Source organism: Nocardioides limicola (assembly GCF_016827675.1).
Taxonomy (GTDB): Bacteria; Actinomycetota; Actinomycetes; order Propionibacteriales; family Nocardioidaceae; genus Nocardioides; species Nocardioides limicola.
Window position 1 is genome coordinate 230,687 of record NZ_JAERJA010000003.1, and the last position, 56,235, is coordinate 286,921.

The following is a 56,235-nucleotide window of genomic DNA, read 5'->3' on the forward strand; positions in this document are numbered from 1 at the left end:
GTCCACCGCCTGCACCACCTCCAGTTGCCGGGCCAGCCGAGCTGCGCTGAGCCCCCGGGCCACCTTCAGGCGCGGCGAATGGTCGGTGAGCACCAAGTACTCATGCTCCAGCTCGACGGCGGTGAAGGCCATCTCCTCGAGGCCGGACCCGCCGTCGGACCAGTCCGAGTGTGAGTGCAGGTCGCCACGCAGGGCCGCCCGGAGCTCCTCGCCGCCGGTGGTGACAGGGCCGCCGTACTCCTCCTCGGCGCGGCGCAGCCGCTCCGGCACCTCGCCGGCCAACGCCTCGGTGATCACGGTCGCCGTGCTGGCGCCGACTCCAGGCAGCGAGGTGAGTTGGCTGCGGTCGGCCAACTCACGCAGCTCGTCCTCGGTCACCTCCAGCACCGCGGCCGCGGCGTTGCGGTAGGCGCGGACCTTGTAGGTGTCGGCGCGGGCGCGCTCGAGCAGGAAGGCGATCCGCCGTAGCGCCGCGACCGGGGTCATCGACACCTCCTCACCGTCAACTTTCCTGAGCGCACACCCCGTGGATGAGCGTTTCTGCAGGTCAGCGCCCGCGAGTCGGAAGTTGTCGGGCGTGTCGTCCACACCGTTCTCCCCTGCTCCTCCACCGTAGCCGGGCCACTCTGCACAGGTCCTCCACAGGTTTGTCCACAGGCGTGGACAACGAGTTCGGCGGGAACTGTTGACCACCGGCGACGGCGGCTCCTACGGTGATCGGCAGTTGAGGCCCCCAGCCGTCCGACACTCGCAAGGGGAAGGCAAGTGTCGCCGGCAGGGGGCCTCTTCTGCATCGTCTGGCCCGCCTCAGCGTCCGGTGAACTCGGGGGCACGCTTCTGTTGGGCCGCCGCGATCCCCTCCTGCAGGTCTGCGGTGGTCATCGTCACCGGCTGGGCCAACGCCTCCCACTGCAGGCACGCCTCGATGTCGCGATGTCCGCTGCCGGCCAGCGCGACCTTGGTCAACCGGGTCGCGATCGGCGCATTGCCGGCCACCTGCTCGGCGGCGGCCAACGTCTGGGCCTCGAAGTCCCCCTCGATGACCCGGGAGACCAGTCCCATCTCGCACGCCTCGGCCGAGTCCACCAGCCGGCCGGTCAGCAGCAGGTCCCGCGCCCGGGCGCGGCCGACCACATCCGGGAGCAGCCAAGTGGTTGCCATCCCCGGGTGGATCCCGAGCCGGGTGAACGGCACCCCCATCCGGGCTCCCGGCGCCGCATAGCGAAGGTCGCAGGCGAGCGCGATCGCCAGGCCGGCGCCGATGGCATGGCCGTTGATCGCGGCGATGGTGGGCACCTCCAGGCGCCGGATCGAGAGCCAGGAGCGATAGAACGCACTCATCCGGTCGCGCAGCGTCAGCGCCGTGTGGGCGCCGTGGCCGGCCAGCCAGGACAGGTCACCGCCGGCACAGAAGGCCGGCCCGGCACCGGTCACCAGCACCACCCGGACCGACGGGTCCCCGGCGAGTTCGTCCACAGCGGCCACCCAGCCCCGGGTCATCTCCTCCGACATGGCGTTGCGCTGGTCAGGGTTGTCCAGGACGATCCTGGCCACGCCCGCGGATGGGCGCTCGAGTCGAAGATGGGTCATGCCACCACCCTAGGCGTTCGCCGGGCCCGACCCAGAGCTCCGAGAACACCAGACACTCCGAGGGACGGCAGGCCGCCAAATCCGGCCGCTGGCCGTCCGCGTGGTCTAGCCTCAGGCGGAGAACCCCGAGAGCAAGGAGGCCGTCATGGCCGAAACCTGGAGTGGCGAGTTCTACTGCGTGAAGTGCAAGGAGAAGCGCGAAGCCACCGGCGAGATTCGCGTGAACGACAAGGGCACCAAGATGGCCAAGGGCGTCTGCCCCGTCTGCAACACCAACCTGAACCGGATCCTCGGCAAGGCCTGATCCTCCGCAGCGCCCGCCCCCGGCGGGCCTGTGGATGAGCGGCGTCATCGGACGCTGGATGCTGTCACAGTGTCGGCATGCCCGATCAGCCGACAACCCCGTCCCCACCCGTCGACCTGGCGCTGCGTCCCGGCATCCGGGCGATACGACGAGGCGGTGGCACCGTGCAGGTCGGTCTGCGCGGTCCGGTCTTCACCGGCGACCCCGACGAACCCGCCGGTTGGCCCGCTGAGATCTTGGGGCGCCTCAGCGCTCACGGGCTGACCGTGGATCCGACGACGCTGCGGCTCACCCAGCTCGTCGATCCCGAGGTCGCCCGCTCGCGGGCGGCGGTGATCGCCGCGCACGGCGACCGCGCACCCGAGGTGATTCGGGCGCGGGAGCAGTCCCGGGTGCTGGTGGTCGGACCACACCGGCTCACCAACCCGATCCGCACCTTGCTGCGGCAGAGCGGCGTACCAGCCCAACAGACCGACGTCGTCGATCCTCCGGGACCGCGTCCCGATGTGGTGCTCCTGGTCCGGCAGGCGGAGATGCCACGGGCCTGGACCGACCGGTGGCTGCGCGACTCGGTCCCCTACCTGCCGGTCCGCGCGGTGGAGGGACGGGTGATCGCCGGCCCGTTCTGCGTGCCGGACCTGACCGCCTGCCTGCGCTGTGTGGACCACCAGCGGTCCGGGGATGATCCCCGTATCCCGCTGCTGGTGGAGCAGTACGCCGCGTGTCCCGGGGGCGCGATCCCCGAGCCGGTCGAGGCGACCGCCTGGACCACCGCGACGGCACTCGCCGCCCACGACGTGGTCCGGTTCCTGGATGGGCATCGCCCGCAGCTGTGGTCGGCCACCATGACCCTGGGCGGGGCCGATGGCCCCGCCCAGGATGAGTGGCTACGTGATCCCCGCTGCGGATGCTGCTGGGCTACGGAGACCGCCGTGATCTGATCAGATCAGGCTGCGCGCGATCGCCAGTCGCGCCTGGTGGACTCTCCGCTCGGCCTCGCGGGCCACGCGGAGCTGGTGCGCCAAGTGCTGCTCGGCACGCTGCTGTTGCGCCTCTCCCAGGCGCGCGTCATGCTGCGCGCGGGACAGGGCTTCGGACTGTAGGTTCATGGCTTTCCTCTTCATCACGATTCTCACTTCAAGGTCTTTGCCGCTCACTGGACACGGTGTCACTGGAGGCGGACAGGGTCTGTCCGCTACGGCTGGGGTTCTGGTCAGGCGGCTGTCTCGGTCTTGCGAGGCCGGCCGCGGGGGCGCTTGCGTGGGATCACCGTTCCGCGGAGGAACAGTTCGCCACCCCACACGCCCCACGGCTCCTGTCGGGCGAGGGCGCCCGCCAGGCAGAGGGCACGGACCGGGCACTGCTGGCACAGCGCCTTGGCCTCCTCCACATCGCTGGGGGCCTCGGCGAACCACAGTTCCGGATCGTTGACCCGACACGGCAGGTTGTCCGGGTCGATCTGGGTTCCCGCCTCATGCAACTGGACCAGAGTCGCGTCTGCCGCCCCGAGCGGCAGTGTCGCGCTGATCGTCATCTGATTTTCCTCACTCTTGGTTGGTGTGCTTCGTGGGCGAAACAAACAAGAAGGCCGCGGTTCCGGTGGTTCCGGATTCCGCGGCCTGGAGGCTGACGATCAACAAAGGTCAAGTGATCGGCGGACTCCAGACAGTGGTCCCCGGGACGTGGCCGGCAAAGATGCCGGTGCCGCGGTCGCGCACCATGCGGTCGGCAGCACCCGTCACCACGGAGGTGAGCTTCATCGAGTGCGCGACCGCGAGGGCGCCGGTGCCGTTCGGCAGGGCGTTCCACGTTGCGGTGTTGATCTCCATCTGGTGCCACCTCCTTCTCAGGTGTCGGACGCAGGTCTTGGCGGGACCTTGTGCGCGGTCTGGTCGCGGCCCGGGTGAGACGCGATGTGGTTCACCCTACGACAGAATTTCTGTCATGAGCAATCTATTTTTTCGGTGCTTACGAAATTGTGACCTGAGCGGGCCGGTCAGCCTGCTCCCCAGGTCTCGCCGACCAGCGCCAGCACCTCGTCGCCGTACTTGTCGAGCTTGCTCTGTCCCACGCCGGAGATCTTGAGGAGTTCCCCGTGGGTGGCCGGCAACCTCTCCGCGATCATCTCCAGCGTGGCGTCGGTGAAGACCACGTAGGCCGGGTTGCCCTCGGCGGTGGCGCGCTCCTTGCGCCAACTCCGAAGCGCCTCGAAGAGGTCGAGGTTGTAGTTGATCGGGCAGTTGCCGCAGCGTTTGGTCTTGCGCTCGGCGGCGTTCTCCAGCGGGCGGCCGCAGTTGCGGCAGCGGGCGGCCTTCCCCCGGGCCTTGGCCTTCCGGCGGCCCGGCGCCGCATCGCCGGCCTGCGGACGGACCATGTCGAGGAACCTCGACGGCTTGCGGGATTGGCGACCACCGGGGTTGCGGGCCAGCGCCCAGGAGAGTTCCAGGTGTCGCCGGGCTCGGGTCACCCCCACATAGAGCAGCCGTCGTTCCTCCTCGATCTCAGCGGGGGTCTCGGCGTACACGAACGGCAGAGTGCCCTCGGTGACGCCGGTGACGAAGACCGCATCCCACTCCAGGCCCTTGGCTGCGTGCAGCGTGCCGAGGGTGACCCCGTCCGCGACCGGCGCGTGCTGCTCGGCGGACCGCCGGTCGAGCTCGGCCACGAAGCCGGCCAGCGTCGCCCCCTCCGCAGCGAAGTAGTCGCCGGCGGAGTCCACCAGCGCCTTGAGGCTCTCCCAGCGGTCCCGGACCTGGCCGCGGCCCTCGGGGGGCTCGGCGCGCCAGTTCATCTGGGAGAGCACCGCAGCCACGTCCCGCGCCGAGGGGTCGGCGTGCGCCGCTCCCCGCAACAGGCTCACTGCCTGTTTGACCTCGGCCCGCTCGAAGAACCGGGCCGCGCCGCGGACGACGTACCCGATGCCGCGGGCAGCGAGTGCCTCCTCGAATGCCTCGGAACGCGCGTTGATCCGGAAGAGTACGGCGATCTCGCCGAGCGCGACTCCGGCGCGTCGCAGTTCGTCGATCCGGGCGGCCACCCCCTCGGCCTCGGCGACCTCGTCGGGGAACTCGACCCACCGCACCGCAGCCGCGGGCTCGGCCTGCGCCTGCAACTCCACGCCCTGACTCGGGGTGTTGGCGAGCAAGGCGTTGGCGACCGCAATCACCTGCGGGGTGGAGCGGTAGTTGCGGACCAGTTCGATCGAGGTGGCGCCCGGGTGCTTCGTGGCGAAGTCGCGCAGGTACGACGCGTCGGCTCCGGCGAAGGAGTAGATGGTCTGGGCCGGGTCACCGACCACGCAGATCTCGTCTCGACCGCCCAGCCACAGGTCGAGCAGCGCCGACTGCAGCGGCGAGGCGTCCTGGAACTCGTCGACGACGAACCACTTGTACTGCCGCCGGACCTGCGCGGCCGCAGCCTCGTCGGTGGCGAGCAGACCAGCACAGAGCAACAGCACATCCTCCATGTCCATCTGCCCGGCGCTGCGCTTGGCGTCCTCGTAGCCGTGAAAGACCCGGGCCACCGTCTCGTGATCGACCTCGGCGACGTCCCGACCACGCGCCGCCGCGGTGCGGGCGTAGTCCTCGGGACGCACGTTGCTGACCTTGGCCCACTCAACCTCGCTGGCCAGGTCGCGCAACAGCGACTGATCCGCCTTGAGTCGCTGTCGGCTGGCCGCCAGTGCCAGCAGCCGGATCTTCGACTCGGTCAGCTCGGGCAGCTCCCGCCCGTGCACGCGGGGCCAGAAGTAGCGCAGTTGCCGCAACGCAGCGGAGTGGAAGGTCCGCGCCTGAACACCGGGAGCACCGAGGGTCCGCAGTCGCTCGCGCATCTCGCCGGCCGCCCGCGTGGTGAAGGTGACGGCCAGCACCTCGGAAGGCTCGTACACGCCGGTCGCGACCCCGTGTGCGATCCGGTGGGTGATCGCCCGGGTCTTGCCGGTGCCCGCTCCAGCCAACACTCGCACCGGCCCGCGCAGTGCCTCAGCCACCCTGCGCTGCTCGGGGTCCAAGGAGGCCAGGAGCCTCTCGGCATCCATCACGGGCTCCTCCTCCTCCTCCTGCTCGCCGCGGCCTTCTGCTCGTCTCGGCCTTCTGCTCGTCTCGGCCTTCTGCTCGTCTCGGCCTTCTGCTCGTCTCGGCGCCACAGTAGACGCCCGCCCCGACACCCCGCCGAGTTGGGCCTTATCCCCGCCGACTTGGGCCTTATCCCCGCCGAGTTGGGCCTTATCCGCGCCGAGTTGGGCCTTATCCGCCGAAACAAGCAACCTGGGCTGCCGATATCTGACACTTCGGCTGCCGAGAGGTGAAACTTCGTCAGGGGTGGCGCCAGGACTCGATGAGAGAGCGAGAGATCGAGACGGTGCCGGGGAGGATCACGTCGCCGGTGTTGAGGGAGTGCTCCAGTTCGGCGCGGGTGAACCAGCGAGCCTCCTCCAGTTCGTCGGGGTTGGGGGCGAGCGCAGGCAACCCCGACGCAGGCAACCCCGACGCCGGCAACCCCGACGCCGGCAGCCCCGAAGGCGGGGTGTCGTCGGCCGTGCGGGCGTGGAAGCCCAGCATCAGGCTGCCCGGCAGCGGCCAGGGCTGGTCGCCGTACGCCGTCACCTCGCCGACCCGGACACCGGTCTCCTCGGCGACCTCGCGGCGGACAGCGTCGGCCAACCGTTCACCGGGCTCCACGAATCCCGCCAACGTCGAGTACCGCCGCTCCGGCCAGCCCACCGCACGACCCAGCAGGCAGGCCTCCTCGTCGCTGCCGGACGGCCCGTGGGACACCAGCATGATCACCGCCGGGTCAGTGCGCGGGAAGTGCTGACGCGCGCAGCCGGGACAGGTGAGCACGTGACCGGCGGCCGTCGGCACCAGGCCCGTCCCGCACCGGGCGCAGAACCGGGTCGCCCGATGCCACTCCGCCATCCCCACCGCCTGCCACACCAGCGGGAGGGTCGGCTGCTCACCGACGAACTCCCAGGCCCCTCGTAGGGTCACCCAGTCGTCGCCGAGCACCCGGTCCACCAGCACCGCGAAGTGGGCGATGCCGTCCACCTCGCCGAGCAGCACCCGGACGCCGTCGGGCGCCTGCCTCACCGGCACCCACTCGACCTGACCGGCGACGATCCGCAGTCGTGCCTTGGCCAGCACCAGCACTCGGGTGTCGGGGCGCTGCCACTGCTGGTCGGCCCACTCCTGGTCGGTACGGCGCAGCCCCAGCCGGTCGTGCGCGATCCAGTCACCGGCGACATGGCCGGGACCAGCGCGATCGTTCGTCGTCATCGGGGCCAAAACTACCCCCATCCACAGCCCCACCGACGCATCGGAAACCCGGTTGCGGCCGCGGCCCGCTGCCACGCACCATGGGACCGAGCCACCGGTGCCGCCGGTGCCCGACGAGAGGAGCGTGACATGACGATCACTGTCCTCGGCCTGTCCTCAGACCGACCCCTCTCGACCCGGAGCACCCGCCATGACCCCCGAGCACAACCCCGCGCCGCAGCACTCCGGCGCCCCTGACCCCTTCACCTTCGTCCCGTACGACGATCTGGCCGACGGCCAGCGCTGGTCGACCTGGCTGGACGTGGAACCGCTGTGCCGTGGTCCCGAGCCTCGCCCCGGATGGGTGGTGACCGGCAGCGGCGCGATCGACACCGAGCTCGGCATCCTCAAGACGGGCAAGGAGGCCGACGTGTCGCTGCTGCAGCGGGCCGATCCCCGCCGACCGGAGGAGTCGGTGGTGATGGCGGCGAAGCGCTACCGCTCCCCCGAGCACCGCTCCTTCCACCGATCCGCGGCCTACACGGAGGGCCGCAGCATGCGGCGCTCCCGGGATCAGCGGGCGATCAAACGCAAGAGCACCTTCGGACGGCAGGTGGCGGCCGGCGAGTGGGCGGTCTCGGAGTGGAACGCTCTGGTCCGCTGCTGGCAGCTCGGCGTGCCGGTCCCCTACCCGGTCCAGATCGACGGCACCGAGATCCTGATGGAGTGGATCACCGCCGAGGAGGAGACTGCACCCCGACTCATTCAGGTGCGGCCCGCACCGGCACTGCTGGCGTCGTACCTCGAGCAGGTACGCGACGCGCTCATCACCCTGGTCCGCGATGGCGTGGCGCACGGCGACCTCTCGCCGTACAACGTGCTGGCCGCCGGCGAGAGGCTGGTGCTGATCGACATGCCTCAGGTCGTCGACCTGGCCGGTAACCCGCAGGGATTCGACTACCTGAGGCGCGACTGCCTGGTGATGAGCGACTGGTTCACCCGCCGCGGTCTCCCGGTCGACGGTGAGGCGCTCTTCGCGGACCTGGTCGCGCAGGCGTGGTGACCGCCCCACCCCGCAGCGCCCCACGTAGGAGCGATCAGGGCAGGAGCGCTCATGGCAGCAGTGCTTCGAGGTCCTCGCGCACCGGCAGCCCGACCGGCTCCTCGAAGCGGCCCGACCTGACGTGGAAGAACGCCGCCCGTACCCGTTCCACCGGTACGCCGGTCAGCTCGGCCCAGGCGACCCGGTAGACCGCCAACTGCAGTGGGTCGGCCTGCTCACCGCGGCCGGTCTTCCAGTCCACCAGCAGCCACCCGTCCCCGTCGGCGTAGACCGCGTCGATGCGGCCGCGCACCACCTGCGGACCCAGCACCAGCGCGAACGGGGCCTCCACCGCATGCGGGACCCGGTCGGCGAACTCGCTGCGTTCGAAGGAGGCGGCGAGCTCGGCGAGCTCGGAGTCGTCCACATCAGCATCGCCGCGACCCCACAGCTCGTCGGCGTCGATCAGCGACTGCTGCCCGACGCGCCCCTCCACCCAGGCGTGGAAGCGGCTGCCCGATCGAGCGGCCGGGGACGGAGGGCGCGGCATCGGCCGGGCCAGGTCGGCGGCGAACCCGTCGGGGTCGTCCTGGAGCCGGGCCAGCGCGGTCGCCGACAGCGACGGCGGCAGCGGCACCTCGACCACGTCCGGGCGGGAGCGGCGCGCCTCACCCAGCAGCCGCTCCAGATCGGTGTCCCAGTCGGCCACCTGGGCCGCCTCGAGCATGTCCAAGCCGGTGTCCTCACCGGCCTGGACCTGCGCCACGAGTGCGGCGGCACGGCGACGCAGCTCGGCCTCGCGCCCCACCCCCGAGCGCGGCCAGAGTGCCGGCGCGCCGGCGTTGCGGAAGGGGTTGGTGGCCCCCTTCGGGGGTTGGTCAAGCCACTGCTGGGGTGGCTGCTTCCACTGAGCCATCGCCTCGGCGACCTGCTTCTGGAACACCGACGGCCCCAACGGCCGGCTGCCCTCGCCCCACAGGTAGGAGGTGACCGCCAGCCGCTCGGCGGCGCGGGTGAAGGCCACATAGGCCAGCCGCAACTCCTCCTCGCGGTCGTGCGCGCGGACCCGGTCCCGGTAGGCCACCAGCGCGGGCTTGTCGCAGCCGTCCAGCTGCGGCTGGTCGCCGGCGTCGCCACGCAACGCCGACGGCAGCGGCGGCGCGGTGCTGGTCCAGTTGGCGCGGCCGCGAGTGCTGGGGAACTTCGTCTCACACACCCCGACACAGAAGACATGCGCCCACTCCAGCCCCTTGGACCGATGCACGGTGAGCAGCTTCACCGAGTCCGCCTGGCTGGGGGTGGCCAGGTCGAGGCCGCCGGCGAAGTCGTCCTCGGCGGTCAGGTAGGCCAGCAGCGCCGCCAGGCTGACGTCCCCGTCGATGGCCTGGAAGTCGGCGACCGCCTTCACGAACAGATCCAGGTTGTCGCGTCGCGACGCGGCCGCCGGGCCGACCGCGGAGGCGAGCTCGACGTCCACGCCGGTCACATCGACAATCCGCCGCACCAGGTCGAGGAGCGGTTCGCCGACGTGCCGGCGGAGCATCCGCAGCTCGTCGGCGAGCAGGGCGAAACGCTCCCGGGCCACCGGTGAGTACGACGCCTCCGCACCCGGGTCCTCCAGAGCGTCCAGCAGCGCCGGCACCTCGACCGCGTCGACGCCGTCGGCGATCTGCTCCAGTTGATCGGTCAGCGTGTCGGCGTCGGGGCCGTCTCCGCCGGCCAGCCGCTTCGCGCGCTGCGCCAGCAGCCGGAGGTCGCGGGGGCCGATCGCCCAGCGTGGTCCGGTCAGCAGGGTCAGCAACGCGGCGTTCGCGGTGACGTCCTGCATCAGGTGCAGCACCGATACCACGTGGGCCACCTCCGGCAGCCGCAGCAGCCCGGCCAGCCCGACGATCTCGACCGGGACACCGGCGCCGGTGAGCACGTCGTACACCGCCTCGGCGCGCTTGTTGTCGCGCGTCAGCACGCCGATCTGGGACCAGTCGGCACCGCGCCCGTCATGGGCGTCACGGACCGCCTCGACCAGCCACGCCAACTCCTCCTCGCTCGACTCGAAGACCCGGACCTCGACCTCGCCCGGCGCCGCATCCGGGGCCGCCTCGAGGGGGGCCACCGGGTACTTCTCCAGCAGCGGCCCGGCCAGATGGTTGGCCACGTCGAGGATCCGGGTCCGCGATCGGCGGTTGACGGTCAGGTGGTGGATCGTCGCCGGGCTGCCGTCAGCGCGTCGGAACACCTCGGGGAAGTGCACGATGTTGGACACCGAGGCGCCCCGCCACCCGTAGATGGCCTGGTTCGGGTCGCCCACCGCAGTCACCGGGTGGCCGCCGCCGAAGAGCCGCGCCAGCATCAGCGCCTGCGCGACCGAGGTGTCCTGGTACTCGTCCAGCAGCACCACCCGGAACCGGTCCCGCTCGGCGGCACCGACAGCCGGCTGCTCGTCGGCGAGCCGGGCGCCGAGGGCGATCTGGTCGGAGAAGTCCATCAGCCCCAGCGTCTGCTTGAGGTGGCGGTACTCGCCGACCAGTCCCAGCAGTTCCTGACGCCGCTCCCCCGCGGTGATCGCCTTCCCGGGGGTGTCCGCTCCGTCGATGTAGCTCTTGCGGGCCTTGCCTGCCCGTTCCTCAGCGATCGCCGCGGAGAATCCGCGCCGCCACGTCGCGTCCTCGGCCAGCACCTGCGCCGGCGTCACCAGATGCTCACTCATCGCCGCATCGAGTTGCAGCAGCCACTGGATCACCGTCGGCGGGTGGTCGCTGAGGGCGGCGATCTCGCCGGTGTGGCGTTGCACGACCCGGGCGCCGAGTTGATAGCGGGCCGCGTCGGTGATCACCCGGGTATCGGGCTCGTGGCCGATCCGGAGGCCGTGATCGGTCAGCAGGGCGGCCGCATAGGCGTTGTACGTCGCCACCGTCGGCTCGAGGATGTCGGCCTCCTCGCCCGCAGGCGGCGCCGTCGGGTCCGGCGTGGCCAGCACCCCGGCGGCGGTCAGCGCGTCCAGGATCCGGGTACGCAGTTCGGCCGCTGCCTTGGTGGTGAAGGTGAGCCCGAGGACCTGGTCGGGGCGCACCTGGCCGGTGACCACCAGGTAGACCACCCGGGCCGCCATCAGCGTGGTCTTGCCCGACCCGGCGCCGGCGATCACCACCCCGGGCTCCAGGGGCGCGGAGATCGCCGTCCACTGCTGAGCACTGGGCGCGAACGGGGTGCCCATCACCCGCTGCAGGTCCGCCGGCGTCCGCACCGCGATCATGCCTCGACCACCGAGTCCGTGGTCGTGGTCGGGCAGAGGGTGTGGAAGCCGCAGTTGGTGCAGTGGCCCCCGGGGGTGGCCGGGAAGCGTTCGTCGCGGATCACGTCGGTGGCCGCGGCCATCAACGACCGCAGCTCGGCGCGGACCGGGTGGGCGTCGGCGTGCGGTTCCTGCCGCTGCACCAGCGCGGCACCGGGGCTCTCCATCAGACCCAACTGGACCAGTTCGGCTCCTCCGCTCGGTGCGCGGGCGTCGGCGAAGGCGCCCGCATCGACCGCGTACTGATAGAACGCCAGCTGGACGTGTCGGTCCACCTTGCTCGCCTTGGTCCGCCCGGTCTTGAGGTCGACGACCACCACCCGCCCGTCGCTGTCCACCTCCAGCCGGTCCGCCTTGCCGGTGAGCCGTACCGACCGTCCGTCCTCGAGTTCGACGACGGCAGAGAAACTCTTCTCCACCTCGGCCAAGGCCCGGGGGTTGGCCGTGTGCCAGTCGAAGAACCGCTGCATCGCCGCCTGCACCCGTTCCCGTTCCCGTTCCCGGGCCCAGGGGATCCGGAAGCTCATCCGTGACCAGACCCGGTCCACCTCGGCCAGCAACTCCTCGGTGAGCCGTGGCTCCAGTTCGCCGCGGCCGACTCGCTCGGCGACCGCATGGACGATGTTGCCGAGGTTGGCGGCCTGGTGGGTGGCTGAGGCGCCGCCGGCCTCACGCTCGAAGAACCAGCGGGCCGCGCAGGTGGTGATCGCGTCCACCATGGTGGCCGAGACGGGCACCGGCGCCTCCGGGTCTCGCAGGGGCTGGACCGCTCGGGACGCGGCTCGGGTGCCCCACCAGGTGGACGGGTCCGCAGCCGGCACCAGCGGCCGGCCGCCGACCTGCTCCCGGGCCAGCGCGGCGAGCCGGCGGGCTGCGGCCAGCCGCAGGCCCTCGGCCACGTCGGGGTCGGCGACGGTACGACGCAGCTCGGCGACCAGTCCCGCCATCGACATCGGGCGTCGGGGCCGCCCCACCAGGTGCTCGGGCTGCACCCCCAGCTCGCCCAGGAACCGGGACGGCTGCTCGCCGTCGTCGTCGGCCGAGGCGACAGCGGTGACGACCAGCCGTTCGGTGGCCCGGGTGCAGGCGACGTAGAAGAGGCGGCGCTCCTCCAGCAGCAGCTCCCGCGCTGTCACCGGAGGCTGCAAGCCGTCGGTGCCGATCAGGTCGCCGGGCAGCAGCGTGGAGCGTCGGCGCAGATCCGGCCAGCCTTCGGCCTGGACGTGCGCCACCACCACCAGCCGCCACTGCAGGCCCTTGGCCCGATGCGCGGTGAGCAGCCGGACGCTGGAGCCGCGCACACCGCGCTCGGCCAGGCTGTCCCCCGGGATCTGTTGGGCCACCAGGGTGGCCAGGAAGTTGACCACGCCTGTGTGGTCCCGGCGGGTCTCGGCCCGGGCGGCCGCGTCGAAGAGGGCACAGATCGCGTCCAGGTCCCGGTGCGCGCGTCGGGCCGCGCCGCCGCCGGCCTCCACCGAGCGGCGCAACCGGGCCGGCCAGTCGGTGCCGTCCCAGAGCAGCCACAGCAACTGCTCGGCGGTCGCCCCCGCCTCGAACGCGGTTCGGGCGCGGTCCAGCAGCGTCACGAAGGCGTGGGCGCGCGCTGCTTCGGGCCCGTCCAGTCCGTCCAGCCGGGCGGGATCGACCAGGACCTGGCGGACCAGGTCGTCCGAGGTGGGCACCGGCTCGCCGGTCTCGGATGCTCGAGCCTTCGCGCGGCTCCGCAGCTGGCGGGCGAGTCGGCGCACCTCACCGGCGTCCATGCCGCCCAGCGGCCCCATCAGCAGCGAGTGCGGGTCGGGGCCGTCCTCGCCCTGCTCGGCCCCCAGGTGCACGACTGCCCGAAGTGCCTCCAACAGCGGCTGAGTGGCCGGGTCGCGCACCAGCGGCAGGTCGTCGGCGGCGACCTCGACCGGCACCCCGGCGGCGGTCAGGGAGCGGCGCAGCCCGGGGATGGTGGTCCGCCCGGACCGCACCAGCACCGCCATCTGGTCCCAGGCGATCCCGTCGCTCAGGTGGGCCCGGCGGAGCAGATCGGCCAGGTGTTCGGCCTCGGCCCGGTCGGTGTCGAAGGTGAACACCTCGAGTCGACCCGGCTCGGCCGCCTCGGCCTCGGGTTCGGAGAAGGCCTTGCGGGCCTCGATCGGGATGCTGCCGGGCAGCGACAGCCGGGTCGCCACCCGTTGTGAGGCGCGCAGCAGCCGGGGCCCGAACCGACGGGTGGTCCGCAACGCGACCACCGGCGCCGGCCGGCCGTCCGCGGTCGGGAACTCGGTCGGGAAGTCCAGGATTCCGCGCACCTCGGCGCCTCGGAACCCGTAGATCGACTGGTGCGGGTCGCCGACCACGGTCAGGTTCCGGCCATCGCCGGCGATCGCCCGCAGCAGGGCGACCTGACCTGGGTCGGTGTCCTGGTACTCGTCCACGAAGACGTGGCTGAACCGGGCGCGCAGCTCGTCGACATGGTGCTCCGCCTCCAGCGCCGCCCGCCGGATCAGGTCGGCGTAGTCGGTGGCCCCCTGGCTGTCCAAGACGGTCAGGTACTGGTCGAGGAAGGCGCCTGCGGCGACGAACTCGGGCAGGTCGTGCTGGGCGCCGAGCCGGGTCAGCGCCGCGCCGTCCAGGCCCTTCTCCCGGGCCCGGGCGAGCACCGACCCCACTTCGTGGGCGAACCCGCGGGTGCCCAGGGCACGGCCCAACGACGCCGGCCAATGCACCGACTCGGGGTGGTCTGCCAGCAGTTCGCGGAGTACGACGTCCTGCTCCGGCGCCGACAGCAGCCGCAGCGGGGCGTCGTAGAGGTCGGTAGGGGCGTAGTGGCGGATCAGCCCGTAGGCGAACGAGTGGAAGGTGGCACTCATCGCCGCAGACACGGTGCGCCCGACCCGGGCGGTGACCCGATCCCGCAGCTGCTCGGCGGCCTTCCGGGAGAAGGTCAGCGCCAGGATCGCGTCCGGCGCCACTCCGTCATCGATGCGGGCCGCGATGGCTTCGACGAGCGTGGTGGTCTTGCCGGTGCCCGGCCCGGCCAGCACCAGCAGCGGACCCGCCCGGTGGGCCACCACCTGGCGTTGGGCCTCATCGAGGTGGACGGCTCCGGGGGGTGCCGCCGGCGCGGCGAGGAGTCGATGGCTGACCGGCATGGCGCCACCCTGCCATGTGGCACCGACACCTACCATCGAGGGCGTGCGACCTGCTGCCGCGTGGCTCGTGTCGATGCTCCTGGTGCTGCCGGTGACGCTCCCGGCTTCAGCCCACCCGACCTCGACACCGACCTCGGCTGCCGTGGATCCGGCGTACCCACGACACAGTTCCGACGGGCTTCCCGGCACCACCGTGCTGCCCGGGAACGGGCGCGTTGTCCCGGTGATCAGCAACGAGTTCAGCCAGGAGATCGCGCCGGGGCTCAGCTATCGCCGCTGGGACACCACCGACGCCCGTGGCCGGTTCCGCGCGCATCTGCTGGTGGGCGACCTGGCCGAGGCGACCCTGGGAGTGCGGTACGTCGGAGCCGGCAAGGTCCGCCACCGCGCTCCGGTGCGACGGCTGCTGACCCGCAACAACGCGATCGCCGGCGTCAACGGCGACTTCTTCGACATCGGCGAGTTGGGCGCGCCGCTCGGCCTGGGAGTGCACCGCGGCACCCTGCGACACGGGCACCTGCGACCGCACGCCGCCTTCGTGGTCGGCCGTGGCGGCAAACCACGCATCGGCAGCATCTCGGTGGTGACCCGGATCCGGGAGTTCCCGGAGTTGACCATCACGAGCGTCAACTCCCCGGTGGTGGACAGGCACGGGATCGGCCTGTACACCCCGCTCTGGGGCCGCACCGCCGGGGCGAAGGTGATCCGCGGGTCGGCCAACCGACGCGAGGTGGTGATCCGCGGAGGCCGAGTGGTGGCCAACCGCAAGCGCCTGAGCAACCGGATGCGGATCCACGGCCGGGTGCTGATCGGCAAGGGACGCGGCGCCCGGCAGCTGGCCGCCCTGAAGGTGGGCACCCGGGTCACCGTCCGGGCCCGCCCCGCGGGGAAGCCGCAGGTGGTGCTCAGCAGCAACCGGATCCTGGTCAGCGACGGGGCCCTGACCGGGCTCAATGACACCGAACTGCACCCCCGGACCGCCGTCGGGGTCAACGGCGACACGGTGATGCTGCTGGTCGTGGACGGCCGTTCCGAGTACAGCCGCGGTCTCACCATGCGTGAACTCGGGCAACTGCTGCGTGACCTCGGCGCGACCGACGCGCTGAACCTCGACGGCGGCGGTTCCTCCACCTTGGTGGCCCGCACCCCGGCGGGACGCCTGCGGGTTCGCAACGACCCCTCCGACGGGCAGCAGCGCCGGGTGCCGAACGGGCTCGGGTTCGTCTCCCGAGGCTGAGTGAGCATGACGGTGGGCGGGCGGTCGACCCGCCCGCCCACTATCGATGATCAGCCGGAGAAGGCTTCGGTGCCGGGCACCAGCTGCAGTCCGCCGATGCCGGAGTGCTGCTGGGCGTAGCCGAGCTCGCGGGCCAGGTCGCCGACACCGTTGGAGCCGGCCAGCGGAGCGAGCGCCAGCGTGGAGAGGGTGCCCAACGCCCGGCCCGAGGAGTCCAGGAAGGCCGAGCCGGAGTCTCCGGGGACGCCCGGGGAGAAGGTGTAGACCGAGTGGTTCCAGCCGTCGCCGCTGGTGCCGAGGCTGATGCCCTGCTTCGGCGACAGCGGGGTCAGCCCCAGCCGCAGGCTGGAGTTGCCGTAGGAGTAGACGGACTCACCGGCGGCGGTGCCGGTGGTGTTCAACCCCACGGGTCCACCCCAGAACGGGATCGTCGGGTTGACCTTGCCCAGGTCGGCGTTGTCCACCTTGACCAGGGCGAAGTCGTTGTAGGCACATGCGTTCGGGTCGGTCTCCCCGGTCTGGTTCATGGCCATCCAGCTGGAGTAGGCCAGGGTGCCGCCGCCGACCCGGGCACCCGAACTCAGCAGCGAACCGCCGGTGCGGAACTCGACCGGGGTGCCGAGCGGCAGGCTGCTGGCCAGGCAGCCGTTGGTGTCGGTCGCGGCGCCGGTGCCGGCACAGTGCGCGGCGAAGCCGACGTAGGTGCTGCCCACGGCGTCGGTGAAGACGAAGTTGGCCGTGCACTGGCCTCCGGAGGTGTACATCTGGACGCCGGGTGTGATGGTCGCCGAGGAGCTCGGCGCCCAATCGGTGCGCGGCGCCGCCTGGGCTGGGGCAGCCGCCACCAGACCGAGGGAGGCGGTCAGCACCAGGCTGCCAAGGGTGGACGCGAGAACACGCAAGGACATAGGACCCTCCAGAGCGGGACGTTGGACTGGGTCCCTTCAACCTAGTACGTGTTCCACCCAGGGGCAATGGCGGTCTGTCAGTACGACGGCTGGCTGGGGTCGATCTGGTTCACCCAGGCCACCACGCCACCGCCGACGTGCACCGCGTCGGCGTACCCGGCGCCCTTGACGATGGCCAGGCACTCGGCCGACCGGACGCCGGACTTGCAGTGCAGCACCAACTGCTTGTCCGAGGGCAACTGCTCCAGCGCCGCTCCGCTGAGGAACTCGCCCTTGGGGATCAGCACCGAGCCGGGGATCTGGTTGATCTCGTACTCGTTCGGTTCCCGGACGTCGACCAGCACGAAGTCCCGGCTGCCCTCCTCGCGCTCCTTGAGCATCGAGGCCAACTGGGTGACCGAGATGGTCGCGTCGGCGGCGGCGTCGGCCGCCTCCTCGGAGACCGCACCGCAGAAGTACTCGTAGTCGATCAGGCCGGTGACGGTCGCCTGCTCCCCGCAGAGGTCGCACTTGGGGTCCTTGCGGACCTTGAGCTTGCGGTACTCCATCTCGAGTGCGTCGTAGATCATCAGCTTGCCGACCAGCGGGTCGCCGATGCCGGTGAGGAGCTTGATCGCCTCGTTGACCTGGATCGAGCCGATGGACGCGCACAGCACTCCGAGCACGCCGCCCTCGGCGCAGGACGGCACCATGCCGGGCGGCGGGGGCTCCGGGTAGAGGCACCGGTAGCAGGGCGCGTCATCGGTCAGCGTCGGCGCGAAGACGGATGCCTGGCCGTCGAAGCGGTAGATGGAGCCCCACACGTACGGAATGCCCAGGAAGTACGCCGCGTCGTTGACCATGTAGCGGGTGGCGAAGTTGTCGGTGCCGTCGACGATCAGGTCGTAGCCCTTGAAGACCTCGAAGACGTTGTCGTTGTCCAGGCGCTCGCCGTGCACGATGACGTTGACCAGCGGGTTCACCTCGGCGACCGACTCCTTGGCCGAGATCGCCTTCGGTCGACCCACGTCGGACTGACCGTGGATGATCTGGCGCTGCAGGTTGGACTCGTCGACCTCGTCGAACTCGACGATGCCGAGGGTGCCCACTCCGGCCGCGGCGAGGTAGAGCAGCGCCGGACTGCCCAGGCCTCCGGCCCCGATGACCAGCACCTTGGCGTTCTTCAGCCGCTTCTGCCCGCTCATCCCCACGTCGGGGATGATCAGATGACGGCTGTAACGGCGTACCTCGTCGACGGTCAGCTCGGCTGCCGGCTCCACGAGCGGCGGAAGGGACACTGCTACTCCTCGTACTGGTCAAATGGGCGTCGTGCAGGCAACACACGGACGCGGCCCATTGTTCCTCGCCGGACAACCGGGGTGCCCCGCCAGCCCGACATCCGGACCCCAGTAGGCTGCGCATCGGACACAATGAACTTGGAGGTGACGTCGGTGAGCGTTGGCGGCTTCGGTGCGAATCTGCGACCGCGCGGTGGACGACTGCCGCGCCGCGAACGCCGCGTCCAACTCCTCAAGTCCGCACTCGAGGTGTTCGTGGCCCAGGGCTACCACGCGGCGGCCATGGACGACATCGCCGAGCGAGCCGGGGTCTCCAAGCCGGTGCTCTACCAGCACTTCCCCGGCAAGCTGGAGCTCTACCTGGCGCTGCTGGACGCCTCCTGCGACACCATCATCGACAACTGCCGAGCCGCCCTCGACGCCACCGACGACAACAAGCTCCGGGTCGAGGCCGCCGTCGCTGCGTTCTACTCCTACGTCGCCGAGGAGACCGGCGCCTTCCGGCTGGTCTTCGAGTCCGACCTGACCAGCGAGCCCGCGGTCCGCGAGCACGTGGAACGGGTCACCACCGAGTGCGCGGACCTGATCGGGCACGTCATCGCCGACGACACCGGTCTGCCCACCGACATGGCCCGGCTGCTCGCCGTCTCGCTGGTCGGGATGGCCCAGGTCTCGGCCCGCTACTGGCTGACCGAGACCGCCGGCATCCCCCGCGAGAGCGCGGCCGCGCTGGTCGCCGGACTCGCCTGGCGAGGGATCGCCGGCTACCCGCTCAGCGACGAGATCGGCTGAGAGGTGCGCCCTGCGGGGTGCTGACACCGCGCCCACGGGCGAGCCCGCGGCGTCGTGATTCCAGACCGCGTGCCAGAATCGTCACGCCGCTGCCAAGAACTGGCCGGCACTGAGTGAAGGAGCACCTGTGGAGGTCAAGATCGGCGTCCAGAACGCCGCCCGCGAACTCACCGTCGACGTGGCGGCCGAGGCGGACGAGGTGGCCGCCCTGGTGTCCGCCGCCGTCGAGTCCGGGGGCGTCCTCGCCCTCACCGACGTGAAGGGGCGACGGACGATGGTGCCCGCCGCGAAGCTGGCCTATGTCGAGATCGGCAGCAGCACCGTCGGCACTGTCGGCTTCCGCAGCTGAATCCCCGGGCTCCTCAGGAGTCCAGGCCGAGCTGGGCCATCCGGTCCGCGTGCCGCTCGGTGATCCGGGCCAGCAGTTGCCCGATCGCGACCAGATCCATCCCCGGGGTGTCGGCGCCGGCGAGCAGCCCGGTCAGGGCATCGCGGTCGGCGATCACGCGCTGTGCCTGGGCGAGCGCCTCGCCCATCAGCCGGCGACCCCACAGGGCCAGCCGGCCACCCAGTTGCGGATCCGCCTCGATGGCGGAGCGGACCCGGTCCACCACGAACTGTGAGTGCCCGGTGTCGGCGAGCACCTCGGTGACCAACTCCCGGGTCTCGGGGTCGAGGAACTCGGCGATCTCGCGGTAGAAGTCGCAGGCCAGTGAATCCCCCACGTAGGCCTTGACCAGGCCCTCGTACCAGTCCGCCGGCTGGGTGTGGTCGTGGAACGCGGTGATCGGGGCGGCGAACTCGGCCATCGTCGCGAACGGGTCGGCGCCGAGCTCGACGATCCGTGCCCGGACGCTGGCCACATGGGTCATCTCCACCGCAGCCATGGTGGCCAGCGCCACCTTGTCCTCGAGCGTCGGAGCGAGCTTGGCGTCGGCCGCGAGCCGGTCGAACGCGGAGATCTCGCCGTACGCGATCACCCCCAGCAGATCGACGACTGCGGCGCGGTAGCGCGGGTCCTTCGTGGCCGAGGATTCAGTCATGCTCGAACCCTACCGATAGTCTGGGGTCTACGAGGGCACCGGAACACTCTTCGGCGCCCCTTCCCCCAGACCGGGGGCGAACCGCGCTCCTGGTCGCGTATGTCCGCGGCCTTCGCAATCTTGAAGTGGGCCGCAGCCCCTGAGCAGAGAGCGAAGAACACTGACTACCGAAGCCACCACCCATACCTTCCGCGACCTGGGCGTCCTGCCCGAGATCTGCGACGCCCTGGAACGCAAGGGGATCAGCACTCCCTTCCCGATCCAGGAGATGACCCTCTCGGTCGCCCTGATGGGCACCGACCTGATCGGCCAGGCGCGCACCGGCACCGGCAAGACCCTCGCGTTCGGCATCCCGATCGTGCAGCGGGCCGTCGCCCAGCACGACCCCGACTACTCCCAGATGGCCACCGGCAAGCCCCAAGCCCTGGTGGTCGCCCCCACCCGGGAGCTGGCGCTGCAGGTCTCCGGCGACCTGACCCTGGCCGGCAGCGACCGCGGCATCCGAGTGCTGACCGTCTACGGCGGCGTCGGCTACGAGCCGCAACTGGAGGCCCTCGAGGCCGGAGTCGACGTCGTCGTCGGCACCCCGGGCCGGTTGATCGACCTGGCCAACCGCCGGGTCCTGGACCTGTCGCACGTGAAGTCGCTGGTGCTCGACGAGGCCGACGAGATGCTCGACCTCGGCTTCCTGCCCGACGTGGAGAAGCTGATCGGGCTCACCCCAGAGACCCGGCAGACGATGCTGTTCTCGGCGACCATGCCGGCCGCCATCGTCTCGCTGGCCCGGACCCACATGCGGCACCCGATGAACATCCGGGCCGAGTCGACCAGTGACAGCCAGATGGTGCCGGCCACCGCCCAGTTCATCTACGTGGCCCACGACCTCGACAAGCCGGAGATCATCGGGCGCATCCTGCAGGCAGACGATGCCGAGAAGGTGATCGTCTTCACCCGCACCAAGCGTCAGTCGCAGCGGATCGCCGACGACCTCTCCGAGCGCGGTTTCGCAGCCAGCCCCCTGCACGGAGACATGCAGCAGGCGGCCCGGGAGCGGGCGATGAGCCGGTTCCGTGAGGACAAGGTGAAGGTGCTCGTCTGCACCGACGTCGCAGCCCGGGGCATCGACGTGGCCGGCGTCAGCCACGTCATCAACTACACCTGCCCCGAGGACGACAAGACCTACGTGCACCGGATCGGGCGGACCGGCCGGGCCGGCGCCACCGGCGTCGCGGTGACCTTCGTCGACTGGGCCGACGTGACCCGGTGGAAGGTCATCAACAAGGCCCTGGGGCTGCCGTTCGAAGACCCCCAAGAGACCTACTCCACCTCCGACCACCTGTACCACGACCTCGGTATCGCGCCGGGCACGAAGGGGCGGATCGTCCCCGAGAAGCCGGCCGAGCCCAAGGGTGACCGCTCCCGCGGTGGCCGTTCGGGCGATCAGGGCAAGGGCCAGTCGCGTGGTGGCCAGTCCCGTGATGGCCAGTCCCGTGATGGCCAGTCCCGTGGTGGACGCGGCGGCCAGCAAGGTGCCCGCGGCAGCGACACCGCCGACGCGGATCAGCCGCAGCGCAGCCGCAACAACCGGAACCGGAACCGGAACCGGACCCGCCGTCGGGGCGGCCAGGTGGTCGGCAACGGCGACAGCGGCGCCACCAGTTCACCGGCATCGGCCTGAGGACTGGCTCAGGCGACGACGACCACGGTGGTGCCCAGGGGCGCGAACTCCCACAGCGCCTCCGCGTCCTCGGGAGCCTGCCGGATGCAGCCGATCGACAGCGGCGTGCCCAACTGGTCCCGGGTCTGCACCGGCTTCCCGTTCTTCAGCGGGATGTCGTGGAACCCGATCGCGGCTCGCTCACCGCGGGTGAAGCGCACGAAGTGGCGCATGGTGCCGGAGTTGTCCACACCGATCGCGTTCTCCGAGCGCGAGTAGACCGAGTAGGTGCCCGGCTTGAGGTTGTCGTAGATCGAGCCGGAGACCGGGTAGGTGCGCCTGACCTGCTCGTCGGCGTCCACCAGCCACACCCGCTGGGCCGCCTGGGCGAAGACCACCCGGTAGCCGGACCCGGAGTCCTTGGGCAACACGGTCGGATCGGGCACCAGCGCAGTGCCTGCCCGGGCGGGCGTGGGTCGACCGGTGGCCCGAGCCGGCACCTCGTCGGCCTCGGGCTCGGCGGCCACCTGCCCGTCGGGCTCGGCGGCGACCTGCCCCTCCGGATCGACCGCGACCTGACCGGAGTTGGCCGACACCTGACCGGACTTGGTCAGCGAACCGACACCGAGCCCACCGAGCACCGCCACGAAGGTCACCGTCAGCGCACACAGCGCCACCGCGAGCCGCCCGTAGCGCGGCCGGACCCCCTCCATCCGGTGCCTCGACATCAGCGACTCCCGGCGCGCTTCACCAGGTTCGCAGCGACGTCACGATAGGCCTGGGCCCCCTTGTGGGACCGGCTGGTCGACAGGATCGAGCGTCCGACCGCCGGCGCCTCGGCGAACTTGATCGACTTGGGGATCGGCGGCTCGATCACATCCAGGTCGTAGGCGTCCGAGATCGTCTCCAGCACCGTGCGCGCATGGTTGGTGCGCCCGTCGTACAACGTGGGGAGCACCCCCCACACCTCGAGCTTGCGGTTGGTGAAGCGACGTACGTCGTGCACCGTGTCCAGCAGTTGCCCGACGCCGCGGTGCGAGAGCGTCTCGCACTGCAGGGGCACCACCACGGCGCGCGCCGCGGTCAACGCGGCCACCGTGAGCACACCCAGCGACGGGGGGCAGTCGAGCAGCACCCAGTCGTAGCCGGCACCGTCGTCCTCGAGTTGCTCCAATGCGGACTTCACCACGTGCTCACGACCGGTCCGGGTGAGCAGGTCGGCCTCCGCACGGGCCAGTTCGATGGTGGCCGGCAGCAGGTGCACCCCATCGTCGGTGGGGATGATCGCCTCGCGTGCGTCCAGCCCCTTGGTAAGGACGTGATGGACCGACGTCTCCAGATCCTCCGGGTCGATGCCCAAGGAGAAGGTCAGGCAGGCCTGCGGGTCGAGGTCGACCAGCAGCACCGAGTGCCCGGACTCGGCCAGTGCCGCTCCGAGCGAGGCGACCGTGGTCGTCTTGGCCACGCCACCCTTCTGGTTGGCGATCGCGAGTGTGGTGCTCATCAGGCCCCATCATGCCGCACCGGCCCAGACGGTGGGTGGGCGACACTCACCTCGGGTGCACCTGCGAGAGTGAGCCCATGAGCAAGACCGCCCTCATCACCGGAGGCACCGCCGGGATCGGCCGCGCGTTCGCCGACGCTCTGGCCGCCGACGGCCACGACCTGATCCTCGTCGCCCGGGACGCCCAGCGGCTGGCCGACACCGCTGCGGAACTGAGCGCAGTCCACCAGATAGCCGTTGAGACGATCGCCGCCGACCTCTCGGTCCGCGAGGACGTGGACCGGGTCGCGGGTCGCCTCTCGGATCCCGGCCGGCCCGTGGACCTGCTGGTCAACAACGCCGGCTTCGGGCTGAAGGGCCGCTTCGCCGACAACCCCATCGACGCCGAGCAGGCACTGCTGGACGTCCTGGTGACCGCGGTGCTGCGACTCAGTCACGCTGCGCTGCTGCCGATGGCCGAGCGTGGTAGCGGAGCCATCATCAACGTGTCCAGCGTGGCCGCGTTCCTGCCGCGAGGCAGCTACAGCGCGGCGAAGGCCTGGGTGAACAGCTTCAGTGAGTGGGCGCACCAGGAGTACGCCGATCGCGGGGTGAGCGTGATGGCCCTGTGCCCGGGCTTCGTGCGCACCGAGTTCCATCCCCGGATGGAGGTCGGCCACGACTCCGCCCCGACGTTCATGTGGCTGGATGCGGCCGCCGTGGCCGCCGACGCGTTGGCGGACCTGCGCCGCGGTCGGGCGATCTCCATCCCGAGCAAGCGGTACAAGCTGCTGGTGGCCGGCAGCCGGGCGATCCCCCGCGGCCTGCTGCAACGAGCCCAGTCACTGGGTCGGAAGTAGTCCGGGCAGAGCCTCGTTCAGCCCAGCCGTTCGCCGGTGTCACCGGTGGCCGCTGCCCGCGCCCGGCCGGCGCGCTCGAGGAGGGCGTCGAGCATCTCCGGCTCGGTGGTGTGGCAGCCGAGTTCGTGGTCGACCTTGCCGGTCCCGTGATGATCGCTGGAGCCGGTCCGGATCAGGCCCAATCGGTCCGCCACCTCGGCCAGTTCCCGACGTACCTGGGGGCGGTGGTCCTGGTGCGCCACCTCGACGCCGGCCAGGCCCACGCCCGCCAGTTCGGCCAACCGAGACTCGGGCAGGTGACGCCGAGTCCCCCGACCCCACGGATGCGCCAGCACGCTCACTCCTCCGGCGGCCTCGACCGTCCGGATCGCCTCCTCCAACGGTGCCGCCCACCTGTCCACGTACGCCGGCCGGCCGCGGCCGAGCAGCCGGTCGAAGGCCTCGTTGCGATGCTGCACCTCCCCGAGCCCGACCAGCGCATCGGCCACATGCGGTCGGCCGACCGCAGCCGCCGGGCCGGCCACCCGGTCGACCTCGGCGACAGTGATCCGACTGCCCAACTCACGGAGCCGGGCCACCATCTGCGGCACCCGGGCGTCGCGACCCTGACGGATGCGATCCAGCATCGCGGCCAGCCCGGGATGGTCAGCCGCCGGCAGGTAGGCCAGCAGGTGCACCGAGGCGCCGGCCTCCTCGGCGCTGATCTCCAGGCCACGCACCAACCCGATGCCCACCCGGTCGGCGGCCTCGGCGGCCTCGTCCCAGCCGGCGCAGGTGTCGTGGTCGGTCAACGCGATCACGTCGAGACCTGCTGCTGCGGCGGCCCGGATCAGCTCGGTGGGCGTCTGGGTGCCGTCACTGACCCGGGAGTGGGTGTGCAGGTCGATCCGCATGCCGCACAGCCTGCCACCTGCACCGCTCACCACGGGGGCGCAGTGCCACCGAAGGGCATCTCGACCAGGTGAGGCCCGTCGCCGGAGACGTCCCGAAGGATCCAGTCGTCGCGCAGCAACAGCATCGCCGAGGCGGGTCTCATCACCATCCACAGCCACCGTCCGGCGGCCTCGCCGGCGACCACCGAGCGGTCGAACCTGGTGTCGGCGTCGGCGGTGTAGACGTCCCACAGGGGCACGCTCTGGCGGCCGGTGCGGATCCGCACCGACGGCCGCCCCAGACCGATGGTCGGGTCGGGCACCGGCGTGCCCGCACACCGGGCGCCGAGTCCGGTGCCTGGCTCCTCGGCCACCACCAGCACATCGACCGGGCCGTCCAGGTCGCTGGTGCCCGAACAGCAGGTGAGGGTGGCCAGCACCTTGTCGCCGTCACCGACGACGGCGAAGTCGGTCACCGACCAGCCTGGCCCCATCGGCCACGGCAGGTAGGTCGGGAAGTCGCCCGCGGTGCGGAGCTGCTCGGCGAAATCGGCGTACGACGAGTGCGTGGGTCGCCACAACGGCGTCACCACGCCGTGGGTGGGGCAGCGCCACGGCCCCTCGGCGCGGCTGAGCTGCTCCGGGCAGGTGGGACAGGCTGCGGCCAGCGACATGGCTCCACGGTGATCGTTGTGGCCCTTCTCGTCAAGCAGATCGCCTACGGTGGCACCCGTGACGTGGCTCGATGCACTCGGCTGGACCGGTACCGCGATCCTGGTGATCTCTTTGATGCAGGCCCGGGTGCTGCGGTTCCGGGTCCTCAACCTGGCCGGCAGCGTGCTGCTGCTGGCCTTCAACGGCCTGTTGCAGATCTGGCCGATGGTGGCGCTCAACGCCCTGCTGGCGGTGATCAACGTGTGGTTCACGGTGAAGCTGCTGCGGACGCGGCACGACACCGCCACCTACCAGGTCGTCCAGGTGCGCACCGACGACGGGCTGCTGGAGCATCTGCTGCGGCTGCGTGCCGAGGACATCGCGGAGCATCAGCCCGACTTCGATGTGGGTGCCCTGGCCGAGCGCGACTACGCCTTCGTAGTGGTCGCCGAGACACAGTTGGTCGGCGTGGTGCTGCTGGACGGCGACGGGGACACCGCGGTGGTCAGGCTTGACTACGTCCTGCCCGCCTACCGCGACTTCACGCCGGGCGAGTTCGTGTGGCGGCGCAGCTCGATGCTCGCCGAGCACGGGTTCCGGCGAGTCCTCACCTCACCGCAGATGGTGGACGACTACTACCCGCACGTCGGCTTCCGCCGCGAGGGCGACCGGTTCGTGCTCGACCTGTGACCGGCTCAGCCGAAGTCACCGAATTCGCCGTTGACCTGTTCGAGAAGGTCGGCCAGTGCCTCGATCCGGGTCGCCAACTGTCCTGACGAGTTCGGCGCTCCGGACCAGGCTGGGTATCGTGCCGCCACGGCCGCGTGCATGCCGACGAGGGCCGCCTCGGCCGCTGCCAGCACGTGTGTCTGATCGACCGTCGCGGGGTCGATGCCGGGCACATCGACCGGGGTCAGGTCCGCCCACGCACCCACCAGGCGCGGCTGCAACTGCTTCAGTTCAGAGGTCATCGTCGCAGCCTGCTCCCCTACCCAGTCGGCGACCGGCAGACCGATCTGCGGCTCGTCCGCGCGGCGCGCTGCCAGCACCGACTTGGCGAGCACCTTCTTGCGAAGTCGAGCAGACCAGGGGAAGGAACGGCCCCTGCGGTCGAGTTCCGCATTCAAAGCGCGAAGAACCTCCGCCGATCCGGCACCGACTGCGGTGTTGACCCGCTCGCCGGGGACCATGCCGACCGGGTCGAAGCCGACCAGTTCGGCGAACCGATTCCACAACACGGTGGGGGCAGCACCGGGGGGCGGGACAGTGAGCAGCGTGACTCCGCCGGCCACGTCTGCCCATCGTCGTGCCAGTCGCACTGAGTTCTGCTGCATCCAGAAGGTCCTGCTTGCGCGGGTCACGTCGCCCGGAGCTCGCTCGACCCGGGGACGTCCTCGCTTCAGGGCAGCGTGGTAGTCGGGCCAGGTCCAGGACCGGCCGTTCTGAATCGTTTCCTGCCACATGCCGCGAATGCTCCGATTGAGGTCCCGCAGGCTCAGCACGACCTCCACCTGGCAGTGCGGGAAGCTGCCCATCACCCGGCGTATGCCAGCCGGCGAGGCGGACCCCATCAGCTCCATCGAGAAGACCGCCGTGCCCGGCCAGGCGTCGATCTCGTCCAGAACCTGCTGCCAGGCGCCTGCGTGGCTTCGGCGGCCGGGCAGGTCGGTGCGCCCCAGGACGTCTCGGGTTGCCCTCGAATGTTGCCCCCAGGTGCGCCCGGGGACCAAGACGCCCTGACTGGCCAGGGTTGCCTTGTTCGCGAAGAGGGTGGACTGGAGGTACGTCGTCCCCGACTTCATCGCCCCCACATGGAGCACCACGCGGTTAGCCATCGCGTCGCCGATCAGGACCCAGTCGCGTAATCCTCGAGGAGTCGCCGGCCGATGATCATCTTCTGGATGTCGGAAGTCCCCTCACCGATCAGCATGAACGCCGACTCACGGTAGAGACGCTCGATCTCGTACTCCTTGGAGTATCCGTAGCCCCCGTGGATCCGGAAGGAGTCCTCGACGACCTCGTTGCAGTACTCGCTGGCCACCATCTTGGCCATCCCGGCCTCGACGTCCATCCGCTGGCCGGTGTCCTTGAGCCGGGCGGCCCGCACCATCATGGTGTGCGCGGTCTCGACCTTGGTGGCCATCTCGGCGAGCCGGAACAGCACCGCCTGGTGCTGGGCGATCGGCTTGCCGAAGGTCTCCCGCTGCTGGGCGTAGTCGATGCCCAGCTCGAAGGCGCGCCAGGCGATTCCGCAGGCGCGGGCGGCCACGTTCACCCGACCGACCTCGACCCCGTCCATCATCTGGAAGAAGCCCTTGCCCGGTTCGCCGCCGAGGATCTGGTCGGCCGAGATCTGGTGACCCTCGAAGATCATCTCCGTGGTGTCGATCCCCTTGTAGCCCATCTTGTCGATCTTGCCGGGCACCGTGATGCCCTGGGCGACCTCACCGAACCCGGGGGTCTTCTCGACCAGGAACGCCGTCATGTTCTTGTAGACCGATTGAGCGCCCTCGTCGGTCTTGGTGAGCACCGCGACCAGGGTGGAGGAGCCGCCGTTGGTCAGCCACATCTTCTGGCCGGTGATCGCGTAGGACTCGGGGGTCCCGTCGGCCGAGCTTGTCGCGACCACGGCCTTGGTGGAGACGGCCGCGACGTCGGAGCCCAGCCCCGGCTCGGACATCGAGAAGGCACCGCGAACCTCGCCGGTGGCCATCTTGGGCAGGTACTTCTGCTTCTGCTCCTCGGTGCCGTGCTGCATCAGCATGTAGGCAACGATGAAGTGGGTGTTGATCACACCGGAGACACTCATCCAGCCGCGAGCGATCTCCTCCACACAGAGTGCGTAGGTGAGCAGCGACTCGCCGAGCCCGCCGTACTCCTCGGGGATCATGATCCCGAAGATGCCCAACTCCTTGAGGCCCTCGACGATCTCGGTCGGGTACTCGTCCGCGTGCTCGAGCTCTTGGGCAACCGGGATGATCTTGGCGTTCACAAACTGCCGGACCGTCTTCAGGATCTCCTCCTGGATGTCGGTCAGGCCTTCGGTGCTGCAGAGGCGACCCATGATGCTCGTACCCTTCGTCTACGCACGCCCGCAGGGAGTTGCGGAGGCAGTTGGCGGTTCGGGAGATCCTAACCTCGCAACGCGAGTCATTCCTCGTCAGGTTCGCTGGCTGGCCACTCGCCGAGCACCACCGACAGGTCCTGGTCGAGTTCATCGAGGAGACGTTCAAGGCCGGCGAGCAGGACGGCCTCCTCGGCCACACCGACCTCGAGCACGCTGAACCTTTCGCTCAACCCGTGGATGCGGTCGAGTCCCGCTAGCACCCGGAGCCGACGGCGTACTCGGCCGGTGGTCACACCGATTCCTGACGGTAGCGACGCAGCGCGGCCCCGGTGACCTTGGAGTCAGCCTTGGCAGCCGGCAACAGGAGCTCTCGGACGAGGTCGGACAGGTCGGCCACCCGGAGCTGCAGCGCACGGAGTTCAGCGAGCTGGCCCTCCAGGTCCCGAGCCTTCTCCTCAAGTGCCGTGGCACGCCGATCGACGAGCCCTGCGGTGGCGCGGCTGACCAGCCCCCTGGCGGCCTGGCGGGGCGACCGACGTGGCACCGGCGCCTCGTCGGCCTCGGCGGCCTGTCTCAGCAACAGCTCCGCCAGAGCCCGGACCGCGAGCTCGGCGATCTCGGAGTCGGATACCTGGCCCGGAGTGCGTCCGCCCGGCCGGGACGCCTCGAGGTCCCCGAGCTCGCCACGGACGTCGTACCCGGCCTCCGTGATAGCCCGGATCGCCCGCCTGCTGCGGCGGGCGGCATCAGCCACCTGCTCGTCTGTGGCCCCGATCGACTCGGAATCCAACCCGGCCAGTACGCCGTGGGCGAGAGTGTCCCGCAGCCAGCGCGCCTGCTCGCGGTTGCCGACCAATCGATCACCCACAGCCACATTCACCCGCCGCAGCACCTCGGCGGCGACCACCCCGAGACTCTCATTCGTGCGCTCCACGTTCATCTCCAGTCCTGGTACGTCGATTCCGCACGCGGCGGCGAATCGGTGCCACAGTTCATCGCGATGGGCCTTCGATTTCGGCATGGTGATCACATGCACCCGGTCCGGGGGCAGCGTGGCCCCCCACCGGGCGGCGACCTTCGCCGGGTCCATGGTGCGCCAGCCCCACTCGGCACGGGGACCTGCCTTCTCGCCCTTGGGGCGCCACTCCTCCAACGGCGTGGTGAGGGCGAACTTGAGGCGTTCCTGCCAGGCCGAGGGGACGGCTCGCGCGAAGTCGCGGGCGGTGATCACCACGTGCACCTCAAGACCGGAGAGATCGCTCAGGGCTCGCGCCGCCTGGTCAGCCGAAGCCCCGGCGAACAGCTCGTAACTCAGCACCGCTGTCGGTCCCTGCCAGCGACGGATCTGGGCAACCAGACGGCCCCAGGCCTCGGCAGCGGCGGGAGGCAGATCCGCGAGCCGTCGGTCCTCCCGGACCACCATGCCCGCGTGCACCCGGTCCAGATGTCGCTCACCCACCACCGCGATCCCCGCAGCGGCCAGCTTCTCCCGGTTCAAGGCCAACACGTTCTGCAGGTACGTGGTGCCCGACTTGGGGGCTCCCACGTGCAGGAACACGCGCTCAGTCATCACGACTCCCCGTGGACTCGGTCGTCGAGCCCCAGGCGAACGCCAGACGCCACCTTGCCGGGACGGCACGGTCGCTCCGGGTGCGGAGGACGAGGCCAGCTTCGGTGGTGCCGGCACTGTCGATCAACCGGCCCCCCAGTCGCTCGGCAGCGGCGATCAGGTCGCTCGGGTCGACCGGGCGAAGTCGGGGGCCGGACTCGTCGGCCCGATCCACGGCAGGCCTCGCTCGTCCCACGGCCTCGCCCTCGAGGAAGAGGGAGCCACCGCCCCGGACGACCATGCTGACGAAGTTCCAGAAGTTCTCGCGCCCGTCACGGTCGAGTGCCTCGACCAAGCCGCGGGCGGTCACCACATGTGCTGGGGCAGCATCCCGGGAGACCATCGCCGCGCGTGTCCAGGTGCTGCGTAGATCGAGGAGGTTCAGTTGGCCGAAGCCGGCACGCAGGCCCTCGTCCTTGGCCACACGCGCCGCGGGGCGGAACGACCCACGGGCGTAGTCGAGGCCGAGCACCCACCTGCCCGCGCGGGCCCAGTGCAGGACGTCGCCGCCCCGACCGCAACCCACGTCGACGATCCGAGCGTCGGTGGCGGTGCTGGCGAGCACCCAGTCGGCGAACTCGGAACCGTTGAGGTCGTCCGATTCGGCGAGTCGGCTCTCCCATTCCCGGCGCTGACGCATCAGGCTGCCGAACCACGCGTCGAAGCGGTGCTTGATCTCGTTCGAGGGTTGGTGCCGGAACGACGGGTCGGGCACTCGCCAGCCCGGTCCATAGCTCACCGCGAGCATCGCGTCGACGTCGGCTGGTGCGGGCAGCATGCGTCCCTCGAACTCGAGCTCCGTCAGGGGCAGCACCGCACTTCGGGGCACAGGTGCCCGCACCGTCGCTGTCTCGTGCAGGTACTCCCCCACATAGAACGTGGTGTAGACATCGATGCTGCCAATCACCCCGTCGGAGGCAGTGAAGACCACGGTGATGAACGAAGCGGACTTGGTCACCACACGCAGGCCGCGGCGCCGCAGCGCCCGCGTCATCCCGTAGAGTTCGAGGGCCATCTCGGCCGGTGTCGAAGCCTCGCTGAGGTAGGCCAGGTCGACGTCGGAGTCGTGGCCGATGACACCGCCCTCCCGAGCGGCGCCAAGCAGGGTGCCGAAGGCCATCCACGCATCGATGCCACAGTCCTCGCGCAGGATCTGCAGCACCACCTCGGTGAGCTCGACCAGTTCGGTCACCACGGCTTTGTCCCGTCCCGAGAACGGGTGCTGGAGCAGTCCCCACTTGTCGACCATGAACGGGACGCCGTGCTTGTCCCGCAGGCTGACCCGGCCCTCGCCGTCACCGAAAGCGACCTCGTCGTCGAAGATCACCCGGCGTGCCGAGGTGACTCGGACCCGCGAGGCACCTTCGAGGAAGCGCCGTAGCCGCTTCGGCCACTCGACCTTGGTCCCGCCGCTACCCCGAGACGGCGCATCGACACTGAACGACCACGTGTGGTGGTCATCGAAGTGGACGTCGCAGGCGCCGGTGAACCCGGGCGGCAACGTCACTCCGGATTCGTCGACTCGGACCCCAGATGACACTCGGACACCCTAGGACATCGGCGGTCAGGGCACGTGCACCCGGGCACTGATCACCGCATGATCGGTGATCCGGGGCACCATCGCGCTCCGGTCCTCCCGATAGCCGGAGAACGTGACGCCCCCCGACCCGAAGATCCAGTCCACCCGAAGCCGTCCCGAGGGCGGCCGACACGGCGTTCCCCGGGAGCCACCCCGCGCGGCGTACAGGTCGGTGCGGGTGGTCACCGTGCAGAAGACGCCGGCCCGTTCGTTGAGGTCGCCGATGAAGAAGACCGGTATCCCGTCCTTGCGCAGTTCGTTCAGCGCGGGGATCTGGATCCGCATCGCCGCGTCCCGTTCGGACTGTCGGCCGCCGGGTGAGTTGTGCACGTTGACGAGGTAGATCTCGCGCAGCGACGTCCGGTGGCGGAGCCGGACCATCGGCCGCACCCGCGGCCCGGCCACGAACGCTGTCGCGAGTGCCGATGTCCACGTCGGCTCCCACATCTCGGTCCGCCACATCACGGTGGTCTGGACCGCGCCGGGTCCCTGTGGCGTGTAGAAGGTCCAGGTGTCGCCGAGGCGCTCCCGCAGGATCGCGTACTGGTCCCGCTGCAACTCCTGGAAGCCGACGATGTCCGGCTGGTCCCGGAGCAGCAGGTCCGCCGCCCAGCCGGCGCGTTGCCGCCCGGGGGCGTAGCCGGGAGCGGTCCCTCCCGGCACCGTGTGGTTGCTGCCCAAGACGTTGAACGTCATCAGGGTGAACTCGTAAGGCAGCGCCCGCGCCGCCTCCTCCGCAGCGTCCCGCAGCGCTTCGATGCCTTCGGGCAACTGCACCGGCGGCCGTTCGTCGAGCGCCTGCTGCGTGGCACGTTCGGCTGCCTCGGTGTCCGCCTCGCTGACCTCGGCCGTCTCCGGGTCGTCGGGAGCCACCGCGTCGTGAGGCCGGCCCCCCGGAGCAGCCCACAGCAGCGCTGCGATCAGTGCGATCACCGCGACTGCGGCCACCAACGACAACGCCTGGGTCAACCGCCCGGGTCCCGAAGTGGCTGACTGCTCGGCCAGGTCAGTCGACCTCGATCTTGGCGTACGGGTCGATCCCCTGCGCCGCGGTGCGCGCCATCAATTGCGGGTTGGGGCGAGCACTGACCGGCGGGTTGTCGTACCAGTGGTCCACGAACCGGGCGTAGGCACGCGCCTTGGCCGGTGCCTGCATCCGCATGCCGGCCTCGTCGCTGGCGATCACCAGCGGCGACCAGTTGGCAGAGCCGTTCCACACCATCGATGCTCGGGTTCGGCCGTCCCAGACGCCACGCACGGTCATCACCTTGGTGTGCAGATAGCGGTCGTAGACCCCGTCGCCGTCGAAGTCCTGGACGATCTGTCGGAACGGGACCGGCCTGTTGCCCTCGCTACGGAGGATCCGCATCACCTGGTTGCCGGCGACGGCGTAGATGATCTTGATGTCGCAGCCCTGGTCCTGTTTGCGGGTGATCAGCCGGGCGATGTTCTTGCCGCGCTCACCGTGCCACGAGGTCATCGCGATCCTGATCTGGGTGCGGCCGTTCGGGGTCGCCGGATGGGTCGAGCCGCGACATTTGACCTTGCGCAGGTCGTCCAGCACCGGATCGCCGCTGATCTTCGGGCCCTGGTAGGGGTAGAACTGGGTCTCCCAGCGACCGAAGGTGTTGGTCCGCCAGGCCGGTCGGACCGGCTCGTCGCGGTAACTCTCGTTGAAGGTCCGCATGAAGTCCCGGAAGATCGGGCGCTTCTCGGTGATGATGTCCACGTCGTTCCACTGGTGAGTGGCAGCGATCCGGGTGGCGTTGTGACCGCCGTAGATGATCACGTGGCGGACCCCGTTGACCCGGGTGAAGAGGAAGTACTTGCTGTGCGCGATGCCGCCACGGCCACGACACGAGCCCACGCACCGGGTGACGCCGCTCTTACGGGCCTGGGGGCGCTTCCGGTTGCCGTTGCGCTTGAGTTCCCGCTCGAGTTCATCGAGGAGTTCGTTGGGGTTCTCGGCGTGGGCGTTGCCGACCCAGATGATCACCCGCACCGAGACCCCCCGCTTGTGCGCGTTGATCAGGGCCCGGGTGATGGCACCACTACGGATGTTCCAACTGTGGATGCGGATCTTCTGCTTGCGTCCGGTGCCGCGGATCGAGCGCACGATCTCGTTGTGCACGGCCCACTTCTGGTCCACGGTGCCCAAGGGGTTGTTGAACACGACACCGGGGCGGGGCTTGTACCGTTCCGCACTGGCGGTCGGCGCGACGGCCAGTCCGGCCACGGTCACCGCGAGTGCGGTGGCCAGTACTGCGAACGTCCTGTTGATGCGCACGCGCACGTCACGCTCCCTGCTCACGTCGTCTTCCCCCGAATGTCTTCTGCACCTGTCAACGACGGCGCGCCGGTGCGCCGGTCGGAACGGTCAGGCTAACAGGTCAGCCGGCGCACGAGTCGAAGGCGTTCAGGTACTGCTCCGAGTTGGCCAGCGGCCCGTCGGTCTCATTGATCCGTCCCCCCGCCACCGCGTAGTAGCGGTCCGCATAGGTGAACAGCGGGATCCCGAACTCGCACGGGAAGCCATCCGCCTCGACCAGCACGCCGTCCGCCACGCAGCCGTCGTACTCCTCGGGCAGCGTGCCGCCGTCGACCCACAGCGCCGCGCAGTCAGGGGCTGCCTCCCCCGGTCGCTCCGGCTCCGGATCGGCCGCCCCGGGCTCTGACCCGGAGCCACAGCCGGAGACGGCCAGTGCGGCCACTGCCGCGACGGTCAGGTGTCGCCACTTCGTCGCCATTCCACCGATGCTACGCCGATGCCGGGGGGCTCGGGGGTACGACGTACGCTTGGGCACCATGAGCAGCCCCACCCCCGATCAGGTCCGCAGCGCCCTGGCCGGCGTCCAGGACCCGGAGATCAAGCGACCGATCACCGAGCTCGGCATGGTCGAGTCGGTCGAGGTGGACGCGGACGGAACCGTCCGACTCACCGTGCTGTTGACGGTGGCGGGCTGCCCGATGAAGGACACGATCACCACCGACGTCCGGGCCGCTGTGCAGGCGGTCGACGGGGTCACCGGGGTGGAGTTGGAGCTCGGCGTGATGACCGCCGAGCAGCGGGCCGGGCTCCAGGAGGTGCTCCGCGACGGTCGGGCGCAGCGCGAGATCCCGTTCTCGCAGCCGGGCAACCTGACCAAGGTGTTCGCGATCGCCAGCGGCAAGGGCGGTGTCGGCAAGTCGTCGGTGACGGTGAACCTGGCTGTCGCGATGGCCGATCGGGGCCTGAAGGTCGGCATCGTGGACGCCGACATCTATGGCCACTCGATCCCGGCGATGCTGCAGGTCGCTGACGCCCGACCGACCCAGGTCGAGGATCTGATCATGCCCGTCCCGGCGCCGTCCGGTGTCTCGGTGATCTCGATCGGCATGCTCAAGCCGCGCCGCGACCAGGTGGTCGCCTGGCGGGGCCCGATGCTGGACCGGGCTCTGGTGCAGATGCTGGCCGACGTCTACTGGGGCGACCTGGACGTGCTGCTGCTCGACCTGCCACCGGGCACCGGCGATGTCGCGATCTCCCTCGGACAGCACCTCCCCAGCGCCGAGGTGCTGGTGGTCACCACCCCGCAGGAGGCTGCGGCCGAGGTGGCCGAACGTGCCGGCACGATGGCCTCGATGATGCATCAGCGAGTGGTCGGCGTGCTGGAGAACATGAGCCACCTGGTGTTGCCGGACGGTGAACTGCTGGAGGTCTTCGGCGCCGGCGGCGGCGCCCGGGTCGCCAGCACCCTGTCGGAGCGCTTCGGGTACGACGTACCGCTGCTCGGCCAGATCCCCCTGGAGACCGCCCTGCGCCTGGGCGGCGACAGCGGTGACCCGGTGGTGCGCAGCGCCCCGGACACTCCCGCTGCCAAGGCGCTGATCCAGGTGGCCGACACCTTGTCGGGCCGCAGCCGCGGACTGGCCGGTCTCCAACTGGGCCTGACTCCCTCGTCGAAGTTCTGATCCGGGGGCCTGGCGGTGTTCGGCGTCGGGTTGACCGAGTTGGCGGTGCTCGCCTTCGTCGCGGTGCTGGTGGTCGGGCCGGAGAAGCTGCCCGACCTGGCCAAGCAAGCGGGCCGGATGCTGCGTCAGCTGCGACGGATGGCCGACCAGGCCCGGGACGAGATCCGCGACGAACTGGGGCCCGAGTTCGCCGACCTGGAGTTGCGCGACCTCGACCCGCGCCGCATCGTCAAGAAGACGATCGCCGACGCGATGGCCATGGAGGACGATGCCGAGGAGGCTCGGCAACGTCGGGCGGCTGCTCCTGGGCTGGATCCGGGGGAACGCCCACCGTTCGACCTCGACGCCACCTGAGCATCACAGCGGCACCTTCTTGGAACTGACCGCGGCGATCGCCGCCAGCGGCACCAGCCCCGGAGCCGGCACCTCACCGGGGTCGGCCGCGGGCACGATCTCGGCGAAGTCGGCGCCGATCCGGCCGACGGTTCCCTCCCGTCGGCTGCCGTCGACGAGATGGAGTACGCAGACCTCGTCGGCGTCACCGAGGCGGCGCAGCGCGGCACCGAGTCCCAACTTCGCCGAGACTCGCCACGCCGCCTCCGGGGTCGACCGGTCGGAGAGCCCGTGCACGCCCAGCATCGAGGCCAGGGGCAGCACCCAGTCCTGAGCGGGGCTGACCAGCAGGCACCACTGGGCACCGGCATGACGCAGCCGACCGTGCAGCCGACCGACACCGGCCAGGTCCACCGACACGTCCCGCCCCACCGAAGCGATCAGGCGACTGGCCAGGGTGACGCCCAGGTACTCGGCCCGCCTCCGGTCGGCCATCTCGGCCTCCCGCTCGGCGGCGAACATCACCCCCGCCTGCTGCTCCAGTTCGTCGAACAGCGTGCACAGGTGCTCTTCCCAGCGCATCCGATCCGTCCCTCCCGAGTCCCGATGCGGGCAAGCCTGTCACAGAAGGTGCCCCAAGTCGGGTTTCAAACCCGGGCGAGTGGGTATGAACTGCATCAAACGAATGCAAACACAATGATTGAGAGGTGAGGGCATGTTCACGGATTCACCGGTGCCCGCCGCCGCCTTCCAAGGCACGCTCGCGCTGGACCTCCAGCCGGCCCTGGACCCGCCCGAGGTCGGGTCGGACCATCTCGAGTCGCTGGCAACCTCCGATGCCGGCACCGCCCCGGGGCAGGATCTCGTCGATGTGCCGGATCGGCTCCGGCGAGAGCTCCTGCGGTGGGCGCTGCGGTTCGGTCAGGCCGCCGCCGAGATCGTCAACGGCGACCGGCCCCCCGGACAGTTGGCCAGGCACACCAGTCGGGAGGTCCAGGCCGACCTCACTCGGCGGGCGCTGTTGGTCGCCCGGGCCGCCGGCTCCGATCAGGGCCTGGGGCGACGCTGGTCACCGGAGGGCCGGCCCCGGGTGGTCAGCGTGCACGGAAGCTTCCTGAGCAACAGCGTCGCCGAGGTGTGCCTGCGGGTCCAGACGGGCCAGCGCCACCGAGCCATCGCGGCGCGCTTCGAGGTCGACCGGGGGCGGTGGCTCTGCCGTTCGCTGGAGTTCGCCTGACGGCCCTGTCTTCGCCTGACGCCCCTGTCGCGGACCGGCTCAGCCGCTGACAGCGGTGGTCAGCGGCGGTCCCCCCGGCGCGCCGTGGCACTTCTTGAACTTCTTGCCCGACCCGCACGGACACACCTCGTTGCGACCCACCGTGGCATAGGGGTCGTCGTGGTGGGTGACCGTGCCGCCGGCCACCTGCATCTCGTCGCCGGTCTCGTCCGGAGCGGTGTAGGTCAGCCGCTGGGGCTGCTTGGGCCGCTCGAGGCCCTTGGCCTTGAACGCCGGGGCTGCCGGAGCGGACTGGGTCGCCGCGGTGGCCTGGGCTGCTGTAGCGGACTGGGCTGCCGGAGCGGATCGGGCCGGGGCCTCGTCCTCCTCGATGAAGACGACCTCGCTGTCGCCGTCGGCGTCTTCACCCACCTCGATCTCGAGGTTGAAGAGGTAGCCGACGGCCTCCTCCTTGATGCCGTCCATCATCGCCGCGAACATGTCGAAGCCCTCACGCTGGTACTCCACCAGCGGGTCCCGCTGACTGTAGGCACGCAGGTGGATGCCCTCACGCAGGTAGTCCATCTCGTAGAGGTGGTCGCGCCACTTCCGGTCCAGCACCGAGAGCAGCACCCGACGCTCGAGCTCCCGGGCCACCTCCTCGCCGACCTGTGCCACCCGGACGTCGTACGCGGCGTGGATGTCGGCGGTGATCCGCTCGATGAGCTTCTCCCGGGTCATCGCGGCCCGGCCGCCCACCTCGGCATCGAGGTCGGCGTGGCTCAGCGTGATCGGATACAGCCGCTTCAACGCCGTCCACAGCGTGTCCAGGTCCCAGTCCTCGGCCAGTTCCATGGTGGCGCCGCGCACGTAGCCGGCCACCACGTCGTCCATGAAGCCACGGATCTGGTCGGCGATGTCGGCCCCTTCGAGGACCTCGCGCCGCTCCCCGTAGATGACCTTGCGCTGCCGGTCCATCACGTCGTCGTACTTGAGCACGTTCTTGCGGGACTCGAAGTTCTGCGCCTCGACGGCGCCCTGGGCGCCGGCGATGGCGTTGGTGACCCGCTTGTTCTCGATCGGCACGTCGTCGGGGACCTTGAGCACCTGCAGCACCCGGTCCACCCAGTCGGACTTGAACAGCCGCATCAACTCGTCCTGGAGCGACAGGTAGAACCGGGACTCCCCCGGGTCACCCTGACGTCCGGACCGGCCTCGCAGCTGGTTGTCGATCCGCCGGGACTCGTGGCGTTCGGTGCCGATCACGTAGAGACCACCCAGCGCGGCGACCTCGTCATGCTCGGCCGCGACCTGAGCGCTGACCCGGTCCAGCGCCGGCTGCCAGCCAGCCTCGTACTCGTCCGGCGTCTCGACCGGATCCAGGCCCTTGCTGCGCAACTCCTGGTCGGCCAGGAACTCCACCGATCCGCCCAGCATGATGTCGGTGCCTCGACCAGCCATGTTGGTGGCCACCGTGACCGCGCCCTTGTGGCCGGCCATCGCCACCACCTTGGCCTCGTCGGCGTGCACCTTCGCGTTCAGCACCGTGTGCGCGATCCGCTTGGCCTTGAGCAGACCGGAGAGGTACTCGGACTTCTGCACCGAGACGGTGCCGACCAGGATCGGCTGGCCCTTCGCGTGACGCTCGGCGATGTCCTCCACCACGGCGTCGTACTTGGCCTCCTCGGTCCGGTAGACCAGGTCGGGCTGGTCGATACGTTCCATCGGCTTGTTCGTCGGGATCGGCACCACGCCGAGGTTGTAGATCTTGTCGAACTCCGAGGCCTCGGTCATCGCCGTACCGGTCATCCCGGACAGGGTCTTGTAGAGGCGGAAGTAGTTCTGCAGGGTGACGTTGGCGAGTGTCTGGTACTCCTCGCGGATCCGGACACCCTCCTTGGCCTCGATCGCCTGGTGCAGTCCCTCGTTGTAGCGGCGCCCGGACAGCATCCGGCCGGTGTGCTCGTCGACGATGAGCACCTCGCCGTCGATGACGACGTACTCCTTGTCGTTGCGGAAGAGCTCCTTGGCCTTGATCGCGTTGTTCAGGAACGAGATCAGCGGAGTGTTCACCGAGTCGTAGAGGTTCTCGATGCCGAGGTGGTCCTCGACCTTGGTGATGCCCGGATCGAGCACCGAGACGGTGCGCTTCTTCTCGTCCACCTCGTAGTCGGTGTCCCGGGTCATCTTGCCGGCGATCTTGGCGAACTCGCCGTACCAGGCCACCTCGTCCTGGGTGGGCCCGGAGATGATCAGCGGAGTGCGGGCCTCGTCGATCAGGATCGAGTCGACCTCGTCCACGATCGCAAAGTTGTGGCCGCGCTGCACACAGTCCTCGATCGAGGAGGCCATGTTGTCGCGCAGGTAGTCGAAGCCGAGCTCGTTGTTGGTGGCATAGGTGATGTCGCAGGCATAGGCCTCACGACGCTCAGCCGGCTTCATCGACGGGAGGATCACACCGGTGGTCAGGCCCAGGAAGTGGTGGATCCGGCCCATCCACTCGGCGTGGTACTTGGCCAGGTAGTCGTTGACGGTGACCACGTGTACGCCGTCGCCCGAGATCGCGTTCAGGTACGCCGGCAGAGTGGCGACCAGGGTCTTGCCCTCACCGGTCTTCATCTCGGCGATGTTGCCCTGGTGCAGCGCAGCACCACCCATGATCTGGACGTCGTAGTGCCGTTGGCCGATCACCCGGCGGGCGGCCTCACGGACGGTGGCGAAGGCCTCGGGGAGCAGGTCGTCGAGGGTCTCGCCCTCGCTGTAGCGCTGCTTGAACTCCTCGGTCATCGCCTGGAGTTCGGCGTCGCTCATCGCGACGAAGTCGTCCTCGATGGCGTTGACCGCCTTGGCGATCGCCTCGAGCTGGCGCAGGACCTTGCCCTCGCCGATGCGGAGCAGCTTGTCGATGATGACGGGCACGGGCTTGCGGACTCCAGTTCACGGATCTGACGGGCGGCGCGGCCGCGCCACTCGGGGGACAACCCCGGCCATGCTACCCACGGGGGCCAGCCGGATCCGCATCACCGGCCGATCTCCACCTCCAGCGCCGCCGCGAGGTCCCCGCGGGGTTCGACCAGTACGTCGTCGAGGCCGAGCCAGCCGGCCATCCGCACCAGTTCCGCGGCCAGTTCGGCGGCGGTCCGATCGGGCGCGGCCGGCTCGGCCCAGGCGGCCCGGACCAGCAGCCGCCCAGCAGCGCGATCCGCCTTGAGATCGACCCGGGCCACCAGCCGATCGCCGAGCAGGAAGGGCAGCACGTAGTAGCCGTGCACCCGCTTGTGGGCGGGGGTGTAGATCTCGATCCGGTAGCGGAAACCGAAGAGTTGCTCGGTCCGGTCCCGCTCCCAGACCACGGGGTCGAACGGACTGAGCAGCGTCCGGGCATCCACCCGGCGTGGCATCCTCGCCTCGGCGTGCAGCCAGCCGGGCCGGTGCCAGCCCTCCACCTGGACCGGCTCCAACTCCCCCGCCGCCTGCAGTTCGGCGACCGCGACACGGGTCGCCTCCACCGGCATCCGGTAGTAGTCCCGTAGACACGCGAGCGTGGCGACGCCGTGCGAGCGGGCCGCACGGCGTACCAACTCCACATGCGCCTCGGTCTCGGTGAGGTGTGGTCCACTCAGGTGAGCGGCGGGGATGACCCGTTCGGGCAGGTCGTAGCGGATCTCGAACTGGGCGTTGCGACCAGCCACCGCCACGTCGCCGGTCGCGGCGAGCAGGTCGAGCGCCTTCCGTGCCTCGGACCAGTTCCAGCCCCAGTGCTCCTTGGTGCGTGGGGCACCGTCATCGAGGTCGCGGGCGGTCACCGGGCCGCGTTCGGTGACCTCGGCCAGGATCCGCCGCTTGAGCGCGCCGTCGATGCCGGCCCACCAGCGGGCCTCGCGTTGTCGGTACCGCTCCATCCGATGCCGCATCACCGGCCACAGCTCGACCGGCATCAGCGCCTGGACGTGCGCCAGGTACTCGACCAACCGGCGCGGTCCCCGCTCCGAGGCGCGGTGCAGCAGGTCGACGTCGTAGGGACCCATCCGGGAGTAGAGCGGCATGTAGTGGGCTCGCTGCAGCACGTTGACCGAGTCCACCTGCAGCACTCCGGTGCGTTGCACGGTCCGCTCCAGGGTCCGCATCGTGGGCCGGGCATGCGGTCGGTCGGCGAACCCCTGGGCGCCGAGCGCGATCCTGCGAGCCTGGTCGAGGGAGAGACTGACCATCAGAGCTCGAGGATCTTCTCCCGCACGGCGTACATCACCGCTTCCATCCGGGAGTGCAACTGCAGCTTCTCCAAGATGTTGCGGACGTGGTTCTTGACCGTGTTCTCGCTGATGAAGAGGCGCTTGGCGATGTCGCGGTTGTTCAGCCCCTCGGCCACCAGCCCGAGCACCTCGAGCTCACGTTCGGTCAGTTTGAGGCGCGGCGACTCGGCACGCTCGGGCCGCGACATCTGCTTGAACTCGTCGATCAGCTTGGTCGCCATCGACGGACTGATCAGCGACTGCCCGTCGGCGACCACCCGGACCGCCTGGGCGACCTCATCGATCGAGGAGTCCTTCAGCAGATAGCCCGCGGCACCCGCCTTGACGGCCTCGTAGAGGTCGGCCTCCTCGTCGCTCATCGTGAGCATCACGATCTTCGCCGACGGAGCGGCCTCCTTGATGGCCTGACAGGCCTCCAGGCCGGAGCGGCGTGGCATCCGTACGTCGAGCAGGACGACGTCGGGTGCCACGCGCGCCGCGACCTCGATGCCTTCGTCGCCGTCCCCGGCCTCACCGACGACCTCGATGCCGGCCTCGACACCGAGGAGCATGGTCAACCCGCGCCGGAAGAGTTCGTGGTCATCAACGACCACGACCCTGATCGGCTCCGCCGGCTGCCCCTTGTCCACCCCTGCATCATGGCAGAGACCGGCGACACAGGCAGGACAGTGTTCACTGAGCGGCGTCGCCGAGGTCCAGCGAGATCACTCCGTAGTCGTAGCCCTTGCGGCGGTAGACCACCGACGGACGTTCACTCTCCTTGTCCACGAACAGGTAGAAGTCGTGGCCGACCAGCTCCATCTCGTACAGGGCCTGGTCCAACGTCATCGGGGAGGCAGGGTGTGCCTTCTCCCGGACCACCAGCGGTCCGTCCCCGGTCACCGTGATCGGCCCGACGGTGCGCTCCTCGACCGTCTCTTCGGCCTGCTCGGCACCGGCCAGCAGCCCTTCGGGGATCGCGTCGGCCAGTGCCTGCCCGACACTCACCGGGGTGTGTCGGCCGCGGTGGATCCGGCGACGGTCCGCGGCCCTGCGCATCTGCGAGGCCATCTTGTCCATCGCGAGGTCGAGCGCGGCCATCTTGTCCTCGGCGGCCGCCTCGGCGCGGATCACCGGGCCCTTGGAGAAGGCGGTCAACTGAACCCGGACGGCCCGGTCGTGCTGGCGCGGGTTGCGCTCCTGCTCCACCTCCACCTGGACCCTCATGATCCGGTGGTCGTGCTTCTCCAGGCGAGCGAGCTTCTCGGTGACATGGGTGCGGTACCGGTCGGACACCTCGCAGTGACGACCTGTGACGACAACGTCCATTCCTACCTCCTGGAGTCGGGTGCGATGGGGAGCCGAACCTCACTTCATGCGAACCCGGGAGACAGAGAGCCCCCCGGCCGCGAGAGGTGGGTGGACTCCATGAAGAGACGCTAGTCGAAACCGGCCGACGATAAAAGGGCCGTCCGCCTCTGAGTCGCGGCAATCACCGCGATCCCCCGCAACCGCACCCCCAACTCCTCCAGGGCTCGCTGCGCCTCCCGGGCGGTGGCGCCGGTGGTGATCACGTCGTCGACGATCACCACGTGCACCGGCCGGCCACTGGCCGCGGCCTTCAGGGCCCGGCGACGACCGGCCAACGCCCCGGCCAGGTTCTGCGCCCTGGCAGCGCTGTCCAGGCCGCTCTGGTCATGCACCCGCCGACCCACCACGAGCAGGCGGGTCACCCGCGCGGGAGTGCCGGCGCGCCGCAGTGCCCGGGCTGCGCCGCGCGCCACGGCGTACAAGGGATCGTGGCCGCGCCGCCGCGCGCTCGACGGTGCGGAGGGCACCGGAACCACCAGCACCGGCACCCCGGGGTCGTCGGCGACGAGCAACTGCACCGAGGTGGCCAGCAGTCGGGCCAACGGCCGCCGCAGGGCCAGTTGTCGATGCTCCTTGTGTCCCACCACCATCGCCTGCACCGGCCCGCCGTAGGCAGCCGACGCCGCGACGGCGCCCAGTCCCTCGGGGCAGGGCGTCGGTCGGGTCCAGAAGGCGGTCGTCGGCAGCGCGGCGCTGCAGTCGCCGCACAGCATCCGACCCGGGAGCGCGCAGCCCAGGCACTGACTGCCGAACACCAGGTCGGCCAGTGGATCAACGACGAAGTCCGACCACGGCGAGCCCATCGACCCAGCCCAGCGCATCGGCGGTGTCCGGCGCAACCAGGGCCTGTGGAGAAGTACGGTTGGCGCCGTAGGAGGCCCAACTCGACGCGGATGGGGCCCAAGTCGACGCGGATGGGGCCCAACTCGGCGCGGATGGGGCCCAACTCGACGGGGGGTCAGCCGACGAAGGCGAGGGCGTCGAGTTCGTCGTCGAAGGGCAACGGCTCCCGGTCGTCGAGGTCGATGACGCCGTCGTCGGTGAGCAGGTAGCGTCGATCGGACTCCACCGGCGAGCCGGCGTACCCGAGCACCCGGTCCCGGCGGAGCACCAGTGCCTCCCGACTGCGGCCGTGTGATCCGTCGACCGGGATCGTCCGGATCTCGGTGAGTTGGTCGCTGCGGGCGTTGACGACCACCACGCTGGACGCGGTGCGCCAGGCCAGGTGCTGCACGTCCAGCGGGGTGTCCACGTCCCAGGCGATCACGGTGGCCGGTCCGGCCCCCACCACGGCGCCGCGTTCGTCGCGCCGGATCCGGCTCACGACCAACGAGTCGCCCGCGGGGCGGCGGACCACGGCCACCAGCCGGGATCCGTCCCGGGACACCAGGAAGGCGGTCACGTTCTCACCGCTGACACCACGGACCTGCAGCGGTTGCGGCCCGGCGGCGGTGATCACGGAGACCGCCGCGCCGCCGGGAGCCCGGTCGATCGTCCACAGCCTGCCGTCGGAGTCCCATGCCGGCCGCAGCAGATCGGTGCCGGTGAGCGCCGACTCCGGGGCCGCGACGGGATCGGTGATCGAGGCCACCCTGAGCACCCGGCCGTTCCGGGAGACGCCGGCCACCCGCCGTGCATCGAGGTCGACCGCCAGCTCGCGCTGACGCGGAGCGTCGGCGCGCCCCAGCGGTCCTCCGGTGCCGATCACGCCGGTCCGCAGCACCTCGACGACCCGACCGTCACGCAGGCCGAACATCCGCGAGCTGGCGCCGGCGATGGTCGGCGCGTACTCCTCACCGTGGGTCATCCGGAACTCCGGCGCCCCGTCGGGAGCGGGCACCGACTCGGAGTTGACGGTGATCCGGATGCCGCGAATGGCCGGGTCCTGCCGCAGCGTCCAGGCCAGTTGCGCACTCATCAGCGCGGCCACCTCCGCGTTCGGCCGCTCGAACTCCCCGGTCAGCGCCACCTCGGCGGTCCCACCGGCCGAGACCGGGACGGAGAGCCCCAACTCCGCGCCCTCGGGGAAGAACGACCGGGCCACGTCGACCAGTCCCTCGCCGGGCCCGTGCAGCAGGCTTCGGGTCAGCGCGGTCGCCAACTGATCACCCCGAGGCACGAACACCGGCTCCGGGATCAGCACCTGACCGGTGGGGTCGAAGAAGTACAGGTCCACCTGCGTGAAGCGTTGCTCGAACCATGAGCGAGGCACCAGCAACGCATCCGGAGCAGCATCGATGCGCCACTCGTCGTCCTCGCGCACCATCGGGAAGGTGATCTGGCTCCCGGTCGACGGCACCGCTCCCAACCAGGCACCCCGCTCGTCGAGCCGATGGGCGCCCCGCACCGTCACCTGGACCTCGGCCGCGCCGGTCGGCGGAGTGATCTGGCCGTAGATCACCGTGGCCTGCTCGGGCCGCCACTGCGACCGGGCCCGACCGGACAGGAACTGCCGGGCGATGCTGGTCTGCACCGGACTGGCCTGCATCGCCTCCAGGAACCCGGTCACGACCGCACTCGGGGACTCACCGGGCTGGGGCGGGTTCGGCACGATCACCGCGTCCGGACCGTTCGCCTCCACCTCCACCGGGCTCTCCACCACCGGGCCGCTCACCGGCAGTTGCACGCACCCGGCGGTGAGCAGCAGGACGCTGACGATCAGTGCGGCGCGGATCCCGTCGCTCCTCACATCGGCACCTCCGCATCCTCGGGAACCAGGGACAGCGGACTGTGCCGGAGTTCGTCGCCGGCTCGGCGGGGCAATGTCAAACGGAACTGGGCACCCTGGCCGGGCCGGCCCCAGGCCTGCAGCCAGCCGCCGTGCAGATGGGTGTCCTCCAGGGCGATGGCCAGCCCCAGACCGGTGCCGCCACTGGTGCGGGCTCGGGCCGGGTCGGCCCGCCAGAAGCGGTTGAACACCATCGCGGACTGGCCGGCCGCCAGCCCGACCCCGTGGTCGCGGACCGCGATCGCCGCGGCGTGGTCGTCGCCGGCGACCAGCACCTCGACGTCGGAGGAGTCGGCATGGTCGATGGCGTTGGTGACGAGGTTGCGGATCACCCGCTCCACCCGGCGTACGTCGGCCTCGGCGAGGCAGGGGTGACCGGGAGCGGTGACCACCACCCTGGTTCCGCGCTGGTCGGCGAGCCCGCGGGTCATCTCCGCAACCCGATGGGCGACGTCGACGAGGTTCACGTCGTCGGTCTCCAAGGTGGCGGCGCCGGCGTCGAAGCGACTGATCTCCAACAGATCACCGAGCAGTCCCTCGAATCGGTCGAGCTCGGTCTGCAGCAGCTCCGCGGCCCGGCGGGTGGCCGGGTCGAAGTCCTCCCGTGCGTCGTGCAGCACGTCCCCGGCCATCCGCACCGTGGTGATGGGGGTCCGTAGTTCGTGGGAGACGTCCGAGACGAAGCGCTGCTGCACCCGGCTCAGCTCCTCGAGCTGGCGGATCTGGCGTTGCAGGTTGGAGGCCATCTGGTTGAACGAGGTCGCCAGCCGGGCCAGGTCATCCTCACCGGAGACCCGCAGCCGCTCGGTCAGTTGTCCGGCCGCCAGCCGCTCCGCGACCTGGCGGGCCAGCCGGATCGGGGTGACCACCTGCCGGGACACCAGGAAGGTGACCCCGGCCACCAACACCAGCAGCAGCACTCCTGCGGTGAGCAGCGCCCGGCTCACCAGCCGGAGCGTGGCCCGCTCCTCCTCGAGCGAGAACAGGTAGTACAGCGTGTACGCCGAACCGTCCGCGGGCAGCCGCACCTGGGAGCCGACCACGATCCCGGGCCCGGACCTGATCCCGGCGTCCGGGTCGGCCAGGATCTCGGTGAAGGTCCACGCGCTGGTGGTGGACTCCTCGAAGTGTCGGCGCAACCGCTCCGGGACACTGTCGGTGTCCACTCCGGGAGTCAGGATCTGGACGCCGAAGCCGGGACCGGCCAGCACCACCGCGAACCCGCGGGCGCTGCCTCGCAGGATCACCGGCTCGACCAGTTGGGCCCGCTGGCCGGCCGGGTCGAACTCGGTCCCGGAGACCGCGGCCAGGCGCCGTTCGGCCTCGGCGGTCTCACTCGCCGCCTCCGACAGGGCGGCGTCGACCCGGTGCTCGAGGAGGCCCTCCCGGGTCTGCTGGAGCAGGAACCAACCGACGACACTGCCGGTCGCGAAGGAGAGCACCACGGTGCTGGCGACCACCCGAGCCTGGATCGAGCGGCGCCAGAAGCTGAGCCCGAGGCGGAGGTCAGGCATCGCGGATCAGGGGCTGCCGATCTTGTAGCCGACGCCCCGCACGGTGACCACGATCTCGGGGTTCTCCGGGTCGTGCTCGACCTTGGACCTGAGCCGCTGCACATGCACGTTCACCAGCCGCGTGTCCGCCGCGTGCCGGTATCCCCAGACCTCCTCGAGGAGCACCTCCCGCGAGAACACCTGCCGGGGTTTGCGGGCGAGGCAGACCAACAGGTCGAACTCGAGCGGCGTCAACCCGATCGGCCGCCCCTGCCGGGTGACCTCGTGCCCGGCGACGTCGATGGTCAGGTCCCCGACGTTGAGGGTCTCGGGGGCGGGCGACTCGGCTCGGCGCATGCGTGCCCTGATCCGGGCCACGAGCTCCTTGGGTTTGAACGGCTTCACCACATAGTCGTCGGCGCCGGACTCGAGGCCGACGACCACGTCGACGGTGTCCCCCTTGGCGGTGAGCATCACGATCGGTACGCCGGACTCGGCGCGGATCTCCTTGCACACATCGATACCGTCCTTGCCGGGCAGCATCAGGTCGAGCAGCACCAGGTCGGGCCGGTAGCTGCGGAACGCGTCGAGCGCGTCGTCACCCCGATCCACCAACTGGCTGTCGAACCCCTCCTGCCGGAGCACGATGGCGAGCATCTCCGCCAGCGACGCGTCGTCGTCGACGACCAGGATCCTGCCCTTGCCGTCGGTGCCGCGAGGGCGCGTGTCGTTCATGCCGGTCATTGTGCCTCACCGCACTTCGGTACCACGGGCGATGGCCTCGTTCTTCGGTCCGGTCGGACCGAGGAACGAGGCCATCACCAACTCACCACCCGCGTGCGCGGCGGCGTTCGCCGCCGACACGCCCGCGATCAGTAGCGGTAGTGGTCCGGCTTGTAGGGGCCCTCCGCCGGAATGCCGAGGTAGCTCGCCTGGTCGCCGGTCAGGGTGGTCAACCTGACACCGAGGGCGTCCAGGTGCAGGCGGGCCACCTCCTCGTCGAGGTGCTTGGGCAGCACGTAGACGCCGACCGGGTACTCCTCCGGCTTGGTGAAGATCTCGATCTGCGCCAGCACCTGGTTGGTGAACGAGTTCGACATCACGAACGACGGGTGGCCGGTGGCGTTGCCGAGGTTCATCAGGCGACCCTCGGAGAGGATGATGATCGAGCGACCGGTCTCGGGGAACTTGAAGAGGTCCACCTGCGGCTTGACGTTGGTCCGCTCGACGCCCGGCCACGACTCGAGGCCGACCATGTCGATCTCGTTGTCGAAGTGACCGATGTTGGCCACGATCGCCTGATGCTTCATCTTCGACATCTGCTCGGCCGTGACGACGTCCTTGTTGCCGGTTGCGGTGATGATGATGTCGGCGACGTCCAGGACGTTGTCGAGGGTGTCGACCTGGTAGCCGTCCATGGCCGCCTGCAGCGCACAGATCGGGTCGATCTCGGTGATGATCACCCGAGCACCCTGTCCGCGCATCGACTCGGCGCAGCCCTTGCCGACGTCCCCGTAGCCGCAGACCACGGCGACCTTGCCGCCGATCAGCACGTCGGTGGCCCGGTTGATGCCGTCGATGAGGCTGTGCCGGCAGCCGTACTTGTTGTCGAACTTGGACTTGGTGACCGAGTCGTTAACGTTGATGGCCGGGAAGAGGAGCGACCCTTCCTTCATCATCTCGTAGAGCCGGTGCACACCGGTGGTGGTCTCCTCGGTGACGCCCTTGATCTCCTCGGCGATCCGGGTCCACCGGTCACCGCTCTCGGCCAGCGACGCGTTGAGCACCTCGAAGATGATCCGCTGCTCGGCCGAGGTGGCCGACGCCGGGTCCGGAGCCTCGCCCTTCTTCTCGGCCTCGAGACCGAGGTGCACCAGCAGAGTGGCGTCACCGCCGTCGTCGAGGATCATGTTCGCGCGCTTGCCGTCGGGCCACATCAGGATCTGCTGGGTGCACCACCAGTACTCCTCCAGCGTCTCGCCCTTCCAGGCGAAGACCGGGACACCCTGAGGGTCCTCGACGGTGCCGTTCGGGCCGACCACGACCGCAGCGGCGGCATGGTCCTGGGTGGAGAAGATGTTGCAGGAGGCCCAGCGCACCTCGGCGCCCAGAGCCACCAGGGTCTCGATCAGCACCGCGGTCTGCACGGTCATGTGCAAGGAGCCGGCGATCAGTGCCCCGGCCAACGGCTGCTCGGCACCGTAACGCTGCCGCATCGCCATCAGGCCCGGCATCTCGTGCTCGGCCAAGGCGATCTCGGTGCGTCCGAAGTCCGCCAGCGCCAGGTCGGCGACCTTGTAGTCCATGGTTGTCTCCGATTCAGAAAGTGACTTCGCCGCGTCACGCATCTGCGCCATAAGGGATCTCCCACGCGGGTGTCCCTTCAGCGTAGGACCGAGTGATCCGGATCGCAGAATCGTGACGCGGGGCTCTGCTCAGTCGACCAGGCCGAGCGCCAGGTAGCGGTTGGCGTACCGCCCCTGCAACAGCAGCGAGGCGTACCGCGCCACCTCGCTCCCCTGTTCTGCCGACAGGGTGTGCACGCGTACGCCGCGTCTGGCTGCGGCCGCCTTCAGTTGCCCTCGCTGCTCGCGCACCACCGGCTCGTCGGCTCCGTCGTCGAGGATCAGCAGCACCGGTCGCAGTTCCCCACCGTCGGCGACCGGGTCGGCGAAGACGTCGCGGGCCTTGGCCGCCTCAAGCACCGGCAGCAGGTGCTCGGCGTCACCGGCCAGCGCGCCGCGTCCGCGGGCGCGGCGGAAGTCCTCGGCCACCCGGCGGGCCGCCCGGGCGGCGAGCACGGAGCCGCCCCAGACCAGCGGGCTGGCGTCGGCGAGGGTGATCGCCAACTCCTTGGCGGGGTTGCTGGACAGGTCCCGGAACGGGGAACAGTCCGCCGCCACCCCATCGAGGACCCCGGCCACCTCCTCAGCGTCCGCGCCGGGGCCGAGGCCAAGCCGGTGCAGCACGTCGAGGACCACCACCGCGGTGGCCAACTGGTCGCGGGTGCCGGTGGGCAGCAGGGCGGTGTCCCGACCGGCGGCATGCTCGGCGACCAACGAGTGCGGCGGACACGCCACCACCACCCGACAGCCCCGACGCACCGCTTCGGCCACCGCCGACGCCGACCCGGAGTCGGAGCCTTCGGGAGCCAGCATCACCACCAGGTCCAGGCTGCCGGCCCACCCCGGCAGCAGCGGGCCCGGCCACGCCACGAAGGGCACCGGGCACCACGGCTCCAGGACCGCTCTGAGCAACCGCGAGTCCGGCCCGGCCGCGATCACGGCGCGAGGCGACTGTCCCCCGGACCTCTCCACGGCGGCATTCGCGGCCTGGTCGGCCTCGGTGGCCTCCCGACGGACCCGCGCCCCGGACTCGGCCAGGTGGCGTAGCTGCTGGTCGATCTCGGCGAGCGCGGCCGGATCGTCGAGTCGGGAGTCGTCGAACCACATCTGCGGCTGCCTCTCAGTCGGTCCGGCGGGCCTCGTCGACCAACAGCACCGGAATGTCCTCCACGATCGGATACCGCAGACCGCAGCCGGTGCACTGCAACTCCAGGTCGAGCACCCGGAGTCCGGCCCGGCAGTCCGGGCAGACGATGATCTCCAGCAGGTCGGGGTCGATCCTCATGCGTCCCTCCGGATCACGGCCAGGACACGGTCCCGGATGTCGGTCATGGTGGCGGCGTCGCGCCCCTCGGCGTTGAGTCTCAGCAGCGGCTCGGTGTTGGACGCCCGGACGTTGAACCACCAGTCGTCGTGGGTGACGGTGAGTCCGTCGAGCCGGTCCATCTCGATGCCCGGCCGGTCCCGGTAGGCCTGCGCGAGCTCCTCGATGACGGCCTGCTGGTCGGCCACGGTGGAGTTGATCTCGCCGCTGGACGGGTAGCGCGCATAGCGGTCCAGGAGGGTCGAGAGGGGCGTGCTGATCTCGGCCAGTGCGGCCAGGGTGTGCAGCGCGGCGAGCATGCCGGAGTCGGCGCGCCAGAAGTCGCGGAAGTAGAAGTGGCCACTGTGCTCGCCGCCGAAGACGGCATCGGTCTCGGCCATCGTCGCCTTGATGTAGGAGTGGCCCACCCGGGTGCGGACCGGCGTACCGCCGAGCTCGGTGACGATCTCGGGGACGGCCCGCGAGGTGATCAGGTTGTGGATCACCGCGGAGCCGGGGACGCGCGCGAGTTCGCGGGCGGCGATCAGTCCGGTCAGCGTCGACGGGCTGACCGCCTCACCGCGTTCGTCGACGACGAAGCATCGGTCCGCGTCGCCGTCGAAGGCCAGACCGATGTCGGCGTCCTCGGCCAGCACCCGCTTCTGCAGGTCCACCAGGTTGGCCGGCTCGATCGGGTTCGCCTCATGGTGGGGGAAGGTGCCGTCGAGCTCGAAGTACATCGGCACCAGGTCGACCTGCTGCTCGCCGAGACGTTCGAAGACCGCCGGCGCGGTCAGTCCGGCCATCCCGTTGCCCGCGTCGACGACCACCTTGAGTCGGCGACCGGTCACCGGCGCCAACGCCAGCAGGTGCGCCGCGTACGCGTTCAGCACGTCGTGCTGGGTGATCGAGCCTTGCGCCGTGGCCGGCCGGGGGGCCGCCAGAGCGAGGTCGCGGATCTCGGCGAGACCGGACTCCATGCCGATCGGCACCGCGTGCGCCCGGCACATCTTGATCCCGTTGTACTGGGCCGGGTTGTGGCTGGCGGTGAACATGGCTCCGGCATGGCCCAGGTGCCCGGACGCGAAGTAGAGCTGGTCGGTGGAGGCGAGGCCGATGTGCACCACGTCGGCGCCCATCGACATCACGCCGTCCGCGAATGCCCCGGCCATCCCCGGCGACGAGGGACGCATGTCGTGTCCGACCACGACGGTGTCGGCTTCGGTCACCGCCACGAAGGCGGCGCCGATCCGGCGCGCCAACTCGTCATCGAGCTGATCGGGAACGGTGCCACGGACGTCGTACGCCTTGAAGATGCCCGCCACGTTGTCGGGCTGCAGGGTGCCGGAGGCCATGGCCGCACCCTACCGCTGGCCGAACACCGTCGACCCCGACGGGCGTCAGTCCGTGGTCAGCATCCGCAGGTGGCCACGGCGGGCCGTCTCCCGGCCGGTCTCCGCGGCCAGCCCGGCCGGTGGGCGAGTGCCGGTCGGCTCCGGTCGCGCGACCTCGCGGACCGCGTCGGCCAGGGCCAGCAGGTCATCGGTGGTGGGTCCGGCCAACGACGGGTCGGGGGCGAGTCGGAGCACGTCCCATCCCCGCGGCGCCGAGAGCCGTTCGCTGTGGAAGTCGCACAGGTCGTAGGCGTGCGGCTCCGCCTGCAGGGCGAGCGGGCCCAGCACCGCCGTGGAGTCGGCGTAGACGTACGTCAGCGTCGCGACCGCCGGACGGCCACACGCGGTTCGCGAACAGCGACGTGCAGTACTCACGGTGCAGACGGTACCCAATCGCGGGGGCTGCGCTGGATAGGCTCGCTCGCATGCCTCGCCCCCGTCTTCGTGATCGGCACGGTCGCGGCCTCCGCGGCCCCGGCGTGTGGCCGTCGCGGCCGGGGACACCACAGGCAGCGACGGCCCGGGAGCGCTTCGACGAGATCGCGCTGCGCATCGTGACGGAGATCGATCGTCGCTGGTCGGCGCGGCTGGGCCGCATCGAGTACGCCGTCGAGGATGTCCCCCAGATGCCCGAGGGCTGGCAGGGGGAGACCGTGCCGCTGTCCTCGCTGGTGCCGGGGTCTGCTGGGCAACCGACCCGGCTGGTGCTGTTCCGGCGGCCGATCGAGCATCGTGCCGAGGACCGGGTCGAACTCGAGGCGCTGGTGCACACCGTGGTGGTGGAGCAGGTGGCGGAACTGCTGGGCATCGCGGCCGAGGACGTGGACCCCCGCTACCGGGACTGACCCCACCGACCGCGATTGCCGGTCAGGGCACCCCCGGGGCCATGTGCGGGCGCAGCCCGCGCAGCCGCTCCGGGCGCAACGGCAGCACCAGGTGGCCCTGCTCCAGGGAGCCGGCACGGCCTCCCACCAGCACCGCCCCGAAGAAGGCCACCTCCTCGGTGACGACGGTGACCAGCCGAGTGCGGCGTGGCAGTCGATGGCTGACCGCGACACCGGGGTCGAGCTCGACGATCTCGGTCGCCAACACCCGGCCCTGCCGCCCGTGACTGATCACGGTGGCGTTGACGACCCGGGCGTCGGCGGTGAGCACCACGCTGGCGGGCAGGTCGGGCAGGTCGGGCAGCGGCACGGTGGCGCGGGTCGCGGCCGGCGCCGGCACGGCATGGGACCGGTCCCCGCCGGCCAGCGAGGCGAGGGTCGCGGTGATCGGCGCGGTCGAGGTGAGCACCAGCCCGAGAGCCCCGTCGGCGACCTGATCCCGGACCAGGGTGGTGACATTGACGCTGACGGTGCTGCCCGCCTCCACGTCGATCTCCTCGAGACCCGTGGGACGGAACTGGCTGTCCGCGGTGAGGACCTGCACCTGCACCCGGGCCCGGTCCTCCCCCGGGTTCGCCACGGTGAGGCGCCGGGGACCCGGCCCGGCCGGCAGCCCGAGCAGCACATTGCTGGGGGCCGGCTCGGCCTGACCCGGGAGCCAGTCCGAGGACCCCTCCCGGTTGCCGATCGGGCGATGCTCATCGAGGACGTGGGTGACCAGTCGCCCTCGGGAGACCTCCACCCGCAACGCGAGCACTTCACGGTGGGGCACGGTCGCGGCCAGGTCGATCACGGTGCTGGTACGGCCCGGCACCCGGACCCCCCGCAACCGCGGCGCGTCGATGGCGCCGGTGGAACCGAGCAGAGTCATGTCCGCGACCGCGTCGCCAGCGTCGGGGTTGATCAACTCCACCACGGACCGGTGCTCGGCGCCCGCACCCACGCCGGTGAACCACTGGTCGGCCACCGGCCCGACGCATTCGGCTCCCCGGGCCCGGCCCCGGGCGGCGTACCGGCCGGCGACGAGGCCGGGGGCGAGGTTGCCGCGAGCCCGCACCACGACCGGCCCGTCGAGCCCGACCGACACCAGGGCGGCTCCGTCGAGCTCCACCGCGGTGGCCTCCCCGGCGGCCAGGGCACGGACCTGGCCCTGGGCCTCGGCGCTGTTCGCCACCGTCACCGGACCGAGGCCAGGCCCCGCCGGTGCGGGCTCGGCACCGCCGTCGGCGGTGGGGCAGGCCAGGGTGCGATGGGACAGCGGCACCGACTCCGCGGCGGTGTCCGGCGGCGACGGGGGCCCCGACCCGCCGGCGACCGCGATTCCGGCCAGGGTGAGCACGGGAAGCAGCAGCGGGATCAGCCATCGGCGCCCGGTGGCCAGGGACGGCAGTCCGACGCGACTCATCGGGCCTCCTCAGGGTCGGGCCGGGCGGGTCCGCACTGGACCAGCACCACCAGCAGCGCCAGTGCCTGCAGGATCACCAGCAGGGTGCGCCAGCGGGCCGTCTCCCGCACGACGGAGTCGGCAGCGGGCTCGGGCTCCACCCGCCAGGCCCGGGTACGCCGATCCTCGGTGCTGGCGTGCACCAGTCCGCCGGTGGCATCCAGCACCGCCGCCACTCGACCGTCCGCGGGTGCGGGCATCAACAGATACACGATCCCCTGCTCGGCCAGCGCGTCGACCAACTCCGGGCTGGGCTCGGCGACCATCGTCCGCAGCACCGCGTTGAAACCGTCATCGGGCGGCGTGAGCGCCAGGATCTCGTCCTCGCCCAGCGTGGTGCCGTCGCCGCGGTGCACGGTCCAACTGAGCCCCTCCTCCACGCTGCCTCGCAACAGCAGCAGGCCGTGGGTGACGTCGGCCCGCGCGCTCTGGGTCATGTACGCCGGCACCGGGGACGCGGTGGCCGGCGCCGGCGAGCCGGCGGTCACCGCGAACCAGCCGAGGGTCACCATCGGCAACAGGGCGGCCACTGCGGCCACCGGAAGCAGGAAGCGGCGGCGGGCCGGCGGATCCGGCCGCGGCACCCGGCCCGAGGCGCCCTGTCCGGCGATCAGGACCGCGGTGATGAAGGCGGCCTGCAGGAGCAGCAGGCTCGGCGCCAGGGAGGCATGCGAGGAGCCACCGGCGATGTCGACGCTGAGTCTGCCCAGCAGCGCCACCGCTAGCCCGGCCACCGCCGCGACCGCCCAACAGATCCCCACCCAGACCCGGGTGGAGGCCGGCACCAGCGCGAGTAGCGCGACCAGGGCGAGGGCGAAGCCGAGGGCCGCCGGGGCTCCGGCGTCGGCGAAGCGCCCGGCGATCAGACCCCAGGCACCCACCTCGGTCGACGGCACTCGGCCGGCCTCCAGCACCAGCCCACCGGGCGCACCGTTGGCCAGCAGCGGCAGCCACCACGGGAGCAGCAACAGCACCGGCGTACCCAGCGCGACCGCCACCGGCCGCCACTGGCGCCAGGAGCCGAGCCGCTCGGTGCGCCAGCCGACGAGGCCCACCACCAGGGTCATCAGCACCGCCAGCAGCCAGGTGCCCGGGACGAAGGCGGCCATCAGCGCGAGCAGCAACCCGACCCGCCAGCCCGCGCGTCGCCGCCGGTCCAGCGCCGGGTCCGCGAGACCCAGAGCGGCGGCCGCCAGCCACGGGAGCACCGCGGCCACCACCACCGTGCCCAGTCGGCCGCTCCCCCAGGCACCGCTGGCCACCGGGACCAGTGCCCAGGTCACTGCTCCCCAGCCGAGCACCCAGCGTGGCGCCCCGCGGTGATCCAGCAGGCGGCCGATGATCGAGAAGAAGCGCCAGGCCCCCAGGGCGGCCAGCGGGATCGCACCGATCATCAGCGCGGCCACCGCCAGTTCGGCGTTGCCCAGGAAGGCGGTGCCGAGCAGGGCCAGGATCGGCACGTAGCCGGGTGCGGGGAGTTCGGTGCCGACACCGAGGGGATGGGTGCTGGACAGGTGCAGCTGCCACCACGCGGCGACACCGTCCGGCACCGGCGAGAGTGCTCCGGCGCCGGAGACGCCGTCCCAGGCGTCCCTGGCCCCGACCAGCACCAGCACCACGAAGACGGTGACCAGCCAGGCGACCGGACTGGTGAGGAACCGTGGCAACCAGCCGGTCTCCTCGGCCAGTTCGTCGTCCTCGGGGGTCTTGCCGCGCACGGCCACCCGGGCGCCTCCCTCGGTGGCGATGCGTTCGAGTCGACGCCGTTCGGCGACATCCTGGGCCTGGTTGCTCACCGCGGCCGCCAGGTCGCCGAGGGCGTCCAGCCCGTGCCGGTAGGGCAGCCACCATGGGGCCAGCAGCCGGGGGGCGCGGGA

General features: G+C 70.6%; 53 protein-coding genes (2 of these 53 only partly in view). 13 read left to right on the forward strand and 40 right to left on the reverse strand.

Translation table 11 applies throughout. From position 1 onward, the window contains the following. A protein-coding gene (locus JKG67_RS08220) for a PHP domain-containing protein (protein WP_203336803.1) crosses the window boundary here: on the reverse strand, positions 1–486 show its 5' portion. It extends 534 nt beyond the left edge of the window; the window shows 486 of its 1,020 coding nt (coding positions 1–486); it begins with the start codon at positions 484–486; its stop codon lies off the left edge, out of view. Between the two features lie 321 nt (positions 487–807). After that, the gene (locus tag JKG67_RS08225; RefSeq protein WP_203336804.1) at positions 808–1,590 is read right to left on the reverse strand and encodes an enoyl-CoA hydratase/isomerase family protein; all 783 of its coding nucleotides are present in this window, start codon (positions 1,588–1,590) and stop codon (positions 808–810) included. Between the two features lie 145 nt (positions 1,591–1,735). On the opposite strand from JKG67_RS08225, the gene JKG67_RS08230 reads away from it, so the two are divergent. Next, complete coding sequence (locus JKG67_RS08230) at positions 1,736–1,894, forward strand: DUF5679 domain-containing protein (RefSeq protein ID WP_203336805.1); 159 nt, start codon at positions 1,736–1,738, stop codon at positions 1,892–1,894. 77 nt (positions 1,895–1,971) lie between these two features. After that, positions 1,972–2,835 carry a hypothetical protein gene (locus JKG67_RS08235; RefSeq protein WP_203336806.1) on the forward strand — a complete coding sequence of 288 codons (864 nt, stop codon included), beginning with the start codon at positions 1,972–1,974 and terminating at the stop codon, positions 2,833–2,835. Here JKG67_RS08235 and JKG67_RS08240 read toward each other — a convergent pair whose 3' ends face one another. The 5 genes from JKG67_RS08240 to nudC all read right to left on the reverse strand — a co-directional run bounded on the left by JKG67_RS08240 (position 2,836) and on the right by nudC (position 7,170). Further along, positions 2,836–3,003 carry a hypothetical protein gene (locus JKG67_RS08240; RefSeq protein ID WP_238998147.1) on the reverse strand — a complete coding sequence of 56 codons (168 nt, stop codon included), beginning with the start codon at positions 3,001–3,003 and terminating at the stop codon, positions 2,836–2,838. Between the two features lie 104 nt (positions 3,004–3,107). Beyond that, positions 3,108–3,428, reverse strand: coding sequence for a WhiB family transcriptional regulator (locus JKG67_RS08245; protein ID WP_203336807.1), 321 nt, complete (start codon positions 3,426–3,428; stop codon positions 3,108–3,110). Between the two features lie 109 nt (positions 3,429–3,537). Further along, on the reverse strand, positions 3,538–3,723 hold the full coding sequence (locus JKG67_RS08250) for a hypothetical protein (protein WP_203336808.1): 186 nt from the start codon (positions 3,721–3,723) through the stop codon (positions 3,538–3,540). 167 nt (positions 3,724–3,890) lie between these two features. Then, on the reverse strand, positions 3,891–5,933 hold the full coding sequence (locus JKG67_RS08255; protein ID WP_203336809.1) for an ATP-dependent DNA helicase UvrD2: 2,043 nt from the start codon (positions 5,931–5,933) through the stop codon (positions 3,891–3,893). A 277-nt stretch (positions 5,934–6,210) separates the two neighbouring features. Next, the gene (gene nudC, locus JKG67_RS08260; RefSeq protein WP_203336810.1) at positions 6,211–7,170 is read right to left on the reverse strand and encodes an NAD(+) diphosphatase; all 960 of its coding nucleotides are present in this window, start codon (positions 7,168–7,170) and stop codon (positions 6,211–6,213) included. Positions 7,171–7,360: 190 nt separating this feature from the next. Between nudC and JKG67_RS08265 the strand changes: the two genes are divergently transcribed. Further along, on the forward strand, positions 7,361–8,212 hold the full coding sequence (locus tag JKG67_RS08265; protein ID WP_203336811.1) for a serine protein kinase RIO: 852 nt from the start codon (positions 7,361–7,363) through the stop codon (positions 8,210–8,212). A 49-nt stretch (positions 8,213–8,261) separates the two neighbouring features. Here JKG67_RS08265 and JKG67_RS08270 read toward each other — a convergent pair whose 3' ends face one another. After that, on the reverse strand, positions 8,262–11,444 hold the full coding sequence (locus tag JKG67_RS08270; protein ID WP_203336812.1) for an ATP-dependent helicase: 3,183 nt from the start codon (positions 11,442–11,444) through the stop codon (positions 8,262–8,264). Then, complete coding sequence (locus JKG67_RS08275; protein WP_203336813.1) at positions 11,441–14,626, reverse strand: ATP-dependent helicase; 3,186 nt, start codon at positions 14,624–14,626, stop codon at positions 11,441–11,443. Before JKG67_RS08275 ends, JKG67_RS08270 begins: the two co-directional genes overlap by 4 nt. A 43-nt stretch (positions 14,627–14,669) precedes the next feature. On the opposite strand from JKG67_RS08275, the gene JKG67_RS08280 reads away from it, so the two are divergent. Next, positions 14,670–15,863: a phosphodiester glycosidase family protein gene (locus JKG67_RS08280; RefSeq protein WP_203336814.1), complete on the forward strand. Its 1,194-nt coding sequence runs from the start codon at positions 14,670–14,672 to the stop codon at positions 15,861–15,863. 50 nt (positions 15,864–15,913) lie between these two features. On the opposite strand, the gene JKG67_RS08285 is transcribed toward JKG67_RS08280, so the two are convergent. Both JKG67_RS08285 and moeZ read right to left on the reverse strand, forming a co-directional pair. Continuing rightward, positions 15,914–16,771 (reverse strand): hypothetical protein, encoded by an 858-nt coding sequence (locus tag JKG67_RS08285; RefSeq protein WP_203336815.1) that lies wholly within the window; start codon positions 16,769–16,771, stop codon positions 15,914–15,916. Positions 16,772–16,848: 77 nt separating this feature from the next. Next, entirely contained in the window at positions 16,849–18,048 is a 1,200-nt protein-coding gene (moeZ, locus tag JKG67_RS08290) for an adenylyltransferase/sulfurtransferase MoeZ (protein ID WP_203336816.1), read from the reverse strand. Positions 18,049–18,180: 132 nt separating this feature from the next. Here moeZ and JKG67_RS08295 point away from each other — a divergent pair, with 132 nt between their 5' ends. Together JKG67_RS08295 and JKG67_RS08300 are read left to right on the forward strand one after the other, a co-directional pair. Next, entirely contained in the window at positions 18,181–18,840 is a 660-nt protein-coding gene (locus JKG67_RS08295; RefSeq protein WP_203336817.1) for a TetR/AcrR family transcriptional regulator, read from the forward strand. Between the two features lie 127 nt (positions 18,841–18,967). Beyond that, on the forward strand, positions 18,968–19,189 hold the full coding sequence (locus JKG67_RS08300) for a DUF3107 domain-containing protein (protein ID WP_203336818.1): 222 nt from the start codon (positions 18,968–18,970) through the stop codon (positions 19,187–19,189). A gap of 13 nt (positions 19,190–19,202) precedes the next feature. On the opposite strand, the gene JKG67_RS08305 is transcribed toward JKG67_RS08300, so the two are convergent. Further along, the gene (locus tag JKG67_RS08305; protein WP_203336819.1) at positions 19,203–19,883 is read right to left on the reverse strand and encodes a ferritin-like fold-containing protein; all 681 of its coding nucleotides are present in this window, start codon (positions 19,881–19,883) and stop codon (positions 19,203–19,205) included. Positions 19,884–20,022: 139 nt separating this feature from the next. Here JKG67_RS08305 and JKG67_RS08310 point away from each other — a divergent pair, with 139 nt between their 5' ends. Next, a complete protein-coding gene (locus JKG67_RS08310; RefSeq protein ID WP_238998197.1) occupies positions 20,023–21,561 on the forward strand; it encodes a DEAD/DEAH box helicase in 1,539 nt (512 codons plus the stop codon). 8 nt (positions 21,562–21,569) lie between these two features. On the opposite strand, the gene JKG67_RS08315 is transcribed toward JKG67_RS08310, so the two are convergent. Then, positions 21,570–22,268, reverse strand: a complete 699-nt coding sequence (locus JKG67_RS08315; RefSeq protein WP_203336821.1) for a L,D-transpeptidase — start codon at positions 22,266–22,268, stop codon at positions 21,570–21,572. Continuing rightward, positions 22,268–23,044, reverse strand: a complete 777-nt coding sequence (locus JKG67_RS08320; protein ID WP_203336822.1) for a ParA family protein — start codon at positions 23,042–23,044, stop codon at positions 22,268–22,270. The genes JKG67_RS08315 and JKG67_RS08320 overlap by 1 nt, the downstream gene beginning before the upstream one ends. Positions 23,045–23,121: 77 nt before the next feature. Between JKG67_RS08320 and JKG67_RS08325 the strand changes: the two genes are divergently transcribed. Continuing rightward, entirely contained in the window at positions 23,122–23,883 is a 762-nt protein-coding gene (locus tag JKG67_RS08325) for an SDR family NAD(P)-dependent oxidoreductase (protein WP_203336823.1), read from the forward strand. A gap of 17 nt (positions 23,884–23,900) precedes the next feature. Here the strand turns inward: JKG67_RS08325 and JKG67_RS08330 are convergent, their stop codons facing one another. Both JKG67_RS08330 and JKG67_RS08335 read right to left on the reverse strand, forming a co-directional pair. Continuing rightward, a complete protein-coding gene (locus tag JKG67_RS08330; RefSeq protein ID WP_203336824.1) occupies positions 23,901–24,776 on the reverse strand; it encodes a PHP domain-containing protein in 876 nt (291 codons plus the stop codon). Positions 24,777–24,802: 26 nt separating this feature from the next. Further along, the gene (locus JKG67_RS08335; protein ID WP_203336825.1) at positions 24,803–25,429 is read right to left on the reverse strand and encodes a DUF6758 family protein; all 627 of its coding nucleotides are present in this window, start codon (positions 25,427–25,429) and stop codon (positions 24,803–24,805) included. A 58-nt stretch (positions 25,430–25,487) separates the two neighbouring features. Here JKG67_RS08335 and JKG67_RS08340 point away from each other — a divergent pair, with 58 nt between their 5' ends. Continuing rightward, the gene (locus JKG67_RS08340; protein ID WP_203336826.1) at positions 25,488–26,099 is read left to right on the forward strand and encodes a hypothetical protein; all 612 of its coding nucleotides are present in this window, start codon (positions 25,488–25,490) and stop codon (positions 26,097–26,099) included. 5 nt (positions 26,100–26,104) lie between these two features. Here the strand turns inward: JKG67_RS08340 and JKG67_RS08345 are convergent, their stop codons facing one another. From JKG67_RS08345 to JKG67_RS08380, 8 genes are all read right to left on the reverse strand, one after another. Continuing rightward, complete coding sequence (locus JKG67_RS08345) at positions 26,105–27,244, reverse strand: hypothetical protein (protein WP_203336827.1); 1,140 nt, start codon at positions 27,242–27,244, stop codon at positions 26,105–26,107. 11 nt (positions 27,245–27,255) lie between these two features. Continuing rightward, entirely contained in the window at positions 27,256–28,473 is a 1,218-nt protein-coding gene (locus JKG67_RS08350; protein WP_203336828.1) for an acyl-CoA dehydrogenase family protein, read from the reverse strand. An 86-nt stretch (positions 28,474–28,559) separates the two neighbouring features. Next, on the reverse strand, positions 28,560–28,769 hold the full coding sequence (locus JKG67_RS08355) for a hypothetical protein (protein ID WP_203336829.1): 210 nt from the start codon (positions 28,767–28,769) through the stop codon (positions 28,560–28,562). Further along, positions 28,766–30,046 (reverse strand): DUF6752 domain-containing protein, encoded by a 1,281-nt coding sequence (locus JKG67_RS08360; protein WP_203336830.1) that lies wholly within the window; start codon positions 30,044–30,046, stop codon positions 28,766–28,768. Before JKG67_RS08360 ends, JKG67_RS08355 begins: the two co-directional genes overlap by 4 nt. Continuing rightward, positions 30,039–31,592, reverse strand: coding sequence for a class I SAM-dependent methyltransferase (locus JKG67_RS08365; RefSeq protein ID WP_203336831.1), 1,554 nt, complete (start codon positions 31,590–31,592; stop codon positions 30,039–30,041). Before JKG67_RS08365 ends, JKG67_RS08360 begins: the two co-directional genes overlap by 8 nt. 57 nt (positions 31,593–31,649) lie before the next feature. Continuing rightward, positions 31,650–32,633: an endonuclease/exonuclease/phosphatase family protein gene (locus tag JKG67_RS08370; protein WP_203336832.1), complete on the reverse strand. Its 984-nt coding sequence runs from the start codon at positions 32,631–32,633 to the stop codon at positions 31,650–31,652. 37 nt (positions 32,634–32,670) lie between these two features. After that, positions 32,671–33,975 (reverse strand): phospholipase D-like domain-containing protein, encoded by a 1,305-nt coding sequence (locus JKG67_RS08375; protein ID WP_203336833.1) that lies wholly within the window; start codon positions 33,973–33,975, stop codon positions 32,671–32,673. A 79-nt stretch (positions 33,976–34,054) separates the two neighbouring features. Then, a complete protein-coding gene (locus tag JKG67_RS08380; RefSeq protein ID WP_203336834.1) occupies positions 34,055–34,411 on the reverse strand; it encodes a hypothetical protein in 357 nt (118 codons plus the stop codon). Between the two features lie 58 nt (positions 34,412–34,469). On the opposite strand from JKG67_RS08380, the gene JKG67_RS08385 reads away from it, so the two are divergent. Both JKG67_RS08385 and JKG67_RS08390 read left to right on the forward strand, forming a co-directional pair. Continuing rightward, complete coding sequence (locus JKG67_RS08385; protein WP_203336835.1) at positions 34,470–35,615, forward strand: Mrp/NBP35 family ATP-binding protein; 1,146 nt, start codon at positions 34,470–34,472, stop codon at positions 35,613–35,615. 15 nt (positions 35,616–35,630) lie between these two features. Continuing rightward, complete coding sequence (locus JKG67_RS08390; protein ID WP_203336836.1) at positions 35,631–35,969, forward strand: sec-independent translocase; 339 nt, start codon at positions 35,631–35,633, stop codon at positions 35,967–35,969. A 3-nt stretch (positions 35,970–35,972) separates the two neighbouring features. On the opposite strand, the gene JKG67_RS08395 is transcribed toward JKG67_RS08390, so the two are convergent. After that, positions 35,973–36,530 (reverse strand): hypothetical protein, encoded by a 558-nt coding sequence (locus JKG67_RS08395; RefSeq protein WP_203336837.1) that lies wholly within the window; start codon positions 36,528–36,530, stop codon positions 35,973–35,975. A 133-nt stretch (positions 36,531–36,663) separates the two neighbouring features. On the opposite strand from JKG67_RS08395, the gene JKG67_RS08400 reads away from it, so the two are divergent. Then, entirely contained in the window at positions 36,664–37,185 is a 522-nt protein-coding gene (locus JKG67_RS08400) for an Rv3235 family protein (protein ID WP_203336838.1), read from the forward strand. Positions 37,186–37,224: 39 nt separating this feature from the next. Here JKG67_RS08400 and secA read toward each other — a convergent pair whose 3' ends face one another. The 13 genes from secA to JKG67_RS08465 form a co-directional block, all read right to left on the reverse strand. Next, positions 37,225–40,083 (reverse strand): preprotein translocase subunit SecA, encoded by a 2,859-nt coding sequence (secA, locus tag JKG67_RS08405; RefSeq protein ID WP_203336839.1) that lies wholly within the window; start codon positions 40,081–40,083, stop codon positions 37,225–37,227. Between the two features lie 101 nt (positions 40,084–40,184). Next, complete coding sequence (locus JKG67_RS08410; protein WP_203336840.1) at positions 40,185–41,375, reverse strand: winged helix-turn-helix domain-containing protein; 1,191 nt, start codon at positions 41,373–41,375, stop codon at positions 40,185–40,187. Continuing rightward, entirely contained in the window at positions 41,375–42,046 is a 672-nt protein-coding gene (locus tag JKG67_RS19050) for a response regulator (RefSeq protein WP_307816478.1), read from the reverse strand. Before JKG67_RS19050 ends, JKG67_RS08410 begins: the two co-directional genes overlap by 1 nt. Before the next feature lie 43 nt (positions 42,047–42,089). Beyond that, positions 42,090–42,725, reverse strand: a complete 636-nt coding sequence (gene hpf / locus JKG67_RS08420; protein ID WP_203336841.1) for a ribosome hibernation-promoting factor, HPF/YfiA family — start codon at positions 42,723–42,725, stop codon at positions 42,090–42,092. A 110-nt stretch (positions 42,726–42,835) separates the two neighbouring features. Next, positions 42,836–43,570, reverse strand: a complete 735-nt coding sequence (locus JKG67_RS08425) for a ComF family protein (RefSeq protein WP_238998148.1) — start codon at positions 43,568–43,570, stop codon at positions 42,836–42,838. A gap of 155 nt (positions 43,571–43,725) precedes the next feature. Further along, positions 43,726–45,456: an LpqB family beta-propeller domain-containing protein gene (locus JKG67_RS08430; protein WP_203336843.1), complete on the reverse strand. Its 1,731-nt coding sequence runs from the start codon at positions 45,454–45,456 to the stop codon at positions 43,726–43,728. Further along, positions 45,453–47,009, reverse strand: coding sequence for an MtrAB system histidine kinase MtrB (mtrB, locus tag JKG67_RS08435; RefSeq protein WP_203336844.1), 1,557 nt, complete (start codon positions 47,007–47,009; stop codon positions 45,453–45,455). The genes JKG67_RS08430 and mtrB overlap by 4 nt, the downstream gene beginning before the upstream one ends. Before the next feature lie 6 nt (positions 47,010–47,015). Continuing rightward, complete coding sequence (gene mtrA, locus JKG67_RS08440) at positions 47,016–47,732, reverse strand: MtrAB system response regulator MtrA (protein ID WP_443678534.1); 717 nt, start codon at positions 47,730–47,732, stop codon at positions 47,016–47,018. A 128-nt stretch (positions 47,733–47,860) separates the two neighbouring features. Further along, entirely contained in the window at positions 47,861–49,294 is a 1,434-nt protein-coding gene (gene ahcY / locus JKG67_RS08445) for an adenosylhomocysteinase (protein ID WP_238998149.1), read from the reverse strand. Positions 49,295–49,423: 129 nt separating this feature from the next. Beyond that, on the reverse strand, positions 49,424–50,440 hold the full coding sequence (locus JKG67_RS08450) for an SIS domain-containing protein (RefSeq protein ID WP_203336846.1): 1,017 nt from the start codon (positions 50,438–50,440) through the stop codon (positions 49,424–49,426). Positions 50,441–50,453: 13 nt separating this feature from the next. Beyond that, positions 50,454–50,618: a Trm112 family protein gene (locus JKG67_RS08455; RefSeq protein WP_203336847.1), complete on the reverse strand. Its 165-nt coding sequence runs from the start codon at positions 50,616–50,618 to the stop codon at positions 50,454–50,456. After that, complete coding sequence (locus tag JKG67_RS08460; protein WP_203336848.1) at positions 50,615–51,991, reverse strand: phosphomannomutase/phosphoglucomutase; 1,377 nt, start codon at positions 51,989–51,991, stop codon at positions 50,615–50,617. The genes JKG67_RS08455 and JKG67_RS08460 overlap by 4 nt, the downstream gene beginning before the upstream one ends. A 45-nt stretch (positions 51,992–52,036) precedes the next feature. Beyond that, on the reverse strand, positions 52,037–52,405 hold the full coding sequence (locus JKG67_RS08465; protein ID WP_203336849.1) for a DUF3499 domain-containing protein: 369 nt from the start codon (positions 52,403–52,405) through the stop codon (positions 52,037–52,039). Between the two features lie 50 nt (positions 52,406–52,455). Here JKG67_RS08465 and JKG67_RS08470 point away from each other — a divergent pair, with 50 nt between their 5' ends. Beyond that, the gene (locus JKG67_RS08470) at positions 52,456–52,875 is read left to right on the forward strand and encodes a metallopeptidase family protein (RefSeq protein WP_203336850.1); all 420 of its coding nucleotides are present in this window, start codon (positions 52,456–52,458) and stop codon (positions 52,873–52,875) included. Between the two features lie 22 nt (positions 52,876–52,897). On the opposite strand, the gene JKG67_RS08475 is transcribed toward JKG67_RS08470, so the two are convergent. After that, a complete protein-coding gene (locus tag JKG67_RS08475) occupies positions 52,898–54,319 on the reverse strand; it encodes a DUF5719 family protein (RefSeq protein ID WP_203336851.1) in 1,422 nt (473 codons plus the stop codon). Then, positions 54,316–56,235: the 3' portion of a glycosyltransferase family 2 protein gene (locus JKG67_RS08480; RefSeq protein WP_203336852.1), read on the reverse strand. It continues 963 nt past the right edge of the window; only the last 1,920 of its 2,883 coding nucleotides appear in the window; its start codon lies off the right edge, out of view — the gene reads right to left on this strand; its stop codon occupies positions 54,316–54,318. The genes JKG67_RS08475 and JKG67_RS08480 overlap by 4 nt, the downstream gene beginning before the upstream one ends.

Excerpts from the sequence above, each read along its gene's own strand:
- JKG67_RS08320 (WP_203336822.1), bottom strand. The coding sequence starts at position 23,044 with ATGAGCACCACACTCGCGATCGCCAACCAGAAGGGTGGCGTGGCCAAG.
- JKG67_RS08400 (WP_203336838.1), top strand. The coding sequence starts at position 36,664 with ATGTTCACGGATTCACCGGTGCCCGCCGCCGCCTTCCAAGGCACGCTC.
- JKG67_RS08455 (WP_203336847.1), bottom strand. The coding sequence starts at position 50,618 with ATGAGGATCGACCCCGACCTGCTGGAGATCATCGTCTGCCCGGACTGC.
- JKG67_RS08425 (WP_238998148.1), bottom strand. The coding sequence starts at position 43,570 with ATGGGCTCGCCGTGGTCGGACTTCGTCGTTGATCCACTGGCCGACCTG.
- JKG67_RS08330 (WP_203336824.1), bottom strand. The coding sequence starts at position 24,776 with ATGCGGATCGACCTGCACACCCACTCCCGGGTCAGTGACGGCACCCAG.
- JKG67_RS08475 (WP_203336851.1), bottom strand. The coding sequence starts at position 54,319 with ATGAGTCGCGTCGGACTGCCGTCCCTGGCCACCGGGCGCCGATGGCTG.
- JKG67_RS08395 (WP_203336837.1), bottom strand. The coding sequence starts at position 36,530 with ATGCGCTGGGAAGAGCACCTGTGCACGCTGTTCGACGAACTGGAGCAG.
- ahcY (WP_238998149.1), bottom strand. The coding sequence starts at position 49,294 with ATGGACTACAAGGTCGCCGACCTGGCGCTGGCGGACTTCGGACGCACC.
- mtrB (WP_203336844.1), bottom strand. The coding sequence starts at position 47,009 with ATGCCTGACCTCCGCCTCGGGCTCAGCTTCTGGCGCCGCTCGATCCAG.
- JKG67_RS08240 (WP_238998147.1), bottom strand. The coding sequence starts at position 3,003 with ATGAACCTACAGTCCGAAGCCCTGTCCCGCGCGCAGCATGACGCGCGC.
- JKG67_RS08275 (WP_203336813.1), bottom strand. The coding sequence starts at position 14,626 with ATGCCGGTCAGCCATCGACTCCTCGCCGCGCCGGCGGCACCCCCCGGA.
- hpf (WP_203336841.1), bottom strand. The coding sequence starts at position 42,725 with ATGGACGTTGTCGTCACAGGTCGTCACTGCGAGGTGTCCGACCGGTAC.
- JKG67_RS08285 (WP_203336815.1), bottom strand. The coding sequence starts at position 16,771 with ATGTCCTTGCGTGTTCTCGCGTCCACCCTTGGCAGCCTGGTGCTGACC.
- JKG67_RS08315 (WP_203336821.1), bottom strand. The coding sequence starts at position 22,268 with ATGTCGAGGCACCGGATGGAGGGGGTCCGGCCGCGCTACGGGCGGCTC.
- JKG67_RS08335 (WP_203336825.1), bottom strand. The coding sequence starts at position 25,429 with ATGTCGCTGGCCGCAGCCTGTCCCACCTGCCCGGAGCAGCTCAGCCGC.
- JKG67_RS08380 (WP_203336834.1), bottom strand. The coding sequence starts at position 34,411 with ATGGCGACGAAGTGGCGACACCTGACCGTCGCGGCAGTGGCCGCACTG.
- JKG67_RS08295 (WP_203336817.1), top strand. The coding sequence starts at position 18,181 with ATGAACTTGGAGGTGACGTCGGTGAGCGTTGGCGGCTTCGGTGCGAAT.
- JKG67_RS08255 (WP_203336809.1), bottom strand. The coding sequence starts at position 5,933 with ATGGATGCCGAGAGGCTCCTGGCCTCCTTGGACCCCGAGCAGCGCAGG.
- JKG67_RS08230 (WP_203336805.1), top strand. The coding sequence starts at position 1,736 with ATGGCCGAAACCTGGAGTGGCGAGTTCTACTGCGTGAAGTGCAAGGAG.
- JKG67_RS08360 (WP_203336830.1), bottom strand. The coding sequence starts at position 30,046 with ATGACTGAGCGCGTGTTCCTGCACGTGGGAGCCCCCAAGTCGGGCACC.
- JKG67_RS08410 (WP_203336840.1), bottom strand. The coding sequence starts at position 41,375 with ATGGTCAGTCTCTCCCTCGACCAGGCTCGCAGGATCGCGCTCGGCGCC.
- JKG67_RS08470 (WP_203336850.1), top strand. The coding sequence starts at position 52,456 with ATGCCTCGCCCCCGTCTTCGTGATCGGCACGGTCGCGGCCTCCGCGGC.
- JKG67_RS08345 (WP_203336827.1), bottom strand. The coding sequence starts at position 27,244 with ATGGCTAACCGCGTGGTGCTCCATGTGGGGGCGATGAAGTCGGGGACG.
- JKG67_RS08350 (WP_203336828.1), bottom strand. The coding sequence starts at position 28,473 with ATGGGTCGCCTCTGCAGCACCGAAGGCCTGACCGACATCCAGGAGGAG.
- JKG67_RS08460 (WP_203336848.1), bottom strand. The coding sequence starts at position 51,991 with ATGGCCTCCGGCACCCTGCAGCCCGACAACGTGGCGGGCATCTTCAAG.
- nudC (WP_203336810.1), bottom strand. The coding sequence starts at position 7,170 with ATGACGACGAACGATCGCGCTGGTCCCGGCCATGTCGCCGGTGACTGG.
- JKG67_RS08450 (WP_203336846.1), bottom strand. The coding sequence starts at position 50,440 with ATGTGGTTCGACGACTCCCGACTCGACGATCCGGCCGCGCTCGCCGAG.
- mtrA (WP_443678534.1), bottom strand. The coding sequence starts at position 47,732 with ATGACCGGCATGAACGACACGCGCCCTCGCGGCACCGACGGCAAGGGC.
- JKG67_RS08235 (WP_203336806.1), top strand. The coding sequence starts at position 1,972 with ATGCCCGATCAGCCGACAACCCCGTCCCCACCCGTCGACCTGGCGCTG.
- JKG67_RS08250 (WP_203336808.1), bottom strand. The coding sequence starts at position 3,723 with ATGGAGATCAACACCGCAACGTGGAACGCCCTGCCGAACGGCACCGGC.
- JKG67_RS08265 (WP_203336811.1), top strand. The coding sequence starts at position 7,361 with ATGACCCCCGAGCACAACCCCGCGCCGCAGCACTCCGGCGCCCCTGAC.
- JKG67_RS08325 (WP_203336823.1), top strand. The coding sequence starts at position 23,122 with ATGAGCAAGACCGCCCTCATCACCGGAGGCACCGCCGGGATCGGCCGC.
- JKG67_RS08245 (WP_203336807.1), bottom strand. The coding sequence starts at position 3,428 with ATGACGATCAGCGCGACACTGCCGCTCGGGGCGGCAGACGCGACTCTG.
- JKG67_RS08305 (WP_203336819.1), bottom strand. The coding sequence starts at position 19,883 with ATGACTGAATCCTCGGCCACGAAGGACCCGCGCTACCGCGCCGCAGTC.
- JKG67_RS08270 (WP_203336812.1), bottom strand. The coding sequence starts at position 11,444 with ATGATCGCGGTGCGGACGCCGGCGGACCTGCAGCGGGTGATGGGCACC.
- JKG67_RS08385 (WP_203336835.1), top strand. The coding sequence starts at position 34,470 with ATGAGCAGCCCCACCCCCGATCAGGTCCGCAGCGCCCTGGCCGGCGTC.
- JKG67_RS08225 (WP_203336804.1), bottom strand. The coding sequence starts at position 1,590 with ATGACCCATCTTCGACTCGAGCGCCCATCCGCGGGCGTGGCCAGGATC.